Source organism: Bradyrhizobium sp. 2TAF36 (assembly GCF_052114925.1).
Lineage (GTDB): Bacteria > Pseudomonadota > Alphaproteobacteria > Rhizobiales > Xanthobacteraceae > Bradyrhizobium > Bradyrhizobium barranii.
In genome coordinates, this window is the sequence record NZ_JBFRFR010000062.1 from 1 (window position 1) to 55,537 (window position 55,537).

The window sequence follows — 55,537 nt, forward strand, 5'->3', positions numbered from 1 at the left end:
CCCCATATCGGCCTGCTTCACCGCGGCACCGAGAAGCTGATCGAGCAGAAGACCTATCTGCAGGCGATCCCGTATTTCGACCGGCTCGACTACGTCGCGCCGATGAACCAGGAGCACGCCTTCTGCATGGCGGCTGAGAAGCTGCTCGGCATCGAGGTGCCGCGCCGCGGCCAGCTGATCCGCGTGCTTTATTGCGAGATCGGCCGCATCCTGTCGCATCTGCTCAACGTCACCACGCAGGCGATGGACGTCGGCGCGCTGACCCCGCCGCTGTGGGGCTTTGAAGAGCGCGAAAAGCTGATGGTGTTCTACGAGCGCGCCTCGGGCAGCCGTATGCATGCAGCCTTCTTCCGCGTCGGCGGCGTGCATCAGGACCTGCCGCAGAAGCTGGTCGACGACATCGAGGCCTGGTGCGATCCGTTCCTGAAGGTCGTTGACGACCTCGATCGTCTCCTCACCGCCAACCGCATCTTCAAGCAGCGCAACGTCGACATCGGCGTGGTGCCGCTCAAGGAAGCCTGGGAGTGGGGCTTCTCGGGCGTCATGGTGCGCGGCTCGGGCGCGGCCTGGGACCTGCGCAAGTCGCAGCCCTATGAGTGCTACGCCGAGATGGATTTCGACATCCCGATCGGCAAGAACGGCGACTGCTACGATCGCTACCTGATCCGCATGGAAGAGATGCGCCAGTCCGTGCGCATCATGAAGCAGTGCATCCAGAAGCTGAACGCAGCCGACGGGAAGGGGCCTGTCGTCGTCGAAGACAACAAGGTCGCGCCGCCGCGCCGCGGCGAGATGAAGCGCTCGATGGAAGCGCTGATCCATCACTTCAAGCTCTACACCGAAGGCGTCCACGTGCCGGCGGGCGAAGTCTACACCGCGGTCGAGGCGCCGAAGGGCGAGTTCGGCGTCTATCTGATCTCCGATGGCACCAACAAGCCCTACAAGTGCAAGATCCGCGCGCCGGGCTTTGCGCATCTTCAGGCGATGGACCACATCTGCCGCGGCCATCTGCTCGCCGACGTCTCGGCGATCCTCGGCTCGCTCGACATCGTGTTCGGAGAGGTCGATCGGTGATGGCGCAGGCGCCAATCCAGTTTGACCGTGCCTCGGGGGCCCTTGAAGGGGCCAACCTGTGGGAGCGGACGGCTGCCTTGGCGCTGGTGACGGGATCGAAGATCTCCTCGCACTTCTCGCACATGGGCTACATCGCCTGCGCGAACCTGCTGCGGAAGACGCTGCCCGAGCGCAACATCGCGATCAGGCTCAATCCCGACGCCGTGTTCGAATTCCCCTACGGCGACGGTTATTGGAGCAAGCTGCTCAACCGCTCCTACAATTACGAGGACGAGCTGGAGGTCCTGTTCGCCGACTCCATCGACGTCGACTACACGCTGCTCGATTGCGGCGCCAATTACGGCTACTGGTCGGTGCTGGTGTCGAGCAAGCCGTTCGGATCGCACAAGGCGATCGCGATCGAGCCGTCGGGGCAGAACTATCCGAAGCTTGCCAACAACGCTCGCGTCAACGGCAACCGCTTCGAGACGCTGAAATGCGCGATCGGCGCGGCGCGCGGTACCGCGCGGCTGTCAGGCACCAAGCATGAGGCCTTCAGCATCGCTGGCGCACCGTCGGCGGGCGGTGAGGACGTGCCGGTTCTCGCGCTCGACAATCTCATCGACGACGGCAAGGTGGCGGCCCACGGCAAGTACCTGATCAAGCTCGACGTCGAGGGCGTCGAGATCGAGGCGATCAAGGGCGGCGCACGGCTGCTTGAGACCGACAGCGTCATCATGTGCGAGGAGCACGGCAGCGATCGCAGCCACGCGGTGTCGCGCTTTATCCTCGAACAGACGCCGCTGAAGCTGATCGTGTTCGATCCGCGCAGCAACCGGATGGAGACCGTGACCGAGCTGTCGATCCTCGACCGCATCAAGGTCTCGACCCACGTCGGCTACAACGTTTTCGGCACCGCAAGCGCATTCTGGCAGGACAGGATCGATGCCCTGAATGCGAAAACCGCGCGCCGTATGCAGTGAGAGATAAGAGATGTCCGTTCGCCGATTAGCACCGAAGGAAGTCCAGCCCGCGAGCTTTGCGTTCACGGAGGAGAACCTCGCGTTCGCCAAGCAGCAGATCGCGAAATATCCGGCCGGCCGGCAAGCCTCCGCTGTCATCGCCATCCTCTGGCGCGTCCAGGAACAGCACGACGGCTGGGTGTCGGAAGCCGCGATCCGCRCCGTCGCCGATCTGCTCGACATGCCCTATATCCGCGTGCTCGAAGTCGCGACCTTCTACACGATGTTCCAACTCGCCCCCGTCGGCAAGAAGGCCCACGTCCAGGTCTGCGGCACAACGCCGTGCCGCCTGCGCGGCGCCGAGGATCTCATCCACGTCTGCGAGCACCGCATCCACCACGAGCCGTTCCATCTCTCCAAGGACGGCAATTTCAGCTGGGAAGAGGTGGAATGTCTCGGTGCCTGCGTGAATGCGCCGATGGTGCTGATCGGCAAGGACACCTATGAGGATTTGACCAAGGAAACCTTTGGCAAGGTGCTCGACGGCTTCGCCTCGGGCAATCCGCCGAAGCCCGGTCCGCAGAACGGCCGCCAGTTCTCGGCGCCGACGGGTGGGCCGACCACGCTGAAGGAGATCACCTGATGCGTGATCTCCCCGCAATTGGAGGGAACGAGGCCGTGAACAAGTGGGGCTTCGTCGCCATGCACGCCGCGGTCGCGGCCGCCTTCATGTTCCTGCTGCAGCGCTTCGTGATGAACGCGACGCAGGAGAGCAGCCTACTCTGGGCGCTGACTTTCGCCGTCTGCGCCGCCGGACTTGCCTACAAGCAGTCCAATCGTTGATCGGAAAGCACTGAAATGCTCGAGGACAAGGACCGCATCTTCAAGAACCTCTACGGCCTCCACGACTGGGGGCTCGAGGGCGCGCGGCGCCGCGGCGCCTGGGATGGTACGAAGAATATCATCGACAAGGGCCGTGACTGGATCATCAACGAGATGAAGGCGTCGGGCCTGCGCGGGCGCGGTGGCGCCGGCTTCCCGACCGGCCTGAAATGGTCGTTCATGCCGAAGGAATCGACCGACGGACGGCCGAGCTATCTCGTCGTCAACGCCGACGAATCCGAGCCCGGTACCTGCAAGGATCGCGAGATCATGCGGCACGATCCGCATCTCCTGATCGAAGGCTGCCTGATCGCGAGCTGCGCGATGAACGCGCATGCCTGCTACATCTATGTCCGCGGCGAGTTCATCCGCGAGCGCGAGCATCTCCAGGCCGCGATCGACCAGGCCTATGAGGCGAAGCTCGTCGGCAAGGACAATGTCAACGGCTGGCCGTTCGACATCTACGTCGCGCATGGCGCCGGCGCCTATATCTGCGGCGAGGAGACCGCGCTGCTCGAAAGCCTCGAAGGCAAGAAGGGCCAGCCGCGCCTGAAGCCGCCGTTCCCGGCCAATGTCGGCCTGTTCGGCTGCCCGACCACCGTCAACAACGTCGAGTCGATCGCGGTTGCGCCCGACATCCTGCGCCGCGGCGCGGCCTGGTTCGCCGGCATCGGCCGTCCGAACAATGTCGGCACCAAGCTCTTCTGCATCTCCGGCCATGTCGAGCGGCCCTGCAACGTCGAAGAGGCCATGGGCATTCCGTTCCGTGAGCTGATCGAGAAGCATTGCGGCGGCATCCGCGGCGGCTGGGACAACCTCAAGGCCGTGATCCCCGGTGGCTCCTCGGTGCGCATGGTGCCGGCCGAACAGATCATCGATACGCCGATGGATTTCGACTCCCTGAGCAAGCTGCGCTCGGGCCTCGGCACCGCGGCCGTGATCGTGATGGACAAGTCGACCGACCTGATCCGCTCCATCGCCCGCATCTCCTATTTCTACAAGCACGAGAGTTGTGGTCAGTGCACGCCGTGCCGCGAGGGCACCGGCTGGATGTGGCGCGTCTTGACCCGCATGGCCGACGGTCGCGCCCACAAGCGCGAGATCGACATGCTGCTCGAAGTCACGAAGCAGGTCGAAGGCCACACCATCTGCGCGCTCGGCGACGCAGCCGCCTGGCCGATCCAGGGCCTGATCGCGCATTTCCGTCACGAGATCGAAGCGCGCATCGACCAGTATTCGCACAAGGCTGACATCGACGATATCGGCGTCCGCGATCCCGTGAACATGGTCGCGGCGGAGTAGAGAGAATGACCAAGCTCATCATCGACGGAAAAGAGATCGATGTCCCCGCCGAGTACACGCTGCTCCAGGCGTGCGAAGCTGCGGGCGCCGAGATTCCGCGCTTCTGCTATCACGAGCGGCTGTCGATCGCCGGCAATTGCCGGATGTGCCTCGTCGAAGTGAAGGGCGGCCCGAAGCCGGTCGCAAGCTGCGCCTGGGGCGTGCGCGATTGCCGTCCGGGCCCCAAGGGCGAGCCGCCGGAAATCTCCACGCGGTCGCCGATGGTGAAGAAGGCGCGCGAAGGCGTGATGGAATTCCTTCTCATCAACCATCCGTTGGACTGCCCGATCTGCGACCAGGGCGGCGAGTGCGACCTTCAGGACCAGGCGATGGGCTATGGTGTCGACACCAGCCGCTTCGCCGAGAACAAGCGCGCCGTCGAGGACAAGTACCTCGGCGCGCTGGTCAAGACCTCGATGAACCGCTGCATCCAGTGCACGCGATGCGTCCGCTTCTCGGCGGAAGTCGCCGGCGCGCCCGAGATGGGCGCCACCGGCCGCGGCGAGGACATGGAGATCACGACCTATCTCGAGCACGCGCTGACGTCGGAATTGCAGGGCAATCTCGTCGACATCTGCCCGGTCGGCGCGCTGACCTCGAAGCCCTATGCTTTTGCGGCGCGCCCGTGGGAGCTCGGCAAGACCCAGTCGATCGACGTGATGGACGGCCTCGGCTCGGCGATCCGCGTCGACACCCGCGGTCGTGAGGTGATGCGCGTGCTGCCGCGCATCAACGAGGCCGTGAACGAGGAGTGGATCTCCGACAAGACCCGTCACGTCGTCGACGGCCTGCGCACCCAGCGTCTCGACCGGCCCTATATCCGCGAAGCCGGCAAGCTGCGTGCGGCGAGCTGGCCGGAAGCCTTTGCCGCGATCGCCGCGAAAGCGGCGCGCACCGACGGCAAGCGCATCGGCGCGATCGCCGGCGACCTCGCCGGCGTCGAAGAGATGTTCGCGCTGAAGGACCTGCTCGCCAAGTACGGCTCGGGCAATCTGGCGGTGCAGGGCGGCGACGCCTTCGATCCCGCGCTCGGCCGCGGCTCCTACATCTTCAATCCGACGCTGGTCGGCGTCGAGCAGGCCGATGCGCTGCTCATCATCGGCGCCAATCCGCGCAAGGAAGCGGCCGTGTTCAACGCCCGCATCCGCAAGCGCTGGCGCGCCGGCGGCTTCAAGGTCGGCGTGATCGGCGCCAAGGTCGACCTGACCTACGACTATGATCATCTGGGTGCAGGCACCGACACGCTCGGCGGGCTCGCGGCCGGCAAGCACTCCTTCATGGACGTGCTGAAGAACGCCAAGAACCCGATCATCCTGGTCGGCGCAGGCGCGGCCTCGCGTCACGACGGCGCTGCCATTCTCGCCGCCGCCGCCAAGCTCGCGCTCGATGTCGGTGCGGTGAAGGACGGCTGGAACGGCTTCGGCGTGCTGCACGAGACCGCCTCGCGCGTTGGTGCGCTCGATATCGGCTTCTCCGCCACGGCAGGTGGGCTGAACGCGGCGCAGATGACGACCTTCGGCACGCTGGACCTGCTGTTCCTGCTCGGCGCCGACGAGATCAAGCCGTCGGACGGCACCTTCGTCGTCTATATCGGCACCCATGGTGACCGCGGCGCGCATCGCGCCGACGTGATCCTGCCGTCGGCTGCCTACACCGAGAAGTCCGCGATCTACGTCAACACCGAAGGCCGCGTGCAGATGACCGGCCGTGCCGCGTTCCCGCCGGGCGAAGCCCGCGAGGACTGGGCGATCGTGCGCGCGCTGTCGGAGGCGCTCGGCAAGAAGCTCGGCTATGACTCGCTGTCGGCGCTCCGCCAGGCGATCTTCAAGGCCGTGCCGCACCTGATCCGTCTCGACCAGATCGAAGCCGGCGCCGCCGACCAGATCAAGAAGCTGGCGGGGAAGGGCGGCTCGCCGGAGAAGGCGCCGTTCAAGCCGGCGATCGAGGACTTCTATTTGACCAACCCAATCGCGCGTGCATCCGCCGTGATGGCGGAATGCTCGCGGCTTGCCTCCGGGCAGATGCTGACCGCAGCGGAGTGAGCCGATGGAATTCTTCGAAAGCGCATTCTGGACCGGTTTCCTCTGGCCGCTGATCATCATGGTCGCGGAGAGCGTCCTGGTGCTCGTCGTCCTGCTGGTCGCGATCGCCTACATCCTGCTTGCCGACCGCAAGATCTGGGCGGCAGTGCAGATCCGCCGCGGCCCGAACGTGGTCGGCCCCTGGGGCCTGCTGCAGTCCTTCGCGGACCTGCTGAAGTTCGTGCTCAAGGAGCCGATCATCCCGTCCGGCGCCAACAAGGGCGTATTCCTGCTGGCGCCGCTGGTGTCCTGCGTGCTCGCTCTCGCCGCTTGGGCGGTGATCCCGACCAATCTCGGCTGGGTGATCTCCGACATCAATGTCGGCGTGCTCTTCATCTTCGCGATCTCGTCGCTGTCGATCTACGGCATCATCATGGCCGGCTGGTCGTCGAACTCGAAATACCCGTTCCTGGCCGCGCTGCGCTCGGCGGCGCAGATGGTGTCCTACGAGGTCTCGATCGGCTTCGTCATCATCACCGTGCTGCTCTGCGCCGGCACGCTGAACCTGTCGGCCGTGGTCGAGGCCCAGCATGCCCGTGGCCTCGCCAGCCTGATCGGGTTGCCGCAGCTCACCATCCTGAACTGGTATGTGTGGCCGCTGTTCCCGATGTTCGTGATCTTCTACGTCTCGGCGCTGGCGGAAACCAACCGTCCGCCGTTCGACCTCGTGGAAGCTGAATCAGAGCTCGTCGCCGGCTTCATGGTCGAATACGGCTCGACGCCGTATCTGCTGTTCATGCTCGGCGAGTATGTCGCGATCGTCACGATGTGCGCGCTGGCGACGATCCTGTTCCTCGGAGGCTGGCTGCCGCCGGTGGATCTGCCGCCCTTCAACTGGGTGCCGGGGATCATCTGGTTCTCGCTCAAAGTGTTCTTCATGTTCTTCCTGTTCGCGATGGCAAAGGCGATCGTGCCGCGCTACCGCTACGACCAATTGATGCGCCTCGGCTGGAAGGTGTTCCTGCCGCTGTCGCTGGCGATGGTGGTCGTGGTGGCCGGTGTGCTGCATTTCGCCGGCATCGCGCCGAAGTGAGGRCCGTCATGGGTATCAACATCAACGCCACTGCACGCTCGCTCCTGCTGTCGGAATTCGTCTCGGCGTTCTTCCTCGCCATGCGCTATTTCTTCCAGCCGAAGCCGACGCTGAACTATCCCTTCGAGAAGGGCCCGATCTCGCCGCGCTTCCGCGGCGAGCATGCGCTGCGCCGCTATCCGAACGGCGAAGAGCGCTGCATCGCCTGCAAGCTGTGCGAAGCCATTTGCCCGGCGCAGGCCATCACCATCGAGGCCGGCCCGCGCCGCAACGACGGCACCCGCCGCACCGTGCGCTACGACATCGACATGGTGAAGTGCATTTATTGCGGCCTCTGCCAGGAGGCCTGTCCGGTCGACGCCATCGTCGAAGGTCCGAACTTCGAATTCGCGACCGAGACCCGCGAGGAACTGTTCTATGACAAGGCCAAGCTGCTCGCCAATGGCGACCGCTGGGAACGCGAGATCGCGAAAGCGATCGAGCTCGACGCGCCGTACCGGTGAGATGAGAGCATGATCCTTCCCGCGCTGTTCTTCTATCTCTTCGCCGGCGTTTGTGTCGCGTCGGYGGTGATGGTGATTGTCTCGCGCAATCCCGTGCACTCCGTGCTGTACCTGATCCTGGCCTTCGTCAACGCCTCCGGCCTGTTCGTGCTGATGGGCGCCGAATTCCTCGCGATGATCCTGATCGTCGTCTATGTCGGCGCCGTCGCGGTGCTGTTCCTGTTCGTGATCATGATGCTCGACGTCGACTTCCTCGAGCTGCGCGAGGGCTTCATCGAGTACCTGCCGGTGGGCCTCGTGATCGGCGGCATCTTCCTGTTCGAACTGCTGCTCACCGTCGGCTTCTGGGTCATCAACCCCGGCGTCTCCAAGACGATCACGGCGGCGATCCCGACCAATGTCAGCAACACCGAGGCGCTCGGGCTCGTGCTCTATACGAAGTACATCCACTACTTCCAGCTCGCGGGCATGGTGCTGCTGGTCGCCATGATCGGCGCCATCGTGCTGACGCTGCGCCACAAGGCGAACGTGAAGCGGCAGGACATCAACGTTCAGAATGCACGCACGCCCGAGATGGCGATGGCGATGCGCAAGGTGGCGTCGGGGCAGGGGCTCCAGGACAGCGACGCGGCGGAGTGGGTGAAATGACGATCGGGCTCGGACATTATCTGGCGGTCGGCGCGATCCTGTTCACGCTCGGGATCCTCGGCATCTTCCTGAACCGCAAGAACATCATCGTCATCCTGATGTCGATCGAGCTGATCCTGCTCTCGGTCAACATCAACCTCGTCGCATTCTCGACCTTCCTCGGCGACATCGTCGGCCAGGTCTTCGCATTGCTGGTGCTGACGGTTGCGGCTGCGGAAGCCGCGATCGGTCTCGCCATCCTGGTGGTCTATTTCCGCAACCGCGGCTCGATCGCGGTTGAGGACGTCAATCTGATGAAGGGCTGAGCTCAGTCATGGTTCAGGCGATTGTCTTTCTGCCTCTGCTGGGCGCCATCCTTGCTGGCCTGATCGCGCTGTTCGGCGCGCATGCCCGCCACCCCTCGGGCGACGCGGTCGAGCATCACGGCGATCATGGCCACGGCGACGCGCATGCGTCGGCGGCCCATGACGACCATGGTCACGACGATCACGCTCCCGATGACCATGGCCATGGCCCGGTCGAGCCGCCGGCCGCGGGCTCGCGGGGCGCCGAGCTGATCACGACCGCGCTGCTGTTCGTCTCGGCGGCGCTGTCCTGGATGACGCTGGTCGATGTCGGCTTCATGCACCACGACATGCGCATTCCGCTGTTGCCCTGGATCATGTCTGGCGACCTCCAGGTCTACTGGACGCTGCGGGTCGACACGCTCACCGCCGTGATGCTGGTGGTGGTGACGACCGTGTCCTCGCTCGTGCACCTCTATTCCATCGGCTACATGGRCGAGGATCCGTATCGGCCGCGCTTCTTCGGCTATCTCTCGCTGTTCACCTTCGCCATGCTGATGCTGGTGACGGCCGACAACCTCGTGCAGCTGTTCTTCGGCTGGGAAGGCGTGGGTCTCGCGAGCTATCTCCTGATCGGCTTCTGGTACCAGAAGCCGTCGGCGAACGCGGCGGCGATCAAGGCCTTCGTGGTCAACCGCGTCGGCGATTTCGGCTTCGCGCTCGGCATTTTCGCGATCTTCATGCTGACGAGCTCGACCGATTTCGAGACCATCTTCCATGCAGCTCCGAGCCTGACCGGCAAGACCATCGACTTCCTCGGCTGGCACGCCGACGCGCTGACCCTGACCTGCCTCCTGCTGTTCATGGGCGCGATGGGCAAGTCGGCGCAGTTCCTGCTGCACACCTGGTTGCCGGACGCGATGGAAGGCCCGACCCCGGTCTCCGCGCTGATCCACGCGGCGACCATGGTCACCGCCGGCGTGTTCATGGTGGCGCGCCTGTCGCCGCTGTTCGAACTCGCCCCGAACGCGCAGGCCGTCGTGATGTTCTTCGGCGCCACCACGGCGTTCTTCGCCGCGACCATCGGCCTCGTCCAGAACGACATCAAGCGCATCGTCGCGTACTCGACCTGTTCGCAGCTCGRCTACATGTTCGTGGCGATGGGAGCAGGGGCCTATTCGGTCGGCATGTTCCACCTGTTCACGCACGCCTTCTTCAAGGCGCTGCTGTTCTTGGGTTCCGGCTCGGTGATCTACGCGATGCACCACGAGCAGGACATCCGCAACATGGGCGGCCTCTGGCGCAAGATCCCCTACACCTATGCGGTGATGGTGATCGGCACGCTGGCGCTCACGGGCTTCCCGCTCACGGCGGGCTATTTCTCCAAGGACGCCATCATCGAGTCCGCCTACGCCTCGCATAATCCGTTCGCGATGTACGGCTTCCTGATGACGGTCGTCGCCGCCGGCCTGACCTCGTTCTACTCCTGGCGCCTGATCTTCAAGACCTTCCACGGCGAGCCCCATGACGAGCATCACTACGAGGCCGCGCATGAGGCTCCGCTCTGGATACTGATCCCGATCGGCGTTCTCGCGGTCGGCTCGATCGTCGCGGGCTTCCCGTTCAAGGAGCTGTTCGCCGGTCACGGCGTCGAGGAGTTCTTCCGCGAGTCCGTGAAGATGAACCCGCACATCATCGAGGAGATGCACCACATCCCCGAGACCATCGCCATCCTGCCGACGGTGATGATGGTGCTGGGCTTCCTGGTGTCGTATCTGTTCTACATCCGCCGGCCGTATCTGCCGGTCGAGCTCGCGAACACGCAGCCGATGCTGTACCAGTTCCTGCTCAACAAATGGTACTTCGACGAGCTCTACGAGGTCATCTTCGTCCGTCCGGCGAAGTGGATCGGCTATCAGCTCTGGAAGAAGGGCGATGGCTTCATCATCGACGGTCTCGGTCCCGACGGTATCTCGGCCCGCGTGCTGGACGTCACCCGCAACGTGGTGAAGATCCAGACCGGCTATCTCTATCACTACGCGTTCGCCATGCTGATCGGCGCCGCCGGCCTGATCACCTGGTTCATGTTCGGCTTTGGAGGCCAGTAAATGACAACCTGGCCAATCCTTTCGGTCACGACGTTCCTGCCGCTGGTTGGCGCGCTGATCGTCTATCTCAGCCGAGGCGATGACGAGGCGGCTCGGCGCAATGCGCGCTGGATCGCGCTGTGGACCACGCTGATCACCTTCGCGGTGTCGGTGATCCTGGTGATGCGCTTCGATCCGTCGAGCGCCGACTTCCAGTTCGTCGAGAAGGCGAACTGGCTCGCCACCGGCATCACCTACCACATGGGCGTCGACGGCATCTCGCTGCCGCTGGTGATCCTGACCACCGCCATCATGCCGTTCTGCATCATCGCGAGCTGGAAGGCGATCACCAACCGCGTCCGCGAATACATGATGGCGTTCCTGATCCTGGAAACGCTGATGATCGGCACCTTCTCGGCGCTCGATCTCGTGCTGTTCTACCTGTTCTTCGAGGGCGGCCTGATCCCGATGTTCCTGATCATCGGCGTCTGGGGCGGTCCGCGCCGGGTCTACGCGTCGTTCAAGTTCTTCCTTTACACGCTGCTCGGCTCGGTGCTGATGCTGCTCGCCATCATGGCGCTGTACTGGAACGGCGGCACCACCGACATCCCGACCCTGATGCACACCGCCGTGCCGCGATCCCTGCAGACCTGGGCGTGGCTCGCCTTCTTCGCGTCGTTCGCGGTGAAGATGCCGATGTGGCCGGTGCACACCTGGCTCCCCGACGCCCACGTCGAGGCGCCGACCGCGGGCTCGGTGGTTCTGGCCGCGATCCTGCTGAAGATGGGCGGCTATGGCTTCCTGCGCTTCTCGCTGCCGATGTTCCCCCTGGCCTCGCACGACTTCGCGCCGCTGATCTTCACGCTCTCCGCGATTGCGATCATCTACACCTCGCTGGTGGCGCTGATGCAGGAGGACATGAAGAAGCTGATCGCGTACTCGTCAGTGGCGCATATGGGCTTCGTCACCATGGGCATCTTCGCCGGCACCATGCAGGGCGTCGCCGGCGGCGTGTTCCAGATGATCTCGCACGGCATCGTCTCCGGCGCGCTGTTCCTCTGCGTCGGCATCGTCTACGACCGCATGCACACCCGCGAGATCGCGGCCTATGGCGGCCTCGTCAACCGGATGCCGCTCTACGCGCTGACCTTCATGATCTTCACCATGGCCAATGTCGGTCTGCCCGGCACCTCCGGCTTCGTCGGCGAGTTCATGACGCTGCTCGGCACCTTCAAGGTCTCGATCCCGACCGCGTTCTTCGCGACCTTCGGCGTGATCCTGTCGGCCTGCTACGCGCTGTGGCTGTACCGCAAGGTCGTGTTCGGGGCGCTGGTCAAGCCGTCGCTGGCGAGCATGAAGGATCTCACTTTCCGCGAGTGCGTGACGCTGTTCCCGCTGATCGCGCTGACGATCCTGTTCGGCGTCTATCCGAAGCCGGTGCTCGACATGTCGGCAGTCTCGGTCCAGCAACTCGTCAATAATTACAACACCGCTGTGACGGCCGTGAAGGCCGCCGCACTGCTCCAGTGATCGGGCAGGTCAGGATATCGCCATGAGCTTTGAGACTGCAGGTTATCAACTGGCGCCGGTGCTGCCCGAGATTGTGCTCGCGGTCGGCGCCATGGCACTCTTGATGCTGGGGGCCTATCGCGGGCAGGAGACCACCAAGACCGTCACGACGCTTTCGGTCCTGCTGCTGGTCGTGGTCGGCGTGCTCGTCTACGCACAGCCTGCGGGCAAGCACGTCACCTTCGGCGGCAGCTTCATCGTCGACGATTTTGCCCGCTTCATGAAGATCCTGGCCCTGATCGGCTCGGCGGTGACGCTGGTGCTGTCGACCGAGTTCCTGTCGGACCCGTCGCGCCGGATCTTCGAATACGCGATCCTGGTGCTGCTCTCGACGCTCGGCATGATGGTGCTGATCTCGGCCGGCGACTTGATCTCGCTCTATCTCGGCCTCGAGCTGATGTCGCTCGCGCTCTATGTCGTGGCGGCCTCGAACCGCGACAACGCCAAGTCGACCGAAGCCGGCCTGAAGTACTTCGTGCTCGGCGCGCTGTCCTCGGGCATGCTGCTCTACGGTTCCTCGCTGGTCTACGGCTTCACCGGCACGGTCAGCTTCACCGGCATCGCGGCGGCCGCGACGGTCTCGAATATCGGCCTGGTGTTCGGCCTGGTCTTCCTGCTCGCCGGCCTCTGCTTCAAGGTCTCGGCCGTGCCGTTCCACATGTGGACGCCTGACGTCTACGAGGGCGCGCCGACGCCGGTCACCGCCTTCTTCGCCTCGGCGCCGAAGGTGGCCGCGCTCGCCGTTTTCACGCGCGTCACGCTGACCGCGTTCCCCGGCATCGTCTCGCAGTGGCAGCAGATCCTGGTGTTCGTGGCGATCGCCTCGATGGCGCTCGGCTCTTTCGCCGCGATCGGCCAGTCCAACATCAAGCGCCTGATGGCTTATTCCTCGATCGGCCACATGGGCTTTGCCCTGGTCGGCCTCGCCTCCGGCACCGTCGAGGGCGCGCAGGGCGTCTTGATGTACATCGTGATCTATGTGGCGATGACGCTCGGCTCGTTCTCGGTCATTCTGGCGATGAAGCGCAACGGCCAGGCCGTCGAGAAGATCAGCGATTTCGCCGGTCTGTCGCGGACCAATCCGCTGCTCGCCTTCATGTTCGCGATGCTGCTGTTTTCGCTCGCCGGAATCCCGCCGCTCGCCGGCTTCTTCGCCAAATGGTACGTCTTCGTCGCCGCCATCAAGGCGAACCTGTTCACGCTCGCCGTCATCGGCGTGTTGACCAGCGTCGTGGGCGCCTACTACTACCTGACCATCGTCAAGACGATGTACTTCGACGAGCCGGCCGGTCAGGTCGATCCGGTGCGCGTCGAGGTGAAGACTGTGCTGGCTGTCTTTGGCCTGTTCAACATCCTCTTCGCGCTGTTCGCGGGCCCGGTGGTGAGCGTCGCCTCCGCCGCGGCAAAGTCGCTGTTTTAGGATGGGGTTCGCGCTCGGTCCTCGCGCACTCTCGGCGGGCTACAAGCTCGCAGCTTTCGAACGGACCGGCTCGACCAACACCGACGCCATCGAGCACGCGCGGGCCGGCGAACGCGGCCCGATGTGGTTCGTCACCTCCGACCAGACCGCCGGTCGTGGCCGGCGCCAGCGCGCCTGGATCGCGCCAAAGGGCAATCTCGCCGCCAGCGTCCTCGAGGTGCTGGATATTGCGCCTGCGGTTGCCGCCACCATCGGGTTTGCGGCGGGGCTTGCGGAAGAGGCGGCGCTGGAGAAGGTCAGCCTCGAGGCCGCGCTCCGGCTTGGTCCTGACAGGCCCAGATACGCCCTGAAATGGCCGAATGACGTCCTCGCGGGCGGCAAGAAGCTGGTCGGCATTGGGCTCGAAGCCGAGGCCATCGGCGATCGTCTCGCCGTCGTGGTCGGCATCGGCACCAACGTCGTGGCGGCGCCGGAGGGTACGCCGACGCCAGCCGTGTCACTGGCCGCGCTCGGCGTCCAGATCAGCGCGGAAGAGCTGTTCTCGGCGCTGTCGGACGCCTGGGTCGAGTTCCTCGGCATCTGGGACAATGGCCGCGGCTTTGCGGAGATCCGCAAACTCTGGCTGGAGCGCGCCTGCGGCCTCGGCGAACGGGTCGCGATCAACACGGGAACGATGACGCTGGAAGGCATTTTCGACACCATCGACGACACCGGCTGCCTGATCGTCCGCACCGTTGACGGCCGACGCCTGCCGGTGGCGGCCGGCGAGGTGTTCTTCGGCTCGGCCGCCTCCGTGGGAGCTGCGTGATGGCGAAGCCTGACGAACTGGTATTTGCGCCGCTCGGCGGCGTCGGCGAGATCGGCATGAATTTGTCGATCTACGGCCTCGGCAACCGCCAGCAGCGCGCCTGGCTGGCGGTCGATCTCGGCGTCTCCTTCGGCGACGAGGAGCATCTGCCGGGCATCGACCTGATCATGCCCGACATCAGCTTCCTGGAGAAGGAACGCAAGAACCTGATGGGTCTCGTGCTGACCCACGCCCATGAGGACCATTTCGGCGCCATCATCGACCTCTGGCCGAAGCTGAAATGCCCGATCTATGCCACGCAGTTCAGCGCGGCGCTGTTCGAGGCCAAATGCGCCGCCGAGCGCAACGCGCCGAAAATCCCGGTGACGGTGGTGCCGTCGGGCGGCCGCGTCGATATCGGGCCGTTCAACGTCGAGTTCATTCCCGTCGCGCATTCGATCCCGGAAGCGCACGCGCTGGCGATCCACACTGACGTCGGCACGGTGCTGCACACCGGCGACTGGAAGATCGACCCGACCCCGACGCTCGGCAGCCCGACCGACGAGAAGCGGCTACGGGAACTGGGCGAGGAGGGCGTGCTCGCCCTGATCGGCGATTCCACCAACGCCGTGCGTGACGGCCGCTCGCCCTCGGAAGCCGAGGTCGCGCGAACCATCATCGATCTGGTCAAGGCCGCCAAGGGCCGCGTCGCGGTGACGACCTTCGCCTCCAACGTCGCGCGCATCAAGGCCGTCGCTGCCGCGGCCAGGGCTGCCGATCGCGAGGTCGTCGTGGTCGGCCGCGCCATGGAGCGCGTGGTGCAGGTCGCGCGCGAGACCGGTTATCTCGACGGCGTGCAGAACTTCCGCTCGCCCGAGGTCTACGGCCATCTTCCGCAGGACAAGGTGCTGGCGCTGTGCACCGGCAGCCAGGGCGAGCCGCGCGCGGCACTGGCGCGCATCGCCAATGACGACCATCCCGAGATCACGCTCAACCGCGGCGACAGCGTGATCTTCTCCTCGCGCACCATCCCGGGCAACGAGAAGGCCGTCGGCTCGATCATCAACAATCTGGTGCTGCAGGGCGTCGAGGTCCTTACCGACCGCGACCATCTGGTCCACGTCTCCGGCCATCCCCGCCGCGACGAATTGCGCGACATGATCGCCTGGACCAAGCCGCAGCTCCTGATCCCCGTCCATGGCGAGGCGCTGCACCTGAACGAGCATGCCAAGCTCGCGCGCGCCGCCGGCGTGCCGCGCGTCCTGGTCGTTCGCAACGGCGACCTGATCAAGCTCGGCCCGGGTGATCCCGGCATCATCGGCGAGGTGCCCTCCGGCCGGATCTACAAGGACGGCACGATCTTGGAGGACTCCAAGTCCCGCGCCGTGGTCGAGCGCCGCCGCATGGCTTTCTCCGGCTGCGCCTTCGTCGCGGTCGCGATGACGGAGCAGGGCGAGCTTGCCGACGATCCCGAGGTCGATCTCGTCGGCATTCCCGAGAAGAACCGGGACGGCGAGCCCTTCGACGACCTCGTCTTCGATGCCGTGGTCTCCACCATCGAGGGCCTGCCGAAGGCCCGCCGCCGCGATGCGGATGCGCTGGCTGAGTCGGTGCGACGCGCTGTCCGGGCCGTCATCAACGAACATTGGGGCAAAAAGCCCCCCTGTCTGGTACACGTCCTGACGGTGTAGTTGAGCATGGTCTTCGGATCATGCGCTGAGGGAGAAGAAACATGCTGGGTCGCCTCAACCACGTCGCGATCGCGACCAAGGACGCCGTCAAGTCCGCGAAGATCTATGGCGCGGCGTTCGGGGCGCAGATCTCGGAGGCGGTCGCGCTGCCCGAGCATGGCGTCACCACCGTGTTCGCGACGCTGCCCAATACCAAGATCGAGTTCATCGAGCCGCTCGGCGAGGCCTCGCCGATCGCGAAGTTCCTCGAGCGCAATGCCGACGGCGGCATCCACCATATCTGCTACGAGGTCGTCGACATCATCGCCTCGCGTGACACGCTGGTGAAGGAGGGCGCGCGGGTGCTCGGCGACGGCGTGCCGAAGATCGGCGCCCACGGCAAGCCGGTGCTGTTCCTGCACCCGAAGGATTTTTCCGGGGCGCTGGTCGAAATCGAGCAGGCGTAGGGCGCCGGATCATGGCCATCCAGATATCGACCGCGCTTGCGATCTACTTCGTCATCTGGTGGATCGCGCTGTTTCTGACGCTGCCGTTCGGCGTGCGCAGCCAGCACGAGGACGGCGTCGGCGCGCCCGGCACCGACCCCGGCGCACCGGTCCTGACGCGGATGAGAGGCAAGCTGATCTGGACCACGATCATCTCGGCGATCATCTACGGGATCGGCATCGCGGCCTATCATGCCGGCTATCTTTCGATCGAGCGCTTGTCCAAATTGATGGGAATGCCGTTCTAGACGTTTTTGCCGGCAATATTGTTTTGGGGGAAACGAATGACTTTTCAGCGGATCGTCATCGCGCTTCTGGTGTTGATCGTCGCCGGCCTTGGCGCCATCGGCTATTTCGAGTGGAAGATGGCCGTGCAGGTCCGAACGCTGAAGGCGTTCGTCGAGGGCTCTGTCTTCAACGAAGCCGTGATGGCCTGCGAGCAGGCCAAGAGCTCGACGCCGTTTCGATGGAACGGGGGCAAGAGCACCTCGGTGATCGGCCTGAACTCGGTCAAGCTGGACAAATACACCGTCAGCGCCAGCTACACGCTGGTGGCGGACAGCGTCTATTGTGATTACGATCCCATCAAAAGAAAGGCCGAGATCGGCTCGAGCTTCCTTGAGCGGGAGTAACGATCCGGCCATGCCAAGAGCATGATCCGGAAACGTGCGAAGCGGTTTTCCGATAAGATCATGCTCAAATACCATGGGGTGGGATCGTCATGGCCGAAGTGGGGGACTACCGGATTCTGCATGAGGCGGCCTTGCGGGACCATCTCGCGGGCATATCCGACCTGAAGGCACTCATCGGCGGCGAGCCAGCCGCCTGGGTCATCACCGAGGTCGGCGACGGCAATCTCAATCTCGTCTTCATCGTCAAGGGCGCGCGCGGCGGCGTCGCGGTGAAGCAGGCGCTGCCCTACGTCCGCCTCGTCGGCGAGAGCTGGCCGCTGCCGCTGTCGCGGGCCCATTACGAATATCTCGCCTTGTCGAAGCAGGCCCAGCTCGCGCCCGGTCTCGTGCCGGCGCTGCTGCACCACAACGAGACGCTGGCGCTGACGGTAATGGAGCTGCTTGAGCCCCACACCATCATGCGCAAGGGGATGGTCGCCGCAACGCAATATCCCGGTTTCGTGGACGACATCACCACCTTCATGGCGCGCACCCTGTTCTTCACCTCCGACCTCGCGCTGTCGGCGGCCGAGAAGAAGCAGGGCATCGCCGCCTTTGCCGGCAACCACGCGCTCTGCAAGATCACCGAGGACCTGATCTTCACCGATCCCTACCGCATTGCCGAGCAGAACCGGTGGACTGCGCCTTATCTCGACCGCCTGGCCGCAGGGCTGCGCGATGACATGGAGCTGCATGTCGCGATCTCCCGGCTGAAGCTGAAGTTCATGGCAAGTCCCGAGGCGCTGCTCCACGGCGATCTCCACACCGGCTCGATCATGGTGACGGAGAGCCAAACGCGGGTGATCGACCCCGAATTCGCGTTCTACGGCCCGATGGGATTCGACGTCGGCGCCGTGCTTGCGAACCTCCTGATGGCCTATTTCGCCTCCGCCGGCCACGAGCGCACGCCGGGTGAGCGGCAGGCGTTCGAAAGCTGGGTACTGGAGACGGTCGAGCAGGTCTGGAACGAGTTCGCCCGCAAGTTCCTCGATCTCTGGCGCGCTGGCGCCACCGGCGATGCCTATCCGGCATCGCTCTTTGCCGGCGAGAAGGGCGCTGCATGCCTGGAAGCCGAGCGGCAGGCTTACATGCAGCGGCTATTCACTGACACCGTCGGCTTCGCTGCCGCCAAAACCCTCCGCCGTATCTTCGGCCTGGCCCACAACATCGACTTCGAGCTGATCGAGGACCCGCGGAGGCGGGCGATCAGCGAGGCGCGCGCGGTGCGGCTGGCGAGGGCGATGATGGTGGAGGCGGGGGCATTTCCGAACATCTCGGACGTCACCGGCGCAGCGCGAAAACTGCGCGATTGGCAGCCGGAGTTTGCGAACGGCTAGAGGCCGATGCGCTTCAATAAAGCCGCATCGGCAGCAGGACGCCGTCCGTGCCGGCCAGCAGGCCCCAGGTCTCGTTGGCCGCGACCTCGAACTCCCGGATCTGGACCGTGCCGCCCTCGACCTTGAGGGTGACCTTGTACTTGCCGGGCGGCAGATCGATCTTTTGGCTGTCCGGTATTTCGGCTGCGGCGGAGTCGGAGTGCGCCAGTTTCTCGCCGGCGTGCGCCGCCAGCTTGACGGTTTGGTCGGCGACGGTGATGACCGCCGCCTCGTCCGACTTGTTGCCGAGCATCAGCTTTGCCTGCCTCGGCCTCGGCAGGAGGCCGGCATCCGCGATACCCGGCTTGCGCAGCGAAAGTTCGGCGATTGTCCTGTCGTCCTGACGGGAAAGCCGGAGCAGGACCGGACCACGGGCCGTCGTGAAGGTGATCACGGCCCGGTCCGGTTCGACCACCGTCTCGATCCAGCCACGCTTGCCGAGCTCGGCGCGATAGAAGCCGAGCACAGCCGCGAGATCGCGCGGGGTCTCGGCGTAGACCGACGTGATGAACGGCGAATTCTTCGCCGTAGCGATGCTCCAGCTCTCGGGCAGTGGCAGGCCGGTGCCCTGGGAAACCCTGGCTTCGAAGCCCGCACCTGCGCCCCGTGCGACCGCTCTGACGGGGATGCTCAGCAGTCGTTCGACGAAATTATCCGGAGTGTCATGGCCCCGGACCGCCCATCACGTTTCGTCAAGATAGTCGTTCACGCCGGTGGTGCGACTCCAGCTGAACCGGATGCTGTCCGCCTCGCTGTACCTGCCGAGGCTGGCCGCGACCGGGCTTGCCAGCACGGCCGTGGCGGCGAGCAGTCCGCCCGCGAGCAAGATACCTAGCGTTCGGCGATTCATTTTTTCCGCGATCCCTGGGGCTCAGATAACGATCCTGAGCTTGGTCGCGTTGATCACGAAAAATGTTCACTGCTCTTGGTCGCTCATGATGCACCGCAATCGGCGGCTTGCACCGCTTGGGACGCAACCTGGCCTCCGAGGGTYTCGCGAGCGCCGCGTTCCGGAACCCGTCGCCATCAAAACGAAGCTTGCGTTCGACGGGCTACGAATGATCAAATCCCTAATCGGAATACCTGCGTTGTTGGGGGACACATGATGTTCAGGATGATCGCGATCGTCGCTGGTTTGGGGCTGGCGCTCGCCACCTCGGCGGAGGCCCAGGCGCCGCGCAAGGGYGGAACCATCCGCATGACGGCGCCCTACGGTTCGAGTTTCACGAGCCTCGATATTCACACCACGCAGCGCGCCCAGGACGAGATCTACGCCAAGGCGCTGCACCGGTCGCTCTACATCTGGAATTCCGCGGAGGGCAAGCCGGTTCTGGAGCTCGCCAAGGAGGACGTGGTCTCGGGCGGCGGTCTCGTTCACACCTTCAAGCTGCGCGACGACGCCTATTTCCACAACGGCCGCAAGATGACCGCCGACGACGTCATCTGGTCCTACAACCGCATCATGGACGGCACCAAGGCCTATCCCGGCGCGCGTTTTGTTCGTGTGATCGAGGGCGCGGCCGCGGTCGAGAAGGGCCAGGCCAAGGAGATCTCCGGCCTGAAGAAGATCGACGACTTCACCCTCGAGATGAAGCTGACCGAGAAAGTCGATCCGGGCTTCTATTTCTTCACCGCGCTGACCTCGATCTATCCCGCCGACGAGGCCGCCAAGGAGAGCTTTATCCAGAAGCCGATCGGTCTCGGGCCCTTCAAATTCGTCGAGCACGTGCCGGGATCGCGCATCGTTCTGGAGCGGTGGGACCGGTTCTACAAGCCCGGCAAGCCCTACGCCGACAAGGTCATCGTGTCGATCATGGGTGAGGCCGCGGCGCGCGATGTCGCCTTCCGCAACAAGGAGATCGACACCTCGGTGCTCGGGCCCGCCCAGTATGTCGCCTATCAGTCGGACGCCGACCTCAAGGGCACCATCGTCGAAGTCGCCGAGGTCTTCACGCGCTATATGGGCATGAATCCCTCGTTCAAGCCGTTCACCGACAAGCGCGTCCGGCAGGCGATCAACTACGCGATCGATACCGACCTGATCATCAGCAAGCTGGTCAAGGGCAAAGCCTATCGCGCCACCAGCTGGCTGCCGTTGACATCTCCAGCCTACGACAAGGCGATGAAGCCTTACCCCTACGATCCCGCCAAGGCCAAGCAGCTGCTCGCGGAGGCCGGCTATCCGCAGGGCTTCGAGTTCGAATGGACCACCAGCCAGAATGAAAGCTGGGGCCTGCCGATCGTCTCGGCCGTGATCCCGATGCTGGACAAGGTCGGCATCAAGGCGAAGGTCAAGCAGGTCGAAACCGCGGTGCTGGCCGAGGTGGTGCGCAGCGGCGACTACCAGGCCTTCATCTATTCCCAGGCGACCGGCCCGGATCCCCTGGCCGCGCTCAAATGCTTCCACTCCTCGACGCCGCAGCCGGCCTGCAACTACATGAACTACAAGAATGCCGACTTCGACAAGCTGATCGATGCGGCAGGGCAGGCCGACGATCCCGCAAAGCGCACCGAGCTGCTGCAAAAGGCCAATGCGCTGCTCTATGAGGAAGCGCCGGTCTGGTTCTTCAACTACAACAAGGCGGTCATGGCGGTGCAGCCGTGGCTCAAGGGCGTTCAGCTCAATGCGACGGAGCTGACCCATCAGAACGTCGAAGACCTCTGGGTCGGCGAGACCTCGCCCGCGAAGTGACACGCGCTCTCGCGCTCCCTCCATCGCGACGAGCGGTGGGGGGAGAGAGGAAAAGCCTGGATGCTCTCGTTCCTGCTCCGCCGTCTTCTGCAAACCATTCCGACCGTGCTCGCTGTCGTGCTGCTGGTCTTCGTGCTGTTCAGCGTCGTTCCCGGCAGCATTGTCTCGAGCATGAGCGACGACAGCGATCCCCAGGTCGAGCTGCGCATGAAGAAGCAGCTCGGCCTCGACGATCCCCTCTATTGGCGTTTCGGCGCCTACATCGCCAAGCTCGCGACCGGTGACTTCGGCACCTCGTTCCGGACCCGCGAGCCTGTCACGACCATGATCGCCAAACGGGCCTGGCCGACGCTGCAGCTCATCTTCACGGCCATGACGTTTGCGATTTTGATCGGTGTTCCCCTTGGTTTCATCGCAGCGCTAAAACCCGGGGGCATCGTCGATACGCTTGCCATGGTGCTGGCGGTGTCGGGCCTTTCCATTGCCAAATTCTGGCTCGGATTGGTGCTGATGTATCTGTTTGCGTTGAAGCTCGGCTGGCTGCCGAGCTTCGGCTATGGCGATGGAGGGCTGAAATATCTGCTTCTGCCGGCCGTGACGCTTGGCGTCTCGCCGATGGCGCTATTTGCCCGCACGACGCGCGCTGCGGTCCTCGAGATCATGACCGCTGATTTCGTCCGCACCGCGCGCTCGAAGGGCATGAGCGAGACGCGTGTCGTGAAGTGGCATGTGATGCGCAATGCGCTCGTCATCATTCTCACCACCGTCGGCCTTCAGTTCGGCGGGTTGATGGGGCAGGCGGTCGTGGTCGAGAAACTGTTCTCCTGGCCGGGCATCGGTTCGCTGCTGGTCGACAGCGTGCTCCAGCGTGACATTCCCGCCGTCCAAGGCTCCATTCTCGTGGTGGTGCTGGCCTTTCTCGCGATCAATCTGCTGATCGACGTGCTCTACGGCGTGATCGATCCCAGGATCAGATACGCATGAAGCTCCGCGCCAATCTCATCATCGGCGGCGCGCTGTTCGCGCTTGCGATCCTGGTCGGCCTGCTCGCGCCCTGGCTGGCGCACACCGATCCCGTCCTCGACGCTAACCTCATGAACGCGGAGGAGCCTCCGAGCTGGACCTGGTGGTTCGGCACCGACGACCAGGGCCGCGACATCTATTCCCGCGTCGTCTACGGCGCCCGCGTCTCGCTGACCGTTGGCATCGTCTCGCAGCTCATCAACAGCGTCATCGGCGTCGCGCTCGGCTTGAGCGCGGGCTATTGGGGCGGCTGGTGGGACGATTTCGTCAACGGCCTGACCAATCTGATGCTCGCGATCCCCTCGCTGATCTTCGCGCTCGCCATCATGGCGGTGCTTGGCCCCGGCCTCACGAGCCTGCTGATCGCGCTCGGCCTGACCAACTGGTCCTTCACGTGCCGGATCGCCCGCGCGTCGGCGCTGTCGCTCCGGAGCCAGGGCTATGTCCAGGCGGCAACCGTGCTCGGCTACGGCGATCTGCGGATCATGATCACGCAGCTGCTGCCGAACATGCTCGGCCCCATCGTCGTCATCGGCACGCTGGGCATGGGCAGCGCGGTCCTGTCGGAAGCCGCATTGTCGTTCCTCGGCCTCGGCGTCCGCCCGCCCTTTCCGAGCTGGGGCAGCATGTTGTCGGACGCCCGCGACCAGATCACGACGGCGCCGTGGCTCTCGGTGTTTCCGGGCCTTGCCATCTTCCTGACGGTGCTCGGCCTGAACCTGCTCGGCGACGGCCTGCGTGACATTCTCGATCCCCAGTCGCGGAGCCGGCGGACATGACCGGCGCGCCGCTGATTGAAGTCGAGGATTTGCGCATCGATCTCGACGACGGAGCAAGGCGCGTTGCGGCGGCCGAGGGCATTTCATTCCGGATCGATCGCGGCGAGACATTCGGGCTGGTCGGCGAATCCGGCTGCGGCAAGAGCATCACGGCGCTCGCCTTGATCGGCCTGTTGCGGCAGCCGTTGTCCATCGGCGGCGGCGTCATCCGGTTTGAGGGACGGGAGATCCAGCACCTTTCCGCGGCCAGGCAGCGGGAGCTGCGCGGCAATCGCATCGCCATGATCTTCCAGGAGCCGATGACGGCGCTGAACCCGGTCTCGCCGGTGGGGCGGCAGATCGCCGAGATGTTCGTGCTGCACAAGGGCAAGAGCTGGCGGGAAGCCAACCAGCTCGCGGTCGAGGCGCTGGCGAGCGTCCGCGTCCCCGCACCGGAGCGGCGCGTCAACGATTACCCGCACCAGCTGTCCGGCGGCATGCGTCAGCGCGTCATGATCGCCATCGCCCTCGCATGCGGTCCGGACCTCCTGATCGCCGACGAACCGACCACCGCGCTCGACGTGACCGTGCAGGCCGAAATCATCGAGCTGATGCGCAATCTGTGCGCCGAGAGGGGGACGGCGATCCTGATGATCAGCCACGATCTCGGCCTCGTGGCCAATGTCTGCCGCCGTGTCGCCGTCATGTATGCCGGCCGCATCGTCGAGGAGCGCGGCTCCGCCGATATTTTCCGGGCGCCTTCGCATCCCTATACGCAGGGCCTGGTCGCCTCGCTGCCGCGGCTGGGCAGTCGGGCCGCGCTTGGCCGCACCAGGCTCAAGGAGATCGCGGGCGTGGTTCCAGCCATCACGAATTTCCCGGATGGCTGCCGGTTCAATCCGCGCTGTACGCAGGCCACCGAGATCTGCCGCACGGTTGCGCCGCAGACGGATTTGCTGGAGGCCGGCGGTTTCGTCCGGTGTTACCACCATGCATGAGCCGCAAGCCATGCAGGGGGAAGCGAGGCCGGACGACGACCTCATTCTCAGCATCGAGGATCTCGCGGTTCATTTTCCGATGGGGGGCGGCTGGCTCGGCCGCGGCCGGCGGGTGCTCCGTGCCGTCGACGGAGTCGATCTCAGGCTGAGACGAGGCGAATGCCTCGGCCTTGTCGGCGAGTCCGGCTCGGGCAAGTCGACGGTCGCATTGTCGATCCTGGGTCTGTTGACGCCGACGCGCGGTCGCATCGTGCTGGACGGGCAGGTGGTGACGAACAGGCAATCCGGCGACCGAAAGTCGCTTGCCCGCACCGTGCAGATCGTCTTTCAGGATCCCTACGCCTCGCTCAACCCACGCCAGACCGTCCGCCGCACGCTGGAAGATCCCCTGCGTGTGCATGGTGTGACCGCAAAAAGCGAGATCGAGGACCGCGTTGCGACGATGCTGCGGCATGTCGGCCTGCGGCCGGAACAGGCCGACCGCTATCCGCATGAATTCTCCGGCGGCCAGCGCCAGCGCATCGGGATTGCGCGCGCCCTGATCCTCAATCCCAGGATCGTCATCTGCGACGAGCCCGTATCGGCGCTCGACGTCTCGATCCGCGCCCAGATCATCAACCTGCTGCTGGAATTGAAGGACACGCTCGGTCTTTCCTACATCATGATCAGCCACGACCTCGGCGTCGTCGAGCACATGAGCGACCGCGTCGCCGTCATGTATCTCGGCCGGATCGTCGAGAATGGCCACTGGCGCGAAATCTTCGAACGGCCGGCGCACCCCTACACGCAGGCCCTGATCGCCGCCATCCCCGATCCGCTGCGTCATGCGCCGCTAGCAACGACGGGGGGCGACCTTCCCAATCCGCTCAATCCGCCGAACGGATGCGCCTTCAGCCCGCGTTGCCGGTACGCGGAGGCCGTGTGTCGCCACGAGCCCGGTCCGGTGCTGGAAACGCGCGCCGATGGACATGAGGTGAGGTGCTGGCGGGCTGACGAGATTGCGGGGCAGACGCAATTGGCTTCGACCGAGGGCGGGCATCCCTAGGGATGGAAGGCGCGTCCGTCGCGGTCAAAAGCGTCGCTCCAGCGGCCCGCTAGCCACGTCCGGTTTGTCCTGACAGGCGGACGATTTTTGGGATCCGCCCATGGGCAATCGCCTGGGGTTGATCCTTGGCGCGGTCCAATCGCGTACCGCCCTATTTTCATGTGTGCTACATGGTTGGGTAGCAAAATGTAGCAGGAAAGGCAGATCATGACTGACGATCAGGTCAATCTCGTCGTTCGGCACCTTTGCGAGCAATTGCACTTGGCGCTCCGGTTGAAGGGCAGCGAAGCACATCCACCAAACGCCAAGGATATTGGATTCGATCCGGCCTCTGTGAGAACCGTATTGCTGACCGGCTTGCGTTCGGCGGGTGTCACGACCCACCACGAGGCGGTCGGGAAGAGCGAAGAGCCGCCGTGGTCCTAAACACAAAACGCGGGACAGAGGCCCCGCGCCGATGTCTCAGCTGGGTCAGCAGCAGACAAATCCACGACAGCGTCCATAGGTCCGTTAAGGGCCAACAACCGACGTTCGATATATCGTCCGTTCGCATCTCGGAACCGCGTTGCGGACGCCGTAGTTAACTGCTCGATTGTATTCGCTTGACAAACGGCGGTCTCCACTGACCATCGAGGATATTGCTCTCGCCCAGTGGACGCGGATGTAAAGCGAGAACTGGCCACTCGCAGGCGGCCAGTTGCTCTCTTTGTCTACTTGTCTACGCTCTGTGATTTTGGCACCAGCGCGCAGCGTCAACCAACCGTCCCGACATCGAACGTTCGCTTCGCAGGGAACGTTGGCGGCATCTTGCCGCTCGCCTCAGCGCCAGGTTGCCGGTTCGCAGGGAGGCTTATTAAACGGACCTCCGGCATAACTGCCAACGTCTGGAGCCCGGACACAGTGAACGACGTTAGAGGTGGGGACGACTGCACCGGTTTTGTCGCGCCACGCCGACCTACGCCAGCTTGCCGGTTCGCAGGGAGGCTTATTGAACGGCCCTCCGGCAAAACTGCCAACGTCTGGCGCCCGGATGCAGTGAACAACGCGGGACGGATGGACGGCTGCGCCGTTTTGGTCGTACCACGCGGCCATGGCCGGACTAGCGAACATGGCCGCGGCGATCAATCCTACCGAAGCAAGCTTCCTCATTTGCGCGTCTCCTTATGTGTCAATGATTGAACGACTGACTATCCTTTGCGGCTCATTCCTACCGAAGAGACTGCAAGCAACATTTTGCGGTATCGACTATGCACATCATCAAGGTTGATCTATATCAACTTCGCCCGAATACGGCGGCTGATGACCGCTCTGGGTCAAACTACGAAAAACTCAACCTGAGCAAATTCAGTCCGCTATGCCCTATTTGATCGGACCTCAATGAGGCGTGCCGCCACTTCGCTGATGGGCCCAATTGCAGACAAACTTTGTTGAGGAGCCTTCGAGAAGCTCATCAAAAATCAGCGCCGAGGTCATGCGCTACGGCAGCTACCGACCGCCTCGCCACGCAGTTAGGCGCGGGATCCAACGCGGCACATTGATGCAGAACGCTTCGTATTCCGCGCCGAATGACCTTTTTAGCGTCGGCTCTTCGTAGCCCACGACAAAAAGGTGGAAGGCGAGCCAGACGACTGCGCCGTAGGCGAACAGCCCCCAATCGCCGAACAGGAGCGCCTGGCCGAAAATGACGGCGGCGACCGCCACGTAGATTGGATTGCGCACATAGCGATAGAGGCCGGTAACGACGAGATGTTGGGTCGGGGCGATCGGCGCCGGCGTGCCGAGCCCCTGCAGTGCGAAACGCGCGAATGAATCCACGAGCCCGGCTAAGCTGGCAAGAATTAGCGCGGCGCCGACGAAGCGCGTGAGCTCGACGCCGAGAAACGGCAACCTGAACTCCCAGCGTGAAATCCACCACGGGACCACCCCAGCCACCACGCAGGGCGCGAACACGAAGAAGATGGCGGTGCCGATGACAGCAGCAGTTCTTGGCATAGACACGATCCGTTCCCTACTATTTTAACACACCGCACCGGGAGCGCGTCAGGTCCGCCTTGGGTCATGAACGACAAAGCTTGAACTGAGCACAATAGGTCTGCTTTCGGGCAAATTGCTACCAATCCGCGCTCGTTGTCCTGACAATGAGTGCAGCTAGCGCGCTACGGCGCGGAAGGCCCGGCGCGGACAACACCGGTGTTTCTGCTACAGTGCGATGTTCGAACTTGCGGGGCGGCTGCTTCAAGGGTTGAAATCATGCACAGAGCATCTGGATCATTACTACTTGCCTTCGTTTTTATTCTATTTGCTCCGCAAGTGCGGGCGCAGCAGATTCCGGCCGAAACCGTTCAGGGAATGCTTGCGGCCCAGATACGCACGCAAGGCTTCACTTGCGAAAAGCCACTCGGCGCAAAGAAGAACACGAAGGCGTCTCGACCTGATCGCGACGTTTGGGTTCTTAGATGCAGCAACGCCATGTATAAGATCACGCGGGTTCCCGATATGGCGGCGAAGGTCGAACCGCTGCCGTGAGCTCGGTGGTCTCTACGGGACCAGCGCCATGATGGACTTGTGCCGGTGTTTTGCCCGACGTCTCAAACGTCCTAGCGGCGAGGGCTCAAGCCATGCCTCACGGTCGYCTTAGCTTCCGCTGATGCCGACCAGACGCGGGCGGCGGTTTGCGAGCGGGTTCTCGGCTGGCAGGGCGCGCAGCCAGTCGCGGAAGCTGACGATCTCGGGGCAATCCGCGGTGCCTTCAGGCGCGATCAGCCAATCACCGAGGCCTGATCCCTCATTGACCCGGTCGCAGCGATAGCCCGGATAGCGGCCGAGACCGCGGGCGATCAGCAGCTCGACCTTGCCCTCGACCAACTCGTGCAGGCCGGCCGGCTGCAGCACCCGCAAACCGATCTCCGCATGCGCGCTGCGAAACTCCGCCAATTCGAGCCGGCGCAGGTCGAAGCTGCCATGGACCCCCAACTGCAGCAGCACCGCGCCCGCCGGCTTCAATTGCGAGGTCGCCTCCGCAATGTGGCGAAAACCTTCGGAGACCCCGGGCAGATAGGCCTGACCGGCCGCGGTGAGAATGAGCTGCTTATGCAGCCGCTCGAACAGCTGCACGCCGAGGCGTGCCTCCAGCGCCTTCACCTGCTGTCCCACGGCGGCAGGTGTCACGTGCAGCTCGTGCGCGGCCAGCTTGAAGCTGAGATGCCGGGCGGCGGCCTCAAAAGCGCGGAGCGCGTTGAGCGGGGGAAGGGCGTAGGTCATCGCACCGCAGTTTGACACCGATGGGCCTTGGCCTTGCAATAGATTTTCTTGCGCTGAACCGCAGCAACAATGCTTTGATCGGCGCCGTCATCGCCGGATACGGTCGGCCCGCAATCCGGAGACCCCCCATGCCCCGTCGTTTAGATCATCTCGTCATTTGCGTCCGCGATCTGGAACAGGCCGCGCTGGATTGGCAGCGGCTCGGCTTCAACCTCACGCCGACCGGTGTGCATCCGTTCGGAACCAGCAACCGCCTGGCGCAGTTCGCCGACAATTTTCTGGAGTTGCTGGCCGTCACCGACAATGCGTTGGTGCCGCCAGCCACGCCGGGCCATTTCAGCTTCGCGGCCCACAACCGCGATTTTCTTGCGACCGCCGAGGGAATGTCGATGCTGGTCTTGCACAGCACCGACGCCCATGCCGATGCAGTGCGTTTTAGGGCCGACCGCATCGGCGACTATGCGCCGTTCGATTTCGGCCGCGACGCGGTGCTCCCGGGCGGAGGCACGGCGCGCGTCGCGTTTTCGCTGGCCTTTGCCACCGATCCCGCCATGCCCGGGATCGCGTTCTTCACCTGCCAGCAGCGTCACCCGCCGGAACTGTTCTGGAAGGCGCAGTATCAGCGTCATCCCAACGGCGCGCTCCGCGTGGTCGAGGTGGTGATGTCGGCGGCGGAGCCGGCGGCGCATCGCGATTTCCTCGAGCGCCTCACGGAAGGCACGGCCGAGCTTGCGCCGGGGCGGCTGACGATTGGTGAGCGCGGCAATCATATCACCTTGCTTGGCCCGTCCGAGCTGGCGCGCCGGTTACCGGGCCTCGCGAACAGCGCTTCGCCGCGCTTTTGCGCGGCGCGTCTGGCGGTCGCTGATCTGGATGCGACAGGGCGAACACTGAAACACAACGGCGTCGGCTTCGCGATGACCGGTGCCGTGCTGTTGGTGCCACCCGCCACCGCGCATGGTCTGGCGCTCGAATTCGTCGAACAGGAGGCAAACTGACATGGCTCACATCGTCAACCACAATCCCGCAACGGTCCATCCTCCCGCCGGCGGTTACAGCATGGGACTTGAATTGACGCAGCATCGCCGCCTGTTGTTCGTCAGCGGCCAGGTGCCCGAGAAAACCGACGGCACCGTGCCCGAAGGTTTCGAGGCGCAATGCGCGCAGGCCTGGCGCAACGTGATCGAGGTGCTCGCCGCCGCGGGGCTTGGCGTCGAGCATCTGGTCAAGGTCACCACGTTCCTGACTGACCGGACTCAAGTCGTGACCAACCGCACCATTCGCAGCAAGGCGCTCGGCGAGCATCGACCGGCGCTGACGGTCGTGGTCGTCGAGACCGTTGACAGCAAATGGCTGCTGGAGATCGAGGCGATCGCCGCGGAATGAAGCCGGCTTCGCCAACCTTGCAATGAGCCGTCAGGTGTCCAATGGCTGAGATGATCCATCCCTTCTACCAGACGCATCGGAACGCAATGGAGGCCGCCATGCGCGAGCGGCTCGACCTTGCCGAAGCGATGCTGCGCGAGCGCACTGATCTCACCGACATCGACGGGATCAGGCGGGAGGTGATGGACGAATTCGAGATTGTCCTCACCCAGATGCCCTATGTCGGCGGCGCGGCAAGCCGCATGAGCGATTTCTTCATGCGCCTCATGGGTTTTATGGCCATCAGCCGGGTGCTGCGCCGACATGGCGTGCCGGTACCTGTGATTGGCGAGATCGAGCGAGACACCTACAAGGCGCAATTGCTGACTGCGCCCGAGGCGGAGCGTCTCGCCTCGGGGCGGCAATTCATGTCGCCGGAGAACCAGGCCTTGCTGCGCGAGCAGGCGGCAAGGAGCGTCGCAAAAGCTCATCAGGAAGAGTTTCCGGAAGACTTCGTCTACGATTTCGTAGAGCCGGGTCCGCAAGACAGATTCGAATTCGGCATCAACTACAAGGCCTGCGGCTTCTGCAAGCTCGCAGCGCGCCACGGGGACAAGGACATCCTGCCGAATATCTGCGGCCTCGAATTCGTCGCCTACGCAGCGCGCGGCATCCGCCTGGAGCGCACACAAACATTGGCGGGCGGCGCGAGCCACTGCAATTTCCGCTTCTCGCGGCTCCCGCCGGATGAGGCCGTGAACCCATAAATCGGCCGCGCTCACGGCTCGCGAAAGTCCGCTATGCCTCGGTGGCGATCAAATTGCGCATCGCGTGCCTTGAGCCAAATCAAGGTAGAACTTCAGGCCGGCCATATCCTCAGTGCTTGCCGACGTGGCGATGCAAAGTCGTTGCGGTAGTGTGCCCGTCCTTGCGCTGGATCACGACATTGCAGGGAGATCGCCGATGATGGAGCCGCGCAATCGAGTTGTTCAAGTCAGCCTCTTCGGTGATCCCGAGAGGCTGGAGGTGGTCGACGCTCCCTTGCCGACCGCCAGCCGGGGCGAGCTGCGGGTCCGTGTACTTGCGTCGAGCCTCAACTACACCGAGGTGTTGATCAGGCGCCATCTATACCCGCAAACGATGAGCCTCCGGCCGCCGTTCGTAATGGGCTACGACGTGGTCGGGACAATCGACCAGCTCGGTGAAGGCGTGCACGACTTTCGGATTGGCGACCGCGTGGCCGACATGACGGTGGTCGGGTCAAACGCCGACTATCGAACGCTTCGGGCGAACGACGTGGCCCGCGTGCCGGAGGGCGTAGACGCGGCGGAGGCGGCCACGTTGATCTTGAGCTGGACGACCGCGTACCAGCTTCTGCACCGCGCGGCCCGGGTCCAGCGAGGCCAGCGCGTGCTCGTGCACGGCGCCGCCGGCGCCGTCGGCCAGGCGCTGCTCATGCTCGGGAGACTGGCCGGCATCGAGCTGTGGGGCACCGCGCGCGGCGAGCACATGGCGCTCGTCCGAGAGCTAGGGGCAACGCCGATCGACTACCAGCATGAGGACTTCACGCGGGTCCTGCCGGGCGGGTTCGACGTTATCGTCGACGGCGTTGGCGAAGACGGCTATCGCCGCTCATACGCGGCGCTCAAGCCAGGCGGCCTGCTCTGTGCCATCGGTTTCTCGGCGAGCGTGCAAGCGCAGCGTCGCATGCTCCCTATCGTGATGGAGATCGCGCGCCTTTACCTGTGGAGATTGTTGCCCGGCGGCAAGCGGGCCCGGTTCTACTCGGTAAATGCCATGCGGGCGCGACATCCCACCTGGTTCAAGGAGGACTTGGAGCGGCTGTTCGGGCTTTTGGCCACGGGTGCCATCCGGCCGCGCATCGCCGAGCGGATCTCCTTCGACGAGGTCGCCGATGCTCACCGTCGCCTCGAGACTGGTGGCCTCGAGGGCAAGCTCGTGCTGTGCCCGGACCTCTCGTCGCGACACAACCAGCGCGCCGCCTGAGACGGCGCTCCAGACATGTATCCGCGGGTAGATTCCTGGATTGCTTCGCTGCGCTCGCAATGACGGAGTTTGGGTCGCGGTCCTGAGCCCATCGGCCTTAAAGGCACGGCGCCATGACGACGTTGTGCTCCTGTTTTGCCCGACGTGTCAAACCTCTCTGCGACAAAGACTCAAGCCAATCGAAACCGGATTCTTCAATGATTTGTACTGTGCATGGGGTTGTTTTCGCGTTTTTGTTTTGAGGGCTGCCTACTCCGCCGCTTTTTCCCTGAGCCGCTGCGCGTAGACGTTGATGACCAGCGCCGCCAGCAGGATCAGGCCGCGGATCAGGATCTTCAGGAAGCTGTCGATGTTGACGTGGTCGAGGCCGTTATTGAGGACGCCGAGAACGAAGAGCCCGACGATGGTGTTGCCGATGCCGCCGCGGCCGCCGAACAGGCTGGTACCGCCGACGACGACGGCGGCGATGGAGTCGAGTAGATAAGTGTCGAACTCGTTCTGCTGCGCGCTGCCGAAATGGGCGACGCCGAGCATGCCGCCGATGCCCGAGCACACCGCCGAGATCACCATGACGGCGCCGAGGATGAGCTTGACGTTGAGGCCGGAATATTCGGCCGCTTCGCGGTTGCCGCCGACCATGTAGACGTAGCGGCCGAAGCGCGTGTAGGTCAGCACCAGATGGCCGCCAAGCAGCATGATGGCCGCGACGATGACGATCCAGGGGATGCCGCCGATCGAGCCCGAGCCGAGCGTGGTGATCAGGCCGGGCACCTTGTAGGCGATCTGGCCGCGCACCAGCAGCGCCGAGACGCCGGCCGCGATCTGCATCATCGCCAGCGTCATGATGAAGGAGGGGATACCGATCACGGTCAGGCCGAGCGCGTTGACGAGGCCGAGCAGCGCGCAGAGCAGGATCGACAGGATGATCGCGACCGCGCCGGGCAGGGGGATGTTGGCGATGTTGACGTAGGATTCCTGCAGCGTGAAGTAGGCGACCGCGATGCCGGTGACGTTGGCGATGCTGGCGACCGAGAGGTCGATCTCGGCGCAGAGGATCACGAAGGTGAGGCCGACCGCGATGATGCCGGTCACCGACACCTGCGTCAGGATGTTGCCGAGATTGTCCAACGTCGCGAAGGAGGGGCTGGCAAAGGCGAAGAAGGCGGAGAGGAAGATCAGGGTGAGGAACGGCGCGATGTTGCGCATCTGCGAGCGCAGGAAGGGCGCAACGCCGCGCGGCCGCTGACCTGCCGCCAAAGCCGTCTCACTGCTCGCCATGGTGCTTCTCCGTCACGCCGCTTCCAGCAGGCGGTCCTTGCTGACCGGCTCGTTCTTGAATTCCCGCACCAATGCGCCGCGCTTGAGCACGAGGATGCGGTCGGCCAGCGACAGCACCGTTTCGGGCTCGGTCGACAGCACGATGACCGCAAGCCCCTTGGCGCGGAGATCGCGGACGATGTTGATGACGTCGTTCTTGGCGCCGACATCCATGCCGCGGGTCGGCTCGCACAGCACCAGCAGCTTCGGCGGATAGGTCAGCCATTTTGCCAGCGCGACCTTCTGCTGATTGCCGCCGGAGAGCATACCGAGATCGAGGCCGACCACAGGCGGCCTGATCTGCAGCTGCTCGACCTGGCGCTTGGCGATGTCGCGCTCCTGGGCCGGCTTGAGCAGCAGCGACGAGATGCGGTCGAGAATGCTGATCGAGATGTTCTTGTAGACCGGCTCCTGGTGAAACAGCATGGCGCGCCGGCTCTCCGGCACCAAAGCTACGCCGGCGCGCCGGGCCGCCGCCGTGCTGGCGAAGGTTTTTGGCTTGCCCTCGACGGCGAGCGTGCCGCCGTCCGGCTTCAGCTTGCCGAACAGGATGCGCGACAGCTCCTGCTGGCCGCAGCCCATGAACCCGTAGATGCCGAGCACCTCGCCGGCGCGCGCCTCGAAGGAGATGTCCTTCAGACTGCGGGCCAGAGACAATTGGTCGACCTTCAGGACCACGGAGCTGTCGCTCGGCCGTGGCAGCATGAGGTCATCGGTGTAGCTGTGCTCGAGCGCTTCGCCGCCGCGGCCGATCATGGCCTCGATCAGCGCGCCCTTGCTGGTCGCAGCCGCCGCGGTCTCGGCGACCTTCCGGCCGTTGCGGAACACGGTCACCGTGTCGGACACAAGCAGGATGTCCTCGATGAAATGCGAGATGAAGACGATTGCAGTGCCTTCCTCGCGCAGCCGCCGCAGCGTCGCGAACAGCCGCTCGACTTCGGGCGGGGAGAGGGCGGAGGTCGGCTCGTCCAGGATGATGATGCGGGCGCCGGAGAACAGCACCCGGGCGATCTCGATCAGCTGCTGGAGCCCGATCGGGAGGTCGCCGAGCCTGGACATCGGATCGACGTCGATGCCGAAGCGGGCGAGCTGCTCGCCGGCCTCGCGCGCCATGCGCCGCCATTGCACGAGGCCGAACCGGTTGGTCGGCTGATTGCCCAGGAACACGTTCTCGGCGACCGTGAGATCGGGTGCGACGCTCAGCTCCTGATGTACCATGGCGATCCCGGCCGCGTGCGCATCGCGGGCGGAGCGGAAATGCGTCTCCTTCCCGTCGATCAGGAAGCGGCCGGAGAATTCGCTGTGCACGCCGGCGATGATCTTCATCAGCGTGCTTTTGCCGGCGCCGTTCTCGCCGACGAGACCGTGGATCTCGCCGGGTGAGAGCGCGAAGTCGACACCACGAAGCGCCTCGACGCCGCCGAAGCTCTTCGTGATGCCTTGCAGTTCCAGGATGAGCGAACGAACCTCAGGCATGGAGGCTCAGATCAGGAAGTGATCCTGCATCCACTGCATCCCGGCGGCGTTGGCCTTGGTCACGACCGGGCCGTCGGTGACGACGTTCTTGGGAATGCCCTGTCCGCTCTTCTCGCCGCCGACCACGGCGGAAACGCCCGCGATGATCGCGCCGCCATGGATGCGGCAGGACGGATTGCGCACGGTCGCGTACATGCGGCCTTCGCTCACCGCCTGGATCGCCGGTGGCATCGCATCGACGCCGCCGATCAGGATGTTGGTGCGGTTGCGCGCCTTCATGATGTTGGCGGCGGCGAGCGCCATGTCGTCATTGTGGAAGAACGCCGCGTCGATCTGCGGATATTTGGTCAGATAGGTTTCCCACAGCCGCGCGGTTTTCGACACGTCCCAGTCGGCGGGTTGGGTGTCGAGCACCTCGATGTTCGGGAACTGCTTGACGACGGTGTTGAAGCCCTTCGCCCGGCCTTGCGCGCCGGTATGGCCGAGCGCGCCTTGCGTCATGATGATCTTGCCTTTGCCGCCCATGGCGTTGCACAGCGCCTGCGTCACCGAGGCGCCCATGAACTCGTTGTCGGGGGCGAGGAAAGAGTGGACGTTGATCTGATCGAGCGGCGCGATCAGCGTGTCCATGTCGATCACCGGCGTGCCGGCATCGATCATCTTCTGCACGGGCTGGGTGAGGGTGCCGATACCGAAGGCCTGGATCGCGACGAAGTCCCACTTTTGCGAGGCCATGTTGTCGATCGCCGCGCGCTGCTTCACCGCATCGAGCTGGCCATTGAACCAGGTCACCTCGACATTGAACAGCTTGCCCCAGAATTCCGCCGCCTGCTTGCCCTGGGCGCACCAGGTGGCCTGGAGGCCCGCATTGGAGAAGGCCGCCTTCAGCGGCTTCTCGGATCGTCCGACCTCGGCTGCAAGGGCGGGGTTTATGCCCATGCTGCCGAGAAGGGCAGTCGCGGCGCCGGCGGTCGCCGCCGCCTGAAGAAGATCGCGCCTCGTCGTCGAGAAATCTTTCGTCCCGGACATCGCTCGCTCCCATAAAATTTTCGTCGGCGCGTCATTGATTGCGCGACCGATGTCCGAAAGTCTCTCACAAGAGTTCCTGCCACTCAATCTGCAATCGATCGCGAGATCGCCGCAGCTCGTGTTGGTGCAGCGCAAAGCGTCAGGCCGGAATAGTGGCGAAGGCGTCGATCTCGACGAGCAGCTGGTCCCAGGCCTGCGCGATTTCCGGCGACCACTCGTCGCCGAGCAGGTCGCGCAGCGCATCCCTGATGACGGCGAAGAACGCGATGAACAGGTCGCGCGGGGTGCCGTAGCCATCGTGCGAGGCGACCTCGCAAGCGATCAGCCTGAAATGGCCCCGACGCTCACCGGCGAAGTCGAGGATTGCCTCGATCGTCAGCGCAAGCATCGATCCCATCACCAGCTCGCTGCCCTGCGAGCGGAACATGGTCTGCGTTTCGGGATGCTGTTCGAACAGCCGCTGGTAGACGAGTGGCGTGAGATCCGCGCAACGCGAGGCCGCGAGTTCGAAGCTGTTTTCGATTGGATTAGAGGGAGCGCTCATCGGCATCGAAGCCATGCGGGCAAAAGAGCCTTGCGGGCAAAAAAAGAGCGGGGCCCTAGCCCCGCTCGAAAATTGTGTCGACCCTATTATCCCCGATTCTAAGATTTGCTCTTGATTGACGGGGCGACGCTGCGTTTTGCGCGCCAGGGGCTCCTCCCGAGACTTGGACCACCAGACTTCGACCTCGCGGCCAGCCTGAGCAAGAGGGATGCTAGATCAACTTTTCTCACTTGTCATCATTTTCGGCAACGATTGTTCAAAATTAGAGCAGCTGACGAAATGATCGGGCTGTTCACCCCGTAACTGTATGACAAATATAAGAAATCTGTGGACGGGGCGGGTTGCCGGACTGCCTCAAATGCCGGACGTCCCATCCCGTGGGGCGGCAGGAGCACAGTTTTCGAGAAATTTGCGCTGCGCCAAGAAGCCGGCGGAACTGACCTCGACTCAGGTCTCGGCGAGGTGTTTAGTTCGTAGGCGAACGAATGGCTCGGCGGATGCGCGCACGGCTGCAAAAATTCCTACCCCTGGTCCTGCTCGCTTTGGCGATGCAGGTGCTGGCGCCGATTGCCGCCTGTCTGGCGGCCGGCCAGGCCGTGGCCGATCCGTTGTCTGCCGGCGTCATCTGCCACAGCGCCAGCGAGCAGGGCGGTCTGGACGACCAGACCGGCGCGCCGACCGCACATGGCGCCGCGTGCGCGCTGTGCTGCCTGGCGCAAGCAGGCGCATCGCTCGATTCGCCGCCGCACGTTGCGCTCGCCATTCCCTTCCGCCACGCCGCGCGCGTGGTGTGGCATGCGGCGGATGTATCCGCCGTCGCGATCCATAAGGGCACAAGCGCCCAGGCGCGCGCACCACCTCAATTTTCCTGACGACCCCCGTGATTGCCGCGGTCCGTCCGCTGGCGATCGATGCTGTCGAAGGGCCGGAGAGAAAGCCGGCGTCAGGAATGCCCCATGTTACGTTGTCATGCCCGCCGTGGCGTGAGCGTCGTCGCGGTCCAGGCCGCGCTGCTTGCGTCGTCGAGCGGAGTCTTTGCCCAAAGCACCAACTCGGAGCTGCCGGCGGTTACCGTTGAGGCGCCGCAGACTGGCCGTGCCAAACCAGTCACCCGGCCTTCGCGGCCGCGATCCGCTTCGGCCGGCCGCGCAGCGAGGCCCGTTACGCCGAGTGCGAGCGTCGGCGCGTCGGCCCCAAACCGGGCCGTGACGGCCAGCGCTGCGCGAGCCGGTCTCAATCAGGCGCCAACCGGCCAGACCGAGACGACCATCTATCGCAGCCAGTTCGACAACCGGCCGGCGGTTACCGTGGCCGACGTGCTGCGCGAGAGCCCCGGCATATCGGTGAAGCAGGGCAACGGACCCCGCGATATCGGCATCTCGATCCGCGGCTCCAACGCCCGCAATGGCTTCGGCATCCGCAATCTCGTGATCTTCGACGACGGTTTTCCGGTGACGCAGCCGGACGGCCTGTCGCGCAGTGACCTGATCGATCCGCGGGCCTACAGTGCGATCGATGTGATCCGCGGCCCGTCGTCGGCGCTCTACGGCAACTATGCCACCGGCGGCGCGCTCAATTTCCGCACCCGCCCGGGCGGCTCGATCGATGGCGCCGAATATGGCGTCGATGGCGGCAGCTACGGCTATCTCAACAATTATCTCGCGGCCGGCAAAAAGGTCGGGAACTTCGAGGGCTCGCTGTTCGCAAGCGACACGCGAGGCGACGGCTATATCGGCAATAGCTGGTTCAATACGCAGACCGTCAACTTCCTCGGCACACTCAAGGCGACGCCGGACGATCGTTTCACGGTCAAGATCATCAACAACGACCTCAGCGCGCGGCTGCCGATCCGGCAGTCGCTGAACCAGTACTATCAAAATCCCTTCCAGCAGGGCTGCGCGACCGGCGTCGCGGCCGCGCCCGGATGCGGCACGGTCACACTGTTCAACAACGGCTTCAATGCAACCGCTGGAACCGACAAGGAGACGGCCGTGCAGGCCGGGCTTGGCCGCAACGACCGCCGCACCATCGTCGGCGGCCGCTGGGAGCACGATTTCGACAACACCACGACCTGGCGCAACCAGTTCGTGTTCGACGACAGGAACATCAATCAGCCGACCGGCACGACCAGYGCGATCGGAGATTTTCCCTCGTACAATTTCATGAGCGACGTCACCAAGCGGGGCGAGATTCTCGGCCTGGAATCGACCACGTTCTTCGGTGCCTTCTACAACACCCTGACGGCCTCGAGCGACACGCGGAACGTCATGCCGGGGGGCAATGCCACACTCGGCAGTCTGTCGAGCAATCTTTATAGCCAGACGACCAATTACGGCGTTCGCGCGCGGGAAGAGCTCAAGCTGACGACATCCTTGACGGTTGTCGCAGGCATCGGCTGGGAAACTACCGTTCTCAAGGGGATCAACACTGCGTATGCGTACGCTGGCCCCACTGGCATTACCACGACGACGCTGACGACCGCGGACAGGCAATTCCAGAACACTGCGCCTGAACTAGCGTTGCTCTATACGGTGAACAACGAGTGGGTGCTCAGGGGGCGGGTTGCTACGGGGTACGGCACTCCGCAGGTTTCGAACCTGTTTGTCCTGCCGAGTGGGCTGTCGGGCAACAATACCCAGCTCCAGGCTCAGAAAAATCTGGGCTACGACCTCGGTTTCGACTGGACACCGAACAACACGCTCAAAGTCAGCGCGACGGGCTTCTACGAGTTCTTCCGCGACGAACTTGTATCGCAGGCAACACCTGTCAATTCACCTAACCCGAGCTACACGTTCAACGCGCCGCGCTCGGAGCATCGCGGCATCGAGCTTGCGGCCGATTGGAAGTTCTATCCGGGCTGGAGGTTCATGGCGGCGTACACCTACCTCGACGAGGTCTATACCGAGTATGTCGAGAACATCACCAATGGCGCAGTGTTCAGCTTCAACCGGGCCGGCAACAAGATCCCCGGCATTTCGCCCAACGAGCTGACAGCCCGCGTTGGCTACGACGAGTTTGCGGGGCCACTGGCAGGTCTCGGTGGCTTTGTTGAGGTCCAGTGGAAGGACTCCTTCTACATGGACAATGCAAATCTGTTGAAGGCGCCGGGTTATGAGCTGGTCAATCTGAACGTCCACTACAAGACCGATCTGGTGTCCGACACTTTCAGATCCCTGAACCTGTTCCTCGAAGTCAGGAATGTTTTCGACCGCACCTACGTCGCGTCGGCAAACAACATCGCCAATACGGTGACGGCGGCCGGCCTTCAAAATCCTGCGAGCGTGCTCGCAAACACGACGGGATCGATCTACGCGGGCTCGCCGCGCCTGTTCGTTGCGGGTATGAAGGTGGCATTCAGATGATCCGGGCTCTCGAAGGGAATAGGGCCATGGTCCGAAGTGGCTTGCTTGGGATAGTCGCTCTTGCATTCCTGCAAGGGGCGGCGCTCGCGCAGATGCACGGCCAACATGCCTCCGAAGCGGCGTGCGAGGAGCCGACGCTGCGCTGCGCAACCAAGGTGACGCCCGCATTCGGACCGGACGGAACGCTGTGGCTGGCCTGGATGGCGGGCGGGCAGGTGTCGGTTGCGAGTTCGCCGGATGCGGGGCGCAGTTTCTCGGCGCCCACCCAGGTCACGACGAAGCGGCTGAACCTTGATTGGGGACCGGATGCGCGGCCTAAGATCGTGGTCGACCGCAAGGGCGGCATCGCGCTCGCATTTTCGATCTTCAGGGATGAGGCCTTCAACGGACAGGTGCTCTACACGCGATCCAGCGACGGCGGGAAGAGCTTTGCGGAGCTGAGGCCCATCACCGCCAACAATGAGAGCCAGCGCTTTGAGGCGCTGGCGCTCGATCAGGACGGAACGGTCTTTGCGGCATGGCTGGACAAGCGCAATCGCGTTCCCGCGAAGGAGGCGGGACGGAGGTACGAGGGAGCGGGGCTGTTCTTCGCCTCGTCGCGCGATGGCGGCGCCACCTACGCGGAGGCGAAGCTTGCGCGTGACAACACTTGCGAATGCTGCCGGTTGGGGCTGACATTCGCGGCGCGCGGGCGGCCGGCCGTGATCTTCAGAAATATCTTCGAGGGCGGCGTGCGCGATCACGCGGTCATGACCTTCGCCGACGTCTCGACTCCGGGGGAAATCCATCGGGTCAGCAATGACGACTGGCAGATCAACGCCTGCCCGCATCACGGACCGAGCCTCACCGTTGCGCCGAACGGGACCTATCACGTCGCCTGGTACACGAACGGCAAGGCGCGCAAGGGACTGTTCTACGCCCACTCGCGCGACGAAGGCCGCACCTTCTCTGCACCCATGGCGCTGGGGCAGCCGGGCCGCAATCCGACGCGTCCTTACGTGCTCGCAAGTGCTGTGGGAACGGTGATGGTCTGGAAGGAGTTCGACGGCGAGAAGACCTCGGTCCAGATGATGATTTCCCGCGACGATGGCGAAAGCTGGTCGCCGCCGAAGACGATATCGAGCACGACCGACACATCCGATCATCCCTTGCTCGTTTCCAATGGCCAACAGGTCTATTTGTCATGGATGACGAAGGCGGACGGCTATCGGCTCACAGCAATCGAGGACCAGCCATGAGACGTCGATTTGCAGGCATTCTGGGTCTGGGTCTCCTGATCGCGTCAACGGCTACGCTGGGAGCAGCGCCGGCCCTGAAACCGTTCGAGCGCGGCACCTGGCAAGGCGTCGTTAGGGGGCATGCGGGCCGCCCGACGCTCGTGCATTTCTGGGGCGTGACCTGCGGGCCCTGCAAGGTCGAGCTGCCGCTGCTCGGGCAGTTTGCGAAGGACCATCCCGGGATCGACGTGGTCACGATCAGCGCCGATCTCGTGCCGAACTTGCCGGCGGCAACGCAGTCGATGCTTGACAAGGCGGGGTTGTCGTCGACCGAGAACTTCATCTTCAACGACGGTTTTGTCGAGCGTTTGAGGTTCGAGATCGACCCCACCTGGCAGGGCGACATTCCCCGGACCATGCTCATCTCCCGGGACGGGACAATCACGACGATCGAAGGCTCGGCCGAGATGGCCGATCTCGAAAAATGGTCGGGCCAACAGCTCGCCACACACTGAAATTCAATCTGCAAACGGGAATACCGATATGAAGACCATGTTCAAAGATCTGCTGCTCGCGGCGTTCGCTCTCGCGCTCTGCGCAGCACCAGCGGCGGCCGAGGACGTCAAGGCCGGCGATCTCGTCATCTCGCAGGCCTGGAGCCGGGCGACGCCGGGCGGCGCCAAGGTCGCCGGCGGCTATCTCACCATCGAGAACAAGGGGACAACGGCGGACAGGCTGGTCAGCGTTTCCGCCGACATCGCGGGGAAGACCGAGGTTCATGAGATGGCGATGGACAACGGTGTGATGAAGATGCGTCCGCTCGACAAGGGGCTCGTGATCGATGCCGGCAAGACGGTGAAGCTCGCGCCCGGCGGCAATCATCTGATGCTCCAGGAGCTGAAGGGTCCGTTCAAGCAGGGTGACAAGGTACCGGTGACGCTGGAGTTCGAGAAGGCCGGCAAGGTCGCCGTCTCCCTCGACGTCCAGGGCGTCGGTGCGCAGGCGCCCGGCGACGGCGGGCACATGATGAAGAAAATGCCGGATCATTCGGGAATGAAGATGTGATGAAACAGATCAAGTCTCCGATGACCTCGCCTCGAAATTTCGCGGGCCTTGCGCTCGCGATGGCTGCCTTGCTGTCGGTTGCCGCGACACCGCTTGCGGCGGCGACGGACGACGACAGCTTCTTCACGCACCTGCACACCGAGAAGGCGATGGCCAACGTCACGGTCTCGCCGGGGCGCGCCGGCCCGGTCGAGATCGCCATCCAGCTCGAAACCACGGACGAGACGCCGCTCGCGGCGAGAGCCGTGTCGGTGACGCTCGTGGACACGCAGTCCGGGCGGAAGCTCGCGCCGGTCGAGGCTTCGCGCGACGGCGAGGACAGCTGGCACGTGAAGGTCGCGCAATTGACGCCCGGACGCTGGATGCTGGGTCTCGGAATTTCGATCTCCGAGGCCGATCATGTCAGTGTGGAATCGCCGATCCTGATCAAGTGACGATGTCGAAGGGACCAAACATGTCGAAGAGATCCTGCCTGTTCCTGATCGCCGCGCTGGCCGCGTCGCCTGCTGCGGCGCATATCACGCTCGAGACCAAGCAGGCCACGGTTGCTTCCTACTACAAGGCCGTCTTCGCCGTGCCGCACGGCTGCGCGGGTTCGCCCACGGTGAAGATCAGGGTGCAGATTCCGGAAGGCGTGATCGCGGTGAAGCCGATGCCAAAGGCGGGCTGGAGCGTTGACGTCGTCGAAGGCAAGTACGCCAATGAATACGACTATCACGGCAACAAGCTTGCCTCCGGCGTCAAGGAGGTGGCCTGGTCCGGCGGCAAGCTGCCGGATCACAATTACGACGAGTTCGTCATTAGCAGCTTCCTGACCAACAGCCTGAAGCCGAACACGACGCTGTATTTCCCTGTCGTCCAGGAGTGCGAGACCGGCGTCAGCCGCTGGATCGAGATCCCGGCGGACGGGGAAGGGCATTCGCATGAGGGCAAATCGCCGGCACCCGGCGTGAAGCTCCTGCCAAAGCCCTGATGCGCCTGCTCGCCGCGCTCGCAACACTCTTCTGCGTTGTCGGATTCACGACCGGCGCGTCTGCACATGCGGCGCTGGTCGCAGTCGAGCCCGCAAGCGGCAGCATGCTTGCGAGCGCGCCGAAGGCGGTGGAGCTGCGCTTCAACGAGGCGGTAACGCCGGGCGCAATCCAATTGATCGACGGCGCCGGCAGGGCGAGGGACGATGCGCGCGTCAGTGCGTCTGGCGAAACGATCTCGGTCGCGATGCCGCCAGACCTGCCGCAGGGCACTGCGGTCGTCAGCTATCGCGTGATCTCGCAGGACGGCCATCCCGTCGCGGGATCGGTGATCTTCTCGATCGGCATGCCGACGGGGACGCAACCTCCCGCCAATGCCGATCGCGGGTTGAACGTGCTGATCTGGCTTGCGCGGGTCGGTCTTTATCTCGGGCTGTTCGTCGGTGCCGGAGGCTTGTTCTTTGCGCGCTGGGTTGCGTGGTCGACGACGGGCATGACCGTTCCACGCGTAGCGCTCGCCATCGGCATTCCGAGCGCCGCTGTCTCTCTCGGGGTGTTAGGCCTGGATCTTCTCGGGCTGCCGCCAGCGGCTCTCGCGACGGCCGCCCCCTGGAAAGTCGCGTTCGCGACCAGCGCCGGCCCCGCGCTGCTGGTTGCGATTGCCGCGATGCTGCTCGCGTTGATTGCGCTGCGCAGCGCATGGTATGCGCGCGCTCTTGCGATCATCGCGCTGGTCGGCGTCGGTCTGTCGCTTGCCATGACCGGGCACGCCGCAACGGCCCCGCCGGAGGCGTTGACCCGGCCGGCGATCTTTCTCCACGGCCTCGGCGTCACCATCTGGATCGGTGCTCTCGCGCCGCTGGTCGCGCTGGTGTCGAGTCCGACGACTGCGACGCTTCCCGTCGTGAACCGCTTTTCCCGCATCGCTGCGCTGGCGGTCGGCGTGCTGGCCTTGACCGGCCTCGCACTCGCGATCGTTCAGCTCGAAAAGCCGGTCGCGCTGGTCGAGACCCGCTACGGACTCATCCTCTCGATCAAGCTTGCATTGGTCACGGGATTGCTGGCGCTCGCCGCGCTCAATCGGTTCAGGCTGACACCGGCCCTGGCCCGGGACGGGAATGGGACGCCCGCGCTCAAGCGCTCGATCCTGCTGGAAGGCGCGATCGCACTCGCCATCCTTGCCGTCGTCGCCGGCTGGCGCTTCACCCCGCCGCCGCGGACGATCATTCCCGAGACGCCTTTGGCGATCCACGTCCACAGCGACAAGGCGATGTTCCAGGTTCTGGTGTCTCCTGGGAAACCCGGCGTCGACGATTTTGTGCTCCAGCTCATGACCGGCGAGGCCACGCCGCTGATCGCGAAGGAGGTGACGCTGACCCTGAGCCTGCCGGAGCGCGGCATCGAGCCGATGGAGCGGGGCGCCTCGCTCGAGCCGGACGGCTACTGGCATGTGCGCAAGGTCGAGCTTCCCTTCGCCGGTCGCTGGCATGTGCGGATCGACGCCCTGGTGACCGATTTCGAGAAGGTCACGCTGGAGGACGAACTCGATGTGGGGCTACCTTAAAGCGTGCCGGTGCAGTTCATGCTGAACCTGAAGGCAACGGAAAAATGACAGGAATTCCGCCGCCTTAGCGGCTTTTCCTCATTCCCGGTCTTGTGTTTTCGCTCCCAATCCGCTTTCACTGCAGGCGATCACTGATTCCCAGAGTATTGCCATGCGGTTGTCGCGATTCTTTCTGCCCATCCTGAAGGAAAATCCGAAAGAGGCGGAGATCGTCTCGCATCGGCTGATGCTGCGCGCCGGCATGATCCGGCAGGAGGCGGCCGGCATCTATGCCTGGCTGCCGCTCGGCTTCCGCGTGCTCAAGAAGATCGAGCAGATCGTGCGCGAGGAGCAGGACCGCTCCGGCGCGCTGGAACTGTTGATGCCGACGCTCCAGCTCGCGGACCTCTGGCGCGAGAGCGGCCGGTATGACGCCTATGGTCCGGAGATGCTGCGCATCGCCGACCGCCACAAGCGCGAGCTGCTGTATGGGCCGACCAACGAGGAAATGATCACCGAGATCTTCCGCGCCTACGTCAAGTCCTACAAGAACGTGCCGCTCAACCTCTATCATATCCAATGGAAATTCCGCGACGAGCAGCGTCCGCGTTTCGGCGTGATGCGTGGCCGCGAGTTCCTGATGAAGGACGCCTATTCCTTCGACCTCAACGAGGCCGCAGCGCGCGTCTCCTACAACAAGATGTTCGTCGCCTATTTGCGCACCTTCGCGCGGATGGGGCTGAAGGCGATCCCGATGCGCGCCGAGACCGGCCCGATCGGCGGCGATCTCAGCCACGAGTTCATCGTGCTTGCGGAGACTGGTGAATCCGGCGTTTTCATCAATCGCGACGTGCTGGACCTGCCGGTGCCGGGCGAGGACGTCGACTATGACAGCGACCTGACGCCGATCATCAAGCAATGGACCTCGGTCTATGCGGCGACGGAAGACGTGCACGACGCCGCGCGCTTCGAGCAGGAGGTGCCTGCTGACAAGCGGGTGAACACCCGCGGCATCGAGGTCGGGCAGATCTTCTATTTCGGCACGAAATATTCCGACGCGATGAAGGCGCTGGTTGCGGGCCCCGACGGTGTCGATGTGCCGATCCATGGCGGCTCCTACGGCGTCGGCGTCTCGCGCCTGTTAGGTGCCATCATCGAGGCCTGCCATGACGATGCCGGCATCAAATGGCCGGAGGCGGTGGCCCCGTTCCGCGTGTCGATTCTCAACCTCAAGCAGGGCGATGCCGCGGTCGATGCGGCCTGCGAGAAGCTCTACGCCGAGCTCACCGCCAAGGGCGTCGACGTGCTCTACGACGACACCGACCAGCGCGCGGGCGCCAAATTCGCCGCCGCCGACCTGATCGGCATCCCCTGGCAGATCATGATCGGGCCGAAGGGCCTCGCCGAGGGCAAGGTCGAGATCAAGAAGCGCAGTGACGGCTCCCGCGAGACGATGTCGCCTGCGGACGCGGTCGCCCGGCTGGTCGGCTGAATATTGTTCATCGCGCGATATCGCGGCCGCCAATCCGGCCACAATTGACCCCGAATCATGGGATTATCGAGCGATGGATGAGACCATGACCGAGACCAAGCAAACCGCGCCATTTGCGCCATTCGAGTGGATGCTGTCGGCGCGCTATCTGCGGGCGCGCCGCAAGGAGGGATTCATCTCGGTCATCGCCGGGTTCTCCTTCCTCGGCATCATGCTCGGCGTGGCGACGCTGATCATCGTCATGGCTGTCATGAACGGCTTCCGCAAAGAGCTGCTCGACAAGATTTTGGGCCTCAACGGCCACATCCTGGTGCAGCCGCTGGAATCGCCGCTGACCGACTGGAAGGACGTCGCCGACCGCCTCAGCCAGGTCCAGGGCATCCGGCTCGCAGCGCCCGTGGTCGACGGCCAGGCGCTGGCGTCCTCGCCGTGGAACGCCTCGGGCGTCCTGGTGCGCGGCATCCGCTCCGATGACCTCAACAACCTCACCTCGATCGCCAAGAACATCAAGCAAGGCTCGCTCGAGGGCTTTGACGACGGGCAGGGGGTGGCGATCGGCCGCCGCCTCGCCGACCAGCTGTCGTTGCATGCCGGTGACAGCGTGACGTTGGTGGCGCCGAAGGGCGCAGTCACCCCGATGGGCACGACGCCGCGCATCAAGCCCTACAAGATCGTCGCGGTGTTCGAGATCGGCATGTCCGAATACGATCTCGGCTTCGTGTTCATGCCGCTGGCCGAAGCTCAGGCCTATTTCAACCGCAGCAACGACGTCACCTCGATCGAGGTGTTCACCACGAACCCCGACAAGATCGACGCCTTCCGCAAGGCGGTGACGGAGGCCGCGGGCCGGCCGGTGTTCCTGGTCGACTGGCGGCAGCGCAACTCGACCTTCTTCAACGCGCTCCAGGTCGAGCGCAACGTGATGTTCCTGATCCTGACCATGATCGTGCTGGTCGCCGCGCTCAACATCGTCTCCGGCCTGATCATGCTGGTGAAGGACAAGGGCAGCGACATCGCGATCCTGCGCACGATGGGCGCCTCGCAAGGCTCGATCATGCGCGTCTTCCTGATCACGGGTGCCTCGATCGGCGTGGTCGGGACGCTGGTCGGCTTCTTCGTCGGCCTCGTGATCTGCCTCAACATCGAGTCCATCAGGCAATTCCTGTCCTGGCTGACCAGCACCGAGCTGTTCTCGCCGGAGCTCTACTTCCTGTCGAAGCTGCCCGCCGAGATCGACGTCGGCGAGACCACGGCGGTCGTCATCATGGCGCTGACGCTGTCGTTCCTTGCGACGCTGTACCCGTCGTGGCGCGCCGCGCGCCTCGATCCCGTCGAAGCGCTGCGGTACGAGTGAGGGGCTGATGGAGAGCCAGCAGGGGGCGGAAGATGTACCGGTCATTTATCTCCACGAGATAAAGCGGCAGTACTTGCAGGGCGAGGTGCCGCTGACGATCCTCGACAACGCCAAGCTCGCGCTGTGGGCCGGGCAATCGGTGGCGCTGGTCGCGCCGTCGGGCTCGGGCAAATCGACGTTGCTGCACATCGCAGGGCTGCTTGAAGCACCCGATTCCGGCGAGGTCTACGTCAACGGCGCGCCGACCTCGCAGCTGCCCGACATCGAGCGTACCCAGCTCCGCCGCACCGATATCGGCTTCGTCTATCAGTCGCACCGGCTGCTGCCGGAGTTCTCGGCGCTCGAGAACGTGATGATGCCGCAGATGATCCGCGGCCTGAAGAAGTCGGAGAGCGTCAAGCGCGCCAAGGAGATCCTCGGCTATCTCGGCCTCGGCGACCGCATCACCCATCGGCCCGCGGAACTGTCGGGCGGCGAGCAGCAGCGCGTCGCGATTGCGCGCGCGGTCGCCAACGCGCCGCGCGTGCTGTTCGCGGACGAGCCGACCGGCAACCTCGATCCGCACACGGCCGATCACGTCTTCCAGGCCCTGATGCAACTGGTCAAGGCGACCAAGGTCTCCATGCTGATCGCGACCCACAACATGGAGCTCGCCGGCCGCATGGACCGGCGCGTGTCGCTGTCGAACGGCCAGGTCGTCGAGCTCGAATAATAAAAACTGCGAAAACAACCCCATGCACAGTAGCCGGCCTTGGCCGGCTACGATCGGGGGTGACGCCTTCCAGCCATTTGACATGTCGAGCCTATCGGCTGCGACGGCGCATCGCCGCAGCGGCGGGGCCGTTATGGCCTGATCACCGTCAATCTGAACGGCCCGCCATTCGCTGCGGCGTGTTCCACCGCCTCGTTGACGTGGTCGAGGTCGAACGCCGTCGCCTCGTATTCGTCGAGCCGCAACAATCCCGCGCGCACCAGCGCGATCAGGCGGCTCGCCGCATCCGGCGGATACATCCAGACGCCGTGGATGCTGATGCAGTTGCGCATGATCCAGGGGTAGGGCAGATCGAGGCCCGCGCCGCCCGCCATGCCGACGCCGCCCATCAGCACGACGCGACCGTAAGCGCGCACCGTCATGATCGCCGCGCGTACGACGGTCGTGCTGACCGAGGGCGGCATGATGTCGAATACGCAGTCGATCGGCCCCGGCGCGGCGCGCTTCATGCTTTCGCAGTCGTCGCTCTCGTTGCCGGTGAGCTTCACCGGCTTCACCCGATCGCCGAAGCGGCGGACGAGGTCGGCCAGAATCCTGTCGTTGCGACCGGGCGCGACCACGCAGGCCGCGCCCATCGCGAGCGCGACGGAGACGGCCGCGCTGCCGAAATTGCCGGTGGCGCCGCTCACCAGCACGGTCTCGCCGGGCTGAAGGTTGGCGGCGAGGAAGCCGCCATAGGGCACCAGCGCCGTCCCCAGCGCGCACCATTGCGAGGCTTCCGCGGACGTGATCGCGCCAAGCCGCTTCACATTCTCGGTCGGCACGCGCATCCGCTCGGCATAGGAGCCGTGGCGAAAATGCCGTTGCAGGCGCATACCGCCGGGGCCGGCGGCCGTGAGCCCTTGCAGGGCGATATCGGGCGCCACGATGTCATCGCGCGAACGCACCGTCGGGTCGCAGAACACCCAGTCGTCAACGGCGAGCTTGGTCGCGTCCGGGCCGATCGCGCACACCCGGCCGATGCCGCCGGGACCCGGGATGATCGGCAGGTCGAGCGCGTAGTTTCGTTCGCCGCTGAAAACCTCGTTCATGTAGGACAGGACGCGCGTGGCGACGACGTCGACGATGACCTCGCCGGTGCCGAGCACCGGCTCCGGCACATTCTCGATCACCAGCGGCGATCCGAAGGATTTGAGTACGGCAGCTTTCATGATGTTCACCTCAAAGTCGGGTGAAAGGGCATATGCGCCGCCTTGGAAAGGTCAGGAAGGCCTGGTATTATCCTAGTATTACGAAGGCCCTCCATCGGAGCGCAACATCATGGCCGACCCGCGCCGTATCGAATTCGGCGACTTCCTGCGGTCCCGCCGCGAAAAGCTGACGCCGAAGACGGTCGGTCTTCCCGCGGGCAGCCGCCGGCGCACCGCGGGCCTGCGCCGCGAGGAGGTCGCCCAGCTCGCCGGCATCGGTGTCGACTGGTACATCCGTCTCGAGCAGGGGCGCACCGTCAGCCCGTCGGTCACCACCGTCGATGCGCTCGCCCGTGCGCTGCGGCTGAGCAAGACCGAGCATGCGCATCTCAAGGCGCTGGCGCGCGACGGCGACAAGCGGGCGTTCACGCGCGAGATCGTGCCGCCGCCGATCCTGCGGCTGATCGAGAGCCTGCCGCATCCGGCCTATATCACCGGGCGGCGCTGGGACGTGCTGGCCTGGAACGAAGCCGCCGAGCAGGTTTTTGCGTTCGGCCGGTTACCGGAGGAGGATCGCAACACGATGCTCCTGATGATGACCAACAAGCAGACGCGCAAGGCTTACGGCGCGGGCTGGGCGGAGGTCGCCAAGCGCATGGTCGCGATGTTTCGCGCCACCCACGACGTCTGGGCCGGCGATCCCGCCTTTGCGGAGTTGCTGACGCGGCTGCGGCAGGGCAGCCCGGAATTCGTCAAATGGTGGGAAGCCCACGAGATCCGCAGCACCGCCTCGGGCCTCAAGACGATGTCTCATCCAACTCTGGGCGTGCTCCATTTCGAGCACACGAGTTTTCAGGCCAACGACGATCCCGCGCTGAAGCTCGTGATCTATACGCCGGTCGGAGCGTAGAACGCAGTCATCAGATCGGGAAGGCCACCGGCATATGTCCGGCGGCCTCCGCGCTTATTGTGGTTTGCGGGGCGGCGCCCCGACTAGAGATCGATGCTGACGGCGATGTTGCGGCCCTGCAGTTCGGCAATCTTCATTCCATCAGCCTGCAGCTGCGCGAACTCCGGGTCCTTTGCCACGGCCTCCTGCACCTTGCCGTAGACTTCCCAATTGGAGTAGCGCGTCGTAACCAGCAACTCTCCTGCCCAGTGACCGGTGTGGAAACGGGAGAGCCGAAGAAACTCGGCACCGTGTTTTTCAAAGATTTTCTTTGCCTGCCGGATGATCTGGACCGTTTCCTCGACCTTGTCGGTTTTGAAGCGAGTAAATTGAACGATCGGCATGGGCTACCTCCATAGCTGTGTAAACTGTCCAAGAGGCATGTATCGAGCGACATTTGAGGAGCGAACCTCCCGTTCGATCTCGATGAAGGTTCGTCTTCGGCGGCGTGATCCTGGTTCAGGCTTCGCGGCGGAATCAACTCTGCCCTTTCTCGGGCGCTTTAAATGCGCCGCGCGTGCCTTGCCCAGCCGGGCTCCCTTGGCATTGTCATTGCTGCCGGCCAACGGTTTCACTATCGACCCGCTTGATGGCGGGTGGATTCCACACGCCGGTCAATGCCTCCGACTTTGGCGCATAAAGACGCATGGTGAGGTTGAACGGGCTTGTGGGCGCGGGCAGCCAGTTGGCTTCGCGATCGCCGCCCGGATTGTCATTCTGGACGTAGAGCGTGAGCGATCCGTCGGCGTCGCGCTTGAACGGCATCCAGCTGCTCACCGCAAAGCGATTGAGTGGATTGGCAACCTGGAAGCCTTCATCGTCATACAGGGTGATTGACCAGAATGCCTCGACCGGCGGCACCGCGTCCTTGGCAAAGCGGACGATGTATTTGTTTGCGCCGTCGAGCGGCTTGCCGTTTTCATCGCCAACACTGTTCGGGTAGATCGCGTCCTCCGGCAGATTAGCGCCGAGTCCGAGCTGCGCGACGATCGCGCGCTTCAAGTAGTAGTTACCGTAGACGCCCATCGTGTCCGTGTTCATGGACCAGTGATTTGTGACGCGCGCCAGCGTAGGGACTTTCCATGCCATCAGTTTTTGCGCCTGAGCCGGCGCATCCTCGATAGCTTTCCGTATCGTCGCATCGGCTTTGGTCATATCGAACGTCTTGCCCGGTTCGAGCCCTATCCGCGCCATGCGCGCGATGATCGGCTCATCTGTGATGTGTGGCGGGTGGACCTTGGATAGCTCCGCCGCATAGGCAAAAAACTTATCGCCTGCCATCGTGTCGACTTGCAGCTTCGGCGGCGTCTTGACGTCAACGTTGGGATCGATGGTCTGTGTCACGGCGACCGGGGGCTTACCCCACCCAGATAGCGGTGTGATCTTGTACCCCTTCTGCACCTCGTGAACCGGAGCATAGTCGGCAGGACCATCGGTCTTGGTGCGGCCGATGATCCAGACATAAGGCGTCGGCGCGTCGATACGTGCGAATCCCGCCGGCACGTTTCCGTTCCAGCCCGGCGGCACGACCAGGAAATTCGCTGCCTTGGTGCCTGTCGTACGCCATCCCGGCGACGCGAACACATCGGTCCACATGTCGAGCATCGGCAGCAGGTAGTAGCGGCCACCGGTATCGGGAACCGAAACGACCATGGGTTCGCGGGTCAGGTCGAGCCAGGCGCTCGAATACAGCGTGTCGAAATTGGGCCGCACCACCGCCATCATGTCTGCGGTCGGGTAGGCCTGGATATTGTCGAACGTGTTCGGAGGACCGCCTATTGCCGCAGTTTTGGGATCGGAATTGATGAGCTGCTTGCGCGTCAGGTCCATCGTCACGAGCGGATAGAAGTAAACATAGGCCTCCGCAGCGATCGCTTGTGCCTCTTCCGCAGAAATCGATTGAGCGGCGCTCGGGGTCGATGTCGACACGATGAGACTCAAACCCGACAGGATCGCAGCAAGCGACAACAGATGCTTTTGCATAAGGGTTCTCCAGAAATTCGCTGCATTGGCCGAGTGGGGCGATGTAGTGCCGCCACTGCGGGTGTTTTCCTATTCCCTCCAACTCAGGCAAAGGAGGTTGAGCCAGCTAAGCGGCGAAGCGCCGCGTTCTGGTTGATCTAGATCAAGGGACGTCCGCCGACGGGTCRCGAGCGGCGTTGCTCTGACGGATCGCTGCGCTCCGCTTGGCCCTCAAAAGCTGACGCCAGGCGATCGTGAGCCGACGCCCGAGACCGGCGTTTAGATGACGAGCTTCAGCGCCGGATCGTCATTGGATTGCAACCTCGTGTGCTCGAAATGGAGCAGCCCTTCATCCGATGATTCATCGTCTTGAGGTCGGACGCTGACGATGTGAGCCCATCTGCCGAGAATAGCTCGATGAATACTCCGGCGTTTGCGCGCGGCCGATTGTGATAGGCACAGGGATCGTCACGTTGCCCGGTGAAATACGGAGTGGCGATGCGGGCGAGGGCGCGGCCGACGGACGCGCGACGGCGCGATCGGGCGATTGTCGCCGATGAGCTTGCGGCGAACAGTCGCGGCTTGTGACCTATGACAAACGTCTGCGGCCTCAGAGTGGTGTTCGCGGCGAAGCGCGATCGAGTGATCGCAATGCACGCTGGTGGGCGGAGTTGCTGATTGTACCGAGGGACTCGTGGTGCTACGTTTGAGCACGTCATTCCGTTTCGGTTTGATGCGGCGGGCGATCGGGCTTACGGACCGCCGCCCGTTCATTTGAAGTTGGAATAGTTGAGCCAATCGTGTCCCGCCTCCGGCCCCCCTTTTGAGTGCGGTCGGACGATGTTTTTCATTGGCCTCCGTTCTTCCCATTGACTCGGAGGCGGGCTTTTTTCAGTTGAACTTTGCAGCAAGTCGATCTTCGACATGTGCATTCTGACAAGCCACGCGGATCGTGCCGCACCACATCACCATCTGAACGCGAGGTGGGGCAGCCATTGCTTGATGGTTGCATTGCTCTGTGCCGCTTCCTTGTTTCAGTTCGCGCCCATGGCGTGGGGACAATGCTCGGCGCGCGACGTGTTACAGAATCAACTGAAACTCGGCAAAGTTCGTGCAGTTGATTTGCCGCAAAAACTCATCGGGTCCGCCCGCGACGTTCCGACTTGGAAGACGATTGCGGTCGGCACTTTTGGCAACTCCTTCGCGTACGTGGAGCTTTTGGTGGTATCCGCGGTCCAGCTCGGCTTCAAAACCGATAGCGTGCCTCTGGCCGTCATTTACGCGCGGGCCCGACAACTCGGCCTTGAACTTGCTGCCGCGGAGGTCGGTCCGCAATTGCGCCTTCAATATCTTGATCAGCCCATGGGCGAATTCCTCATCGTGGGAATGCAGCCGATCAAGACGTGGAGCGGAGAGCCCGTGGTTCTCAACGTGGCAAATGGCGGAGCCGGATTGATCCTGATCGGCCAGGACGGCCGAGATGACGCTGAAATACCGGCGACCTCCCGTTTTCTTTTCGTGCGGCCGCCTGACCTTAGCGGCGGAATCGCGGCCGCTCTGCTGCCACCATGAAGACGAACAACCAAGTTTCGAGCAGCGCTGACTGCGGAGAAAATTCCTTGCGTCAGATCAAGGGAGATTTCCTGTCCATGGAGAACAACGAGGCTGCCGGCTCAAATGCAGCGGCGTCGGGAGTTCACGGGGATGGAGGCAAGCCTCGTCTCAAGTCTCGTCTGGAGCGGCGTCAACAGTAGGGAGTGACATCATGCGCGGATTCGGAGCTGTATGCATCTCACTGTTACTATCGGCAATTCCTGCGACTGCGTCAGATCAAAATCTCAAGGAAGAACTTGGAAAGATAGGTTCAGCATACGAGCAGTACTTCAGCAACAAGGACGCTGCCGGGATTACTTCGCTTTACACCAAGAACTATATGCGTGTGACGGAAGACGGCGTCGTGGACAATGCCAGATACTATGAGAACGCTTTCAAGGCGGGAGTCAGTCGCCTCGAGGTCAAGACGATCGAGGTTCAGTCATTGTCAGAAAGCATGGCTTTGGTCACCGGCGAATCTCGCGTTACCGGCAACAGCGAGACAGGCGCTCCCATAGACTTCACCGTTGTTTGGACCGCTCTCGATGTTCGTGAGGACGGGCAATGGAAGATTCGCATGCTCACGTCGGTCCCCAAACCGCCGCCGCCCCAGCCGCAGCAGGCCGCAAAGTAACTCAAGGCAAAGCCTTCTCTGCCCGCAATCGTTCTCTGCGCCACCCCAAAGGGAGTCAACGATGGCCATTTTGCACGCAAACCTCGCATTGCTTTTAGTCGCATCAGTTCTGGCAACGACGAGTGTCCAGGCTCAGAGCATGCCGCCGGAGGGCCCCGTCTCGGTCATATTCACCGCGACGCCGATTCCTGCTCCCAAGCCGATGGCGATCGGCGGCGGCAGAGAATTTGCTGTCATGAACCAAGCCATGGCAGCCTCAAACGAGGCGGGAAATCCTGTACTCAACAACATGGGTGGACGTTGTCAGCTCAGCCGCCTGACGGATCCGTCTGCGAAGACCGCCGAAATTCACGGGTTCTGTACTTACGTCGACAAGGACGGCGACCAGTTGTTCGAGCAATGCGACTGGATGCCCGCATCCCCCAACAATTGCAACATAACGGGTGGGACCGGCAAATTCGAAGGTCTCCAGGCCGCGCTCGTCGTCACCATCGACCCTCTCAAGAGCAACTTCGATGGCATCAGTCAGGTCATTGGCCACAAGAAGGGGACGTACAAGTTCGTCAAGACGAACTAGGCTCGTCCGCCGAATTCCAGCGGGCGTACGGCCTTGATTGCTGCAGTTCGGGATGCCAAGGCAGCAACGTCTTCTGAACGGTTTGCCCTGGCGCTCATGTCCGATGTCACGCACTAGCGACGTGGTTCCGTCGTCTGCTGAACGGCCGGCCGGTGTCCCGGTGAAGTACGAGGTACGCCGCTCGCCAGCATGTTCGGTGACCGGCGGCGTTGTGAGTTCTTTGGGTGTGAATGGGTTCACAACGACGTCGCCAGGCAAGTGCTATGTTCCAGCCATTCTACTGCCGACTGATTTTCTGAAGAGTGTTTTTCGAACAGCCTCTGAGGAGAGGGTCATGTTCAAGCAATTCCTCTTGGTCGCGGCGATAGCCTCCCTAACGTTAGCCACATCCTCTAAAGCCGATTGCGAATATGCTTTGGAGCGCGGCGCGTCCGCCGAGTCGCGTTCGGTTTCGTTGCATTCTGATGCAGCTCAACTTGCGGAAGGCCTGTTGGATGACATTGTGACTTGGCTCTCATCGAATTTCGA

At 63.7% G+C, this 55,537-nt stretch carries 57 protein-coding genes (1 of these 57 cut by a window edge); 46 read left to right on the plus strand and 11 right to left on the minus strand.

Going from position 1 to position 55,537, the window contains the following annotated elements:
• From AB4Z51_RS30835 to mtnK, 19 genes are all read left to right on the plus strand, one after another.
• On the plus strand, positions 1-1,074 hold a 1,074-nt coding region (locus tag AB4Z51_RS30835; RefSeq protein WP_441498664.1), incomplete at its 5' end, for an NADH-quinone oxidoreductase subunit D.
• Complete coding sequence (locus AB4Z51_RS30840; RefSeq protein ID WP_028149051.1) at positions 1,074-2,036, plus strand: FkbM family methyltransferase; 963 nt, start codon at positions 1,074-1,076, stop codon at positions 2,034-2,036. The genes AB4Z51_RS30835 and AB4Z51_RS30840, both read left to right, overlap by 1 nt.
• Before the next feature lie 10 nt (positions 2,037-2,046).
• Positions 2,047-2,658 (plus strand): NADH-quinone oxidoreductase subunit NuoE, encoded by a 612-nt coding sequence (gene nuoE, locus AB4Z51_RS30845; protein ID WP_441498665.1) that lies wholly within the window; start codon positions 2,047-2,049, stop codon positions 2,656-2,658.
• The gene (locus AB4Z51_RS30850) at positions 2,658-2,858 is read left to right on the plus strand and encodes a hypothetical protein (RefSeq protein ID WP_028149053.1); all 201 of its coding nucleotides are present in this window, start codon (positions 2,658-2,660) and stop codon (positions 2,856-2,858) included. Before nuoE ends, AB4Z51_RS30850 begins: the two co-directional genes overlap by 1 nt.
• A gap of 15 nt (positions 2,859-2,873) precedes the next feature.
• The gene (gene nuoF / locus AB4Z51_RS30855) at positions 2,874-4,199 is read left to right on the plus strand and encodes an NADH-quinone oxidoreductase subunit NuoF (RefSeq protein WP_014494861.1); all 1,326 of its coding nucleotides are present in this window, start codon (positions 2,874-2,876) and stop codon (positions 4,197-4,199) included.
• Positions 4,200-4,204: 5 nt separating this feature from the next.
• Entirely contained in the window at positions 4,205-6,280 is a 2,076-nt protein-coding gene (nuoG, locus tag AB4Z51_RS30860; RefSeq protein ID WP_135216785.1) for an NADH-quinone oxidoreductase subunit NuoG, read from the plus strand.
• Positions 6,281-6,284: 4 nt separating this feature from the next.
• Positions 6,285-7,352 (plus strand): NADH-quinone oxidoreductase subunit NuoH, encoded by a 1,068-nt coding sequence (gene nuoH / locus AB4Z51_RS30865; protein ID WP_063982981.1) that lies wholly within the window; start codon positions 6,285-6,287, stop codon positions 7,350-7,352.
• A 14-nt stretch (positions 7,353-7,366) separates the two neighbouring features.
• The gene (gene nuoI / locus AB4Z51_RS30870; protein ID WP_027529879.1) at positions 7,367-7,855 is read left to right on the plus strand and encodes an NADH-quinone oxidoreductase subunit NuoI; all 489 of its coding nucleotides are present in this window, start codon (positions 7,367-7,369) and stop codon (positions 7,853-7,855) included.
• A gap of 9 nt (positions 7,856-7,864) precedes the next feature.
• Complete coding sequence (locus AB4Z51_RS30875; protein ID WP_441498666.1) at positions 7,865-8,503, plus strand: NADH-quinone oxidoreductase subunit J; 639 nt, start codon at positions 7,865-7,867, stop codon at positions 8,501-8,503.
• Positions 8,500-8,808, plus strand: a complete 309-nt coding sequence (gene nuoK / locus AB4Z51_RS30880; RefSeq protein WP_008547737.1) for an NADH-quinone oxidoreductase subunit NuoK — start codon at positions 8,500-8,502, stop codon at positions 8,806-8,808. Before AB4Z51_RS30875 ends, nuoK begins: the two co-directional genes overlap by 4 nt.
• A gap of 8 nt (positions 8,809-8,816) precedes the next feature.
• Positions 8,817-10,895, plus strand: a complete 2,079-nt coding sequence (nuoL, locus tag AB4Z51_RS30885; RefSeq protein ID WP_441498667.1) for an NADH-quinone oxidoreductase subunit L — start codon at positions 8,817-8,819, stop codon at positions 10,893-10,895.
• The gene (locus AB4Z51_RS30890) at positions 10,896-12,404 is read left to right on the plus strand and encodes an NADH-quinone oxidoreductase subunit M (RefSeq protein ID WP_135216787.1); all 1,509 of its coding nucleotides are present in this window, start codon (positions 10,896-10,898) and stop codon (positions 12,402-12,404) included.
• 22 nt (positions 12,405-12,426) lie between these two features.
• Positions 12,427-13,863: an NADH-quinone oxidoreductase subunit NuoN gene (gene nuoN / locus AB4Z51_RS30895; RefSeq protein WP_063982984.1), complete on the plus strand. Its 1,437-nt coding sequence runs from the start codon at positions 12,427-12,429 to the stop codon at positions 13,861-13,863.
• A gap of 1 nt (position 13,864) precedes the next feature.
• Entirely contained in the window at positions 13,865-14,671 is an 807-nt protein-coding gene (locus AB4Z51_RS30900; protein ID WP_135216788.1) for a biotin--[acetyl-CoA-carboxylase] ligase, read from the plus strand.
• The gene (locus tag AB4Z51_RS30905) at positions 14,671-16,341 is read left to right on the plus strand and encodes a ribonuclease J (RefSeq protein WP_135216789.1); all 1,671 of its coding nucleotides are present in this window, start codon (positions 14,671-14,673) and stop codon (positions 16,339-16,341) included. Before AB4Z51_RS30900 ends, AB4Z51_RS30905 begins: the two co-directional genes overlap by 1 nt.
• A 41-nt stretch (positions 16,342-16,382) precedes the next feature.
• Complete coding sequence (gene mce, locus AB4Z51_RS30910) at positions 16,383-16,787, plus strand: methylmalonyl-CoA epimerase (protein WP_028149063.1); 405 nt, start codon at positions 16,383-16,385, stop codon at positions 16,785-16,787.
• 11 nt (positions 16,788-16,798) lie between these two features.
• Positions 16,799-17,074 (plus strand): DUF1467 family protein, encoded by a 276-nt coding sequence (locus AB4Z51_RS30915; protein WP_038943027.1) that lies wholly within the window; start codon positions 16,799-16,801, stop codon positions 17,072-17,074.
• Positions 17,075-17,110: 36 nt separating this feature from the next.
• Positions 17,111-17,458, plus strand: coding sequence for a hypothetical protein (locus AB4Z51_RS30920; RefSeq protein WP_135216790.1), 348 nt, complete (start codon positions 17,111-17,113; stop codon positions 17,456-17,458).
• A gap of 89 nt (positions 17,459-17,547) precedes the next feature.
• The gene (gene mtnK, locus AB4Z51_RS30925) at positions 17,548-18,834 is read left to right on the plus strand and encodes an S-methyl-5-thioribose kinase (RefSeq protein WP_135216791.1); all 1,287 of its coding nucleotides are present in this window, start codon (positions 17,548-17,550) and stop codon (positions 18,832-18,834) included.
• A 13-nt stretch (positions 18,835-18,847) separates the two neighbouring features.
• On the opposite strand, the gene AB4Z51_RS30930 is transcribed toward mtnK, so the two are convergent.
• Both AB4Z51_RS30930 and AB4Z51_RS30935 read right to left on the minus strand, forming a co-directional pair.
• On the minus strand, positions 18,848-19,339 hold the full coding sequence (locus AB4Z51_RS30930) for a hypothetical protein (RefSeq protein WP_244623427.1): 492 nt from the start codon (positions 19,337-19,339) through the stop codon (positions 18,848-18,850).
• 216 nt (positions 19,340-19,555) lie between these two features.
• Positions 19,556-19,723, minus strand: a complete 168-nt coding sequence (locus tag AB4Z51_RS30935; protein ID WP_244623428.1) for a hypothetical protein — start codon at positions 19,721-19,723, stop codon at positions 19,556-19,558.
• Positions 19,724-19,975: 252 nt separating this feature from the next.
• Here AB4Z51_RS30935 and AB4Z51_RS30940 point away from each other — a divergent pair, with 252 nt between their 5' ends.
• From AB4Z51_RS30940 to AB4Z51_RS30965, 6 genes are all read left to right on the plus strand, one after another.
• The gene (locus AB4Z51_RS30940) at positions 19,976-21,565 is read left to right on the plus strand and encodes an ABC transporter substrate-binding protein (protein ID WP_135216792.1); all 1,590 of its coding nucleotides are present in this window, start codon (positions 19,976-19,978) and stop codon (positions 21,563-21,565) included.
• Positions 21,566-21,625: 60 nt separating this feature from the next.
• A complete protein-coding gene (locus tag AB4Z51_RS30945; RefSeq protein ID WP_063982990.1) occupies positions 21,626-22,549 on the plus strand; it encodes an ABC transporter permease in 924 nt (307 codons plus the stop codon).
• Positions 22,546-23,367, plus strand: coding sequence for an ABC transporter permease (locus AB4Z51_RS30950; protein ID WP_135216793.1), 822 nt, complete (start codon positions 22,546-22,548; stop codon positions 23,365-23,367). The genes AB4Z51_RS30945 and AB4Z51_RS30950 overlap by 4 nt, the downstream gene beginning before the upstream one ends.
• A complete protein-coding gene (locus AB4Z51_RS30955) occupies positions 23,364-24,344 on the plus strand; it encodes an ABC transporter ATP-binding protein (RefSeq protein WP_135216794.1) in 981 nt (326 codons plus the stop codon). The genes AB4Z51_RS30950 and AB4Z51_RS30955 overlap by 4 nt, the downstream gene beginning before the upstream one ends.
• Positions 24,337-25,389 (plus strand): ABC transporter ATP-binding protein, encoded by a 1,053-nt coding sequence (locus AB4Z51_RS30960; RefSeq protein WP_135216795.1) that lies wholly within the window; start codon positions 24,337-24,339, stop codon positions 25,387-25,389. Before AB4Z51_RS30955 ends, AB4Z51_RS30960 begins: the two co-directional genes overlap by 8 nt.
• A 207-nt stretch (positions 25,390-25,596) precedes the next feature.
• On the plus strand, positions 25,597-25,815 hold the full coding sequence (locus AB4Z51_RS30965; protein ID WP_028149073.1) for a hypothetical protein: 219 nt from the start codon (positions 25,597-25,599) through the stop codon (positions 25,813-25,815).
• Positions 25,816-26,874: 1,059 nt separating this feature from the next.
• Here AB4Z51_RS30965 and AB4Z51_RS30970 read toward each other — a convergent pair.
• A complete protein-coding gene (locus AB4Z51_RS30970; RefSeq protein ID WP_441498668.1) occupies positions 26,875-27,381 on the minus strand; it encodes a methyltransferase family protein in 507 nt (168 codons plus the stop codon).
• Positions 27,382-27,639: 258 nt separating this feature from the next.
• Here AB4Z51_RS30970 and AB4Z51_RS30975 point away from each other — a divergent pair, with 258 nt between their 5' ends.
• Positions 27,640-27,915, plus strand: a complete 276-nt coding sequence (locus tag AB4Z51_RS30975; RefSeq protein ID WP_167767920.1) for a hypothetical protein — start codon at positions 27,640-27,642, stop codon at positions 27,913-27,915.
• 108 nt (positions 27,916-28,023) lie between these two features.
• On the opposite strand, the gene AB4Z51_RS30980 is transcribed toward AB4Z51_RS30975, so the two are convergent.
• Complete coding sequence (locus AB4Z51_RS30980; RefSeq protein WP_135213845.1) at positions 28,024-28,650, minus strand: LysR family transcriptional regulator; 627 nt, start codon at positions 28,648-28,650, stop codon at positions 28,024-28,026.
• 20 nt (positions 28,651-28,670) lie between these two features.
• Here AB4Z51_RS30980 and AB4Z51_RS30985 point away from each other — a divergent pair, with 20 nt between their 5' ends.
• From AB4Z51_RS30985 to AB4Z51_RS31000, 4 genes are all read left to right on the plus strand, one after another.
• Entirely contained in the window at positions 28,671-29,648 is a 978-nt protein-coding gene (locus AB4Z51_RS30985; protein WP_244623056.1) for a VOC family protein, read from the plus strand.
• A 1-nt stretch (position 29,649) separates the two neighbouring features.
• On the plus strand, positions 29,650-30,036 hold the full coding sequence (locus tag AB4Z51_RS30990; RefSeq protein WP_135213844.1) for a RidA family protein: 387 nt from the start codon (positions 29,650-29,652) through the stop codon (positions 30,034-30,036).
• A gap of 41 nt (positions 30,037-30,077) precedes the next feature.
• A complete protein-coding gene (locus AB4Z51_RS30995; protein ID WP_441498669.1) occupies positions 30,078-30,782 on the plus strand; it encodes an L-2-amino-thiazoline-4-carboxylic acid hydrolase in 705 nt (234 codons plus the stop codon).
• 196 nt (positions 30,783-30,978) lie between these two features.
• Positions 30,979-32,022 carry a medium chain dehydrogenase/reductase family protein gene (locus tag AB4Z51_RS31000; RefSeq protein ID WP_439036700.1) on the plus strand — a complete coding sequence of 348 codons (1,044 nt, stop codon included), beginning with the start codon at positions 30,979-30,981 and terminating at the stop codon, positions 32,020-32,022.
• 249 nt (positions 32,023-32,271) lie between these two features.
• Here AB4Z51_RS31000 and AB4Z51_RS31005 read toward each other — a convergent pair whose 3' ends face one another.
• From AB4Z51_RS31005 to AB4Z51_RS31020, 4 genes are all read right to left on the minus strand, one after another.
• Positions 32,272-33,300, minus strand: coding sequence for an ABC transporter permease (locus AB4Z51_RS31005; RefSeq protein ID WP_135213843.1), 1,029 nt, complete (start codon positions 33,298-33,300; stop codon positions 32,272-32,274).
• Positions 33,301-33,312: 12 nt separating this feature from the next.
• Positions 33,313-34,815 carry a sugar ABC transporter ATP-binding protein gene (locus tag AB4Z51_RS31010; RefSeq protein WP_441498670.1) on the minus strand — a complete coding sequence of 501 codons (1,503 nt, stop codon included), beginning with the start codon at positions 34,813-34,815 and terminating at the stop codon, positions 33,313-33,315.
• Between the two features lie 6 nt (positions 34,816-34,821).
• Positions 34,822-35,844 (minus strand): sugar ABC transporter substrate-binding protein, encoded by a 1,023-nt coding sequence (locus AB4Z51_RS31015; RefSeq protein WP_441498671.1) that lies wholly within the window; start codon positions 35,842-35,844, stop codon positions 34,822-34,824.
• Between the two features lie 139 nt (positions 35,845-35,983).
• Positions 35,984-36,388, minus strand: coding sequence for a globin (locus tag AB4Z51_RS31020; RefSeq protein ID WP_166096975.1), 405 nt, complete (start codon positions 36,386-36,388; stop codon positions 35,984-35,986).
• A gap of 497 nt (positions 36,389-36,885) precedes the next feature.
• Here AB4Z51_RS31020 and AB4Z51_RS31025 point away from each other — a divergent pair, with 497 nt between their 5' ends.
• The 11 genes from AB4Z51_RS31025 (at position 36,886) to AB4Z51_RS31075 (ending at position 48,104) form a co-directional block, all read left to right on the plus strand.
• Positions 36,886-37,260, plus strand: coding sequence for a DUF2946 domain-containing protein (locus AB4Z51_RS31025; RefSeq protein ID WP_175618088.1), 375 nt, complete (start codon positions 36,886-36,888; stop codon positions 37,258-37,260).
• An 84-nt stretch (positions 37,261-37,344) separates the two neighbouring features.
• Entirely contained in the window at positions 37,345-39,750 is a 2,406-nt protein-coding gene (locus AB4Z51_RS31030; RefSeq protein WP_135213839.1) for a TonB-dependent receptor family protein, read from the plus strand.
• Positions 39,751-39,776: 26 nt separating this feature from the next.
• The gene (locus tag AB4Z51_RS31035; protein ID WP_135213838.1) at positions 39,777-40,988 is read left to right on the plus strand and encodes a sialidase family protein; all 1,212 of its coding nucleotides are present in this window, start codon (positions 39,777-39,779) and stop codon (positions 40,986-40,988) included.
• Positions 40,985-41,482 (plus strand): TlpA family protein disulfide reductase, encoded by a 498-nt coding sequence (locus tag AB4Z51_RS31040; protein WP_135213837.1) that lies wholly within the window; start codon positions 40,985-40,987, stop codon positions 41,480-41,482. The genes AB4Z51_RS31035 and AB4Z51_RS31040 overlap by 4 nt, the downstream gene beginning before the upstream one ends.
• 28 nt (positions 41,483-41,510) lie before the next feature.
• Complete coding sequence (locus tag AB4Z51_RS31045; RefSeq protein ID WP_135213836.1) at positions 41,511-42,032, plus strand: copper chaperone PCu(A)C; 522 nt, start codon at positions 41,511-41,513, stop codon at positions 42,030-42,032.
• Positions 42,032-42,466 (plus strand): hypothetical protein, encoded by a 435-nt coding sequence (locus AB4Z51_RS31050; RefSeq protein WP_071913414.1) that lies wholly within the window; start codon positions 42,032-42,034, stop codon positions 42,464-42,466. Before AB4Z51_RS31045 ends, AB4Z51_RS31050 begins: the two co-directional genes overlap by 1 nt.
• Positions 42,467-42,486: 20 nt before the next feature.
• Positions 42,487-43,005 (plus strand): YcnI family copper-binding membrane protein, encoded by a 519-nt coding sequence (locus tag AB4Z51_RS31055; protein WP_135213835.1) that lies wholly within the window; start codon positions 42,487-42,489, stop codon positions 43,003-43,005.
• Positions 43,005-44,567: a copper resistance CopC/CopD family protein gene (locus AB4Z51_RS31060; protein WP_441498672.1), complete on the plus strand. Its 1,563-nt coding sequence runs from the start codon at positions 43,005-43,007 to the stop codon at positions 44,565-44,567. The genes AB4Z51_RS31055 and AB4Z51_RS31060 overlap by 1 nt, the downstream gene beginning before the upstream one ends.
• Before the next feature lie 151 nt (positions 44,568-44,718).
• Positions 44,719-46,038 carry a proline--tRNA ligase gene (gene proS / locus AB4Z51_RS31065; protein WP_135213833.1) on the plus strand — a complete coding sequence of 440 codons (1,320 nt, stop codon included), beginning with the start codon at positions 44,719-44,721 and terminating at the stop codon, positions 46,036-46,038.
• A 73-nt stretch (positions 46,039-46,111) separates the two neighbouring features.
• Positions 46,112-47,392, plus strand: a complete 1,281-nt coding sequence (locus AB4Z51_RS31070; protein WP_014494909.1) for a lipoprotein-releasing ABC transporter permease subunit — start codon at positions 46,112-46,114, stop codon at positions 47,390-47,392.
• A gap of 7 nt (positions 47,393-47,399) precedes the next feature.
• Positions 47,400-48,104 (plus strand): ABC transporter ATP-binding protein, encoded by a 705-nt coding sequence (locus AB4Z51_RS31075; RefSeq protein ID WP_028153958.1) that lies wholly within the window; start codon positions 47,400-47,402, stop codon positions 48,102-48,104.
• Positions 48,105-48,235: 131 nt separating this feature from the next.
• Here AB4Z51_RS31075 and AB4Z51_RS31080 read toward each other — a convergent pair whose 3' ends face one another.
• Positions 48,236-49,315: a zinc-binding dehydrogenase gene (locus AB4Z51_RS31080; protein WP_167767919.1), complete on the minus strand. Its 1,080-nt coding sequence runs from the start codon at positions 49,313-49,315 to the stop codon at positions 48,236-48,238.
• A gap of 109 nt (positions 49,316-49,424) precedes the next feature.
• Between AB4Z51_RS31080 and AB4Z51_RS31085 the strand changes: the two genes are divergently transcribed.
• On the plus strand, positions 49,425-50,204 hold the full coding sequence (locus tag AB4Z51_RS31085; RefSeq protein ID WP_085400303.1) for a helix-turn-helix transcriptional regulator: 780 nt from the start codon (positions 49,425-49,427) through the stop codon (positions 50,202-50,204).
• Between the two features lie 83 nt (positions 50,205-50,287).
• Here the strand turns inward: AB4Z51_RS31085 and AB4Z51_RS31090 are convergent, their stop codons facing one another.
• A complete protein-coding gene (locus AB4Z51_RS31090) occupies positions 50,288-50,587 on the minus strand; it encodes a hypothetical protein (RefSeq protein ID WP_063983013.1) in 300 nt (99 codons plus the stop codon).
• Positions 50,588-50,792: 205 nt separating this feature from the next.
• Positions 50,793-52,226, minus strand: coding sequence for a DUF1254 domain-containing protein (locus tag AB4Z51_RS31095; protein WP_441498673.1), 1,434 nt, complete (start codon positions 52,224-52,226; stop codon positions 50,793-50,795).
• 903 nt (positions 52,227-53,129) lie between these two features.
• On the opposite strand from AB4Z51_RS31095, the gene AB4Z51_RS31100 reads away from it, so the two are divergent.
• From AB4Z51_RS31100 to AB4Z51_RS31115, 4 genes are all read left to right on the plus strand, one after another.
• Positions 53,130-53,777, plus strand: a complete 648-nt coding sequence (locus tag AB4Z51_RS31100) for a hypothetical protein (RefSeq protein ID WP_441498674.1) — start codon at positions 53,130-53,132, stop codon at positions 53,775-53,777.
• Between the two features lie 193 nt (positions 53,778-53,970).
• Positions 53,971-54,432, plus strand: coding sequence for a YybH family protein (locus AB4Z51_RS31105; protein WP_063983016.1), 462 nt, complete (start codon positions 53,971-53,973; stop codon positions 54,430-54,432).
• Between the two features lie 61 nt (positions 54,433-54,493).
• The gene (locus AB4Z51_RS31110; RefSeq protein WP_441498675.1) at positions 54,494-55,009 is read left to right on the plus strand and encodes a hypothetical protein; all 516 of its coding nucleotides are present in this window, start codon (positions 54,494-54,496) and stop codon (positions 55,007-55,009) included.
• A gap of 334 nt (positions 55,010-55,343) precedes the next feature.
• Positions 55,344-55,537: the 5' portion of a DUF6647 family protein gene (locus AB4Z51_RS31115; protein WP_135213829.1), read on the plus strand. Its footprint extends 400 nt past the window's final position; the window shows 194 of its 594 coding nt (coding positions 1-194); its start codon is at positions 55,344-55,346; the stop codon falls past the right edge of the window.

What these genes read in the sequence shown, in the direction of transcription:
- AB4Z51_RS31080 (WP_167767919.1), bottom strand. Translation starts at nt 49,315, where the DNA reads ATGAAAGCTGCCGTACTCAAATCCTTCGGATCGCCGCTGGTGATCGAG.
- AB4Z51_RS30840 (WP_028149051.1), top strand. Translation starts at nt 1,074, where the DNA reads ATGGCGCAGGCGCCAATCCAGTTTGACCGTGCCTCGGGGGCCCTTGAA.
- AB4Z51_RS31020 (WP_166096975.1), bottom strand. Translation starts at nt 36,388, where the DNA reads ATGAGCGCTCCCTCTAATCCAATCGAAAACAGCTTCGAACTCGCGGCC.
- nuoK (WP_008547737.1), top strand. Translation starts at nt 8,500, where the DNA reads ATGACGATCGGGCTCGGACATTATCTGGCGGTCGGCGCGATCCTGTTC.
- AB4Z51_RS30970 (WP_441498668.1), bottom strand. Translation starts at nt 27,381, where the DNA reads ATGCCAAGAACTGCTGCTGTCATCGGCACCGCCATCTTCTTCGTGTTC.
- AB4Z51_RS30980 (WP_135213845.1), bottom strand. Translation starts at nt 28,650, where the DNA reads ATGACCTACGCCCTTCCCCCGCTCAACGCGCTCCGCGCTTTTGAGGCC.
- mce (WP_028149063.1), top strand. Translation starts at nt 16,383, where the DNA reads ATGCTGGGTCGCCTCAACCACGTCGCGATCGCGACCAAGGACGCCGTC.
- AB4Z51_RS30995 (WP_441498669.1), top strand. Translation starts at nt 30,078, where the DNA reads ATGGCTGAGATGATCCATCCCTTCTACCAGACGCATCGGAACGCAATG.
- AB4Z51_RS30850 (WP_028149053.1), top strand. Translation starts at nt 2,658, where the DNA reads ATGCGTGATCTCCCCGCAATTGGAGGGAACGAGGCCGTGAACAAGTGG.
- AB4Z51_RS30985 (WP_244623056.1), top strand. Translation starts at nt 28,671, where the DNA reads ATGGGCCTTGGCCTTGCAATAGATTTTCTTGCGCTGAACCGCAGCAAC.
- nuoH (WP_063982981.1), top strand. Translation starts at nt 6,285, where the DNA reads ATGGAATTCTTCGAAAGCGCATTCTGGACCGGTTTCCTCTGGCCGCTG.
- AB4Z51_RS31100 (WP_441498674.1), top strand. Translation starts at nt 53,130, where the DNA reads ATGTGCATTCTGACAAGCCACGCGGATCGTGCCGCACCACATCACCAT.
- AB4Z51_RS30945 (WP_063982990.1), top strand. Translation starts at nt 21,626, where the DNA reads ATGCTCTCGTTCCTGCTCCGCCGTCTTCTGCAAACCATTCCGACCGTG.
- AB4Z51_RS31010 (WP_441498670.1), bottom strand. Translation starts at nt 34,815, where the DNA reads ATGCCTGAGGTTCGTTCGCTCATCCTGGAACTGCAAGGCATCACGAAG.
- AB4Z51_RS30965 (WP_028149073.1), top strand. Translation starts at nt 25,597, where the DNA reads ATGACTGACGATCAGGTCAATCTCGTCGTTCGGCACCTTTGCGAGCAA.
- AB4Z51_RS30975 (WP_167767920.1), top strand. Translation starts at nt 27,640, where the DNA reads ATGCACAGAGCATCTGGATCATTACTACTTGCCTTCGTTTTTATTCTA.
- AB4Z51_RS30905 (WP_135216789.1), top strand. Translation starts at nt 14,671, where the DNA reads ATGGCGAAGCCTGACGAACTGGTATTTGCGCCGCTCGGCGGCGTCGGC.
- AB4Z51_RS31035 (WP_135213838.1), top strand. Translation starts at nt 39,777, where the DNA reads ATGGTCCGAAGTGGCTTGCTTGGGATAGTCGCTCTTGCATTCCTGCAA.
- AB4Z51_RS30890 (WP_135216787.1), top strand. Translation starts at nt 10,896, where the DNA reads ATGACAACCTGGCCAATCCTTTCGGTCACGACGTTCCTGCCGCTGGTT.
- nuoG (WP_135216785.1), top strand. Translation starts at nt 4,205, where the DNA reads ATGACCAAGCTCATCATCGACGGAAAAGAGATCGATGTCCCCGCCGAG.
- AB4Z51_RS31000 (WP_439036700.1), top strand. Translation starts at nt 30,979, where the DNA reads ATGATGGAGCCGCGCAATCGAGTTGTTCAAGTCAGCCTCTTCGGTGAT.
- AB4Z51_RS31005 (WP_135213843.1), bottom strand. Translation starts at nt 33,300, where the DNA reads ATGGCGAGCAGTGAGACGGCTTTGGCGGCAGGTCAGCGGCCGCGCGGC.
- AB4Z51_RS30990 (WP_135213844.1), top strand. Translation starts at nt 29,650, where the DNA reads ATGGCTCACATCGTCAACCACAATCCCGCAACGGTCCATCCTCCCGCC.
- nuoN (WP_063982984.1), top strand. Translation starts at nt 12,427, where the DNA reads ATGAGCTTTGAGACTGCAGGTTATCAACTGGCGCCGGTGCTGCCCGAG.
- AB4Z51_RS30900 (WP_135216788.1), top strand. Translation starts at nt 13,865, where the DNA reads ATGGGGTTCGCGCTCGGTCCTCGCGCACTCTCGGCGGGCTACAAGCTC.
- nuoF (WP_014494861.1), top strand. Translation starts at nt 2,874, where the DNA reads ATGCTCGAGGACAAGGACCGCATCTTCAAGAACCTCTACGGCCTCCAC.
- AB4Z51_RS31060 (WP_441498672.1), top strand. Translation starts at nt 43,005, where the DNA reads ATGCGCCTGCTCGCCGCGCTCGCAACACTCTTCTGCGTTGTCGGATTC.
- AB4Z51_RS31085 (WP_085400303.1), top strand. Translation starts at nt 49,425, where the DNA reads ATGGCCGACCCGCGCCGTATCGAATTCGGCGACTTCCTGCGGTCCCGC.
- AB4Z51_RS31070 (WP_014494909.1), top strand. Translation starts at nt 46,112, where the DNA reads ATGGATGAGACCATGACCGAGACCAAGCAAACCGCGCCATTTGCGCCA.
- AB4Z51_RS31095 (WP_441498673.1), bottom strand. Translation starts at nt 52,226, where the DNA reads ATGCAAAAGCATCTGTTGTCGCTTGCTGCGATCCTGTCGGGTTTGAGT.
- AB4Z51_RS31045 (WP_135213836.1), top strand. Translation starts at nt 41,511, where the DNA reads ATGAAGACCATGTTCAAAGATCTGCTGCTCGCGGCGTTCGCTCTCGCG.
- AB4Z51_RS30960 (WP_135216795.1), top strand. Translation starts at nt 24,337, where the DNA reads ATGCATGAGCCGCAAGCCATGCAGGGGGAAGCGAGGCCGGACGACGAC.
- AB4Z51_RS30950 (WP_135216793.1), top strand. Translation starts at nt 22,546, where the DNA reads ATGAAGCTCCGCGCCAATCTCATCATCGGCGGCGCGCTGTTCGCGCTT.
- AB4Z51_RS30955 (WP_135216794.1), top strand. Translation starts at nt 23,364, where the DNA reads ATGACCGGCGCGCCGCTGATTGAAGTCGAGGATTTGCGCATCGATCTC.
- AB4Z51_RS30920 (WP_135216790.1), top strand. Translation starts at nt 17,111, where the DNA reads ATGACTTTTCAGCGGATCGTCATCGCGCTTCTGGTGTTGATCGTCGCC.
- AB4Z51_RS31105 (WP_063983016.1), top strand. Translation starts at nt 53,971, where the DNA reads ATGCGCGGATTCGGAGCTGTATGCATCTCACTGTTACTATCGGCAATT.
- AB4Z51_RS31075 (WP_028153958.1), top strand. Translation starts at nt 47,400, where the DNA reads ATGGAGAGCCAGCAGGGGGCGGAAGATGTACCGGTCATTTATCTCCAC.
- AB4Z51_RS31015 (WP_441498671.1), bottom strand. Translation starts at nt 35,844, where the DNA reads ATGTCCGGGACGAAAGATTTCTCGACGACGAGGCGCGATCTTCTTCAG.
- AB4Z51_RS30935 (WP_244623428.1), bottom strand. Translation starts at nt 19,723, where the DNA reads ATGAATCGCCGAACGCTAGGTATCTTGCTCGCGGGCGGACTGCTCGCC.
- AB4Z51_RS30915 (WP_038943027.1), top strand. Translation starts at nt 16,799, where the DNA reads ATGGCCATCCAGATATCGACCGCGCTTGCGATCTACTTCGTCATCTGG.
- proS (WP_135213833.1), top strand. Translation starts at nt 44,719, where the DNA reads ATGCGGTTGTCGCGATTCTTTCTGCCCATCCTGAAGGAAAATCCGAAA.
- AB4Z51_RS31055 (WP_135213835.1), top strand. Translation starts at nt 42,487, where the DNA reads ATGTCGAAGAGATCCTGCCTGTTCCTGATCGCCGCGCTGGCCGCGTCG.
- mtnK (WP_135216791.1), top strand. Translation starts at nt 17,548, where the DNA reads ATGGCCGAAGTGGGGGACTACCGGATTCTGCATGAGGCGGCCTTGCGG.
- AB4Z51_RS31090 (WP_063983013.1), bottom strand. Translation starts at nt 50,587, where the DNA reads ATGCCGATCGTTCAATTTACTCGCTTCAAAACCGACAAGGTCGAGGAA.
- AB4Z51_RS31025 (WP_175618088.1), top strand. Translation starts at nt 36,886, where the DNA reads ATGCGCGCACGGCTGCAAAAATTCCTACCCCTGGTCCTGCTCGCTTTG.
- AB4Z51_RS31050 (WP_071913414.1), top strand. Translation starts at nt 42,032, where the DNA reads ATGAAACAGATCAAGTCTCCGATGACCTCGCCTCGAAATTTCGCGGGC.
- AB4Z51_RS31040 (WP_135213837.1), top strand. Translation starts at nt 40,985, where the DNA reads ATGAGACGTCGATTTGCAGGCATTCTGGGTCTGGGTCTCCTGATCGCG.
- AB4Z51_RS31110 (WP_441498675.1), top strand. Translation starts at nt 54,494, where the DNA reads ATGGCCATTTTGCACGCAAACCTCGCATTGCTTTTAGTCGCATCAGTT.